Here is a 57671-nt window from a genome sequence, read left to right as displayed (position 1 = left end):
GCAATGGATAAAGTAGCCCAGATAGGGAAACCTGAGAATAATTGGTTGTATTCAGGTGTACGCGCGAATTTGACCATACGTAATTTCATTACTAAGTGATCGATCAATTCTTGCGCTTCTTTTTCTGTGATTACTCCATTATCCAAATCACGTTGGATATAGATATCAAGGAATGCTGAGATACGTCCGATTGACATCGCAGCGCCATTTTGTGATTTGATTGCTGCTAAATAACCGAAGTATAACCATTGGACAGCTTCTTTTGCATTTGCAGCTGGTTTAGAGATATCATAGCCGTATTTTGCAGCCATTTCTTTCATTTGTGCTAATGCACGATATTGTTCAGTGATTTCTTCACGTAAACGAATCACTTCTTCACTCATCGTATGATAACCAGTCATATCATGATCTTTTTTCTTTTGTTCCATCAAATAGTCGATTCCATACAATGCCACACGACGATAGTCGCCGATGATACGTCCGCGACCGTAAGCGTCTGGAAGCCCTGTAATGATTTTGTTTTTACGAGCTGCACGCATTTCGGCAGTATAAGCATCAAACACCCCTTGATTATGTGTTTTGCGCCAGTCAGTGAAAATATGTGTTAATTCATCGTTTGGTGTATAGCCATTGCTTTTCAGCGCATTGTTAGCCATATTGATTCCACCGAACGGCATGAATGCTTGTTTCAAAGGTTTGTCTGTCTGTAGACCGACGATTTTTTCCAAATCTTTATCCAAATAGCCTGCATCGTGGGAAGTAATGGTTGATACGATTTCTGTGTCCATATCATAGACACCGTTACGTTCGAATTGGATATCATTCAGCTTTTGCAATTCATCCCATAATTTTTCTGTTGCTTCTGTTGGGCCTTCCAAAAAGCTGTCATCACCGCGATATTCAGTGTAGTTGTTTTGAATAAAGTCTCTAGTGTCTACGCCTTCTTTCCATTTGGTACCTTTAAATCCATTCCATTGCTCCATTGTATGGACCTCCTAAATTTCTGTTTTATGTAACAGTTTTTACGTGATTAGTATAACACAGCACCTTATCTTTGCAAGGGTTTTCTTGTTTTTTATTTAACAATTTTTATGTTTTATCTATGTATATTGCAAGTAACGTTGATATACCAATATTTAAGCATTGTGAACACTTTCATCTTTTTTTGCAAACGTATAAGGATTTATTAAAAATGAATGAAAAAGAGGGGCCATCTGTATTAATACAGATGGCCCCTCTTCACTAAAATACCATAACAGTTATGATTCGATGAAAATCTCAGGAGCATCGATAACTTCGATGACTTCTCCACCTTTTTTCTCGTCCATAGCAAACGAACCATTCGATGTTCGATCACCTATAGGAAAATCCGTTGGATCAATCGTTATCTGTTGTCCTTTTTGATTCATCAAGGTTATTTCTTTTGATCTTCCTTCCGACATATAGATAATGCGGTGCGGATTTTTTTTCAGCTCACGCATGACCGTCACTCCCCGCTTCGCACGTGAAGTTTGGCTGATTTCTTGAGCAAGCATGCGTTTCACAGCTCCTCGCTGAGTAACGATTACGATCGGCGTATCTCCGTCTGCTAACACAAGCAGCCCATTGACAATCCTATCTCCATCTTTCAAATTCATAGACTTCACTCCAGCTGCCTTTGCTCCAACAACGGGAACATCTGTTAAAGGATAGCGCAAGCCCATTCCTTGATGCGTTACTAAGAACACATCTAAGCCTGGCTGATCTTCTTTCAGATATACAGCAATAAGTTCATCTTCTTCCGCCTTTAGCTTCATACAGCTGAGCGGACGGCTCTTGTAGGTGCGCCATGGTTCGAACTCTGTCATTCGTGTTTGCTTGATCAATCCATTCTTGCTGATGAATACAAATGTTTTCTCTGCTTGGATTTTTTGATATGGGAAAACAGCTAAGATCGATTCATCTACAGACAGATTGGAGATTGTTTGAGAAATGTGTTCGCCAGCATCTTTCCATTTCAAATCGGGTAGTTCATGAACAGGACGGTAGATCACATTTGCTTTATTCGTAATCAGAAGAACATGGTCCAATGTGCTCAATTCACCTGAGTACAGCAAGTAGTCGCCTTCTCGCATCCCGATTTCTTCTGGTTTGGAAGCACTATAAGAACGAAGGCTTGTTCGCTTCACATAGCCTTCTCGTGTCACACTGACGATTACGTCTTCTTGCGCCACTAAAACTTGCGTATCGATTTTGATTTCTTCGATTTCGTCTTCGATTGTCGTCAGACGAGCGGAAGAGTAATTTTTTTTCACTTCTCGCAATTCTTTTTTCATAACAGAGAAAAGCTCTTTGTCGTTTGAAAGGATTTTATTCAACTCTGTGATTTGTGCAATCAAGCTTTCAGATTCCTTTTGAAGCTCTGTGATATCTGTGTTCGTCAAACGATATAGTTGCAATGTGACGATTGCTTCTGCTTGTTCTTCTGTAAATTGGAAAACGTCGACTAAATTCTTTTTGGCGTCTTTTTTGTCTTTACTTTCACGAATCGTTGCGATTACTTCATCCAGAATCGATAAAGCTTTCATCAGGCCTTCCACGATATGCTGTCTTTTTTGAGCTTTGGCTAAATCGAATTGGCTGCGTTTTGTTATGACTTGCTTTCGATGCTCGATATAACTTCTTAAAATGTCTTTCAGTCCAACTTGATGCGGAGTCATATGATCGATAGCGACCATATTGAAATTGTAATTGATCTGTAGCTCAGTGTTTTTGAACAAATAATTCAAAATACCTTGAGCGTTGGCGTCTTTTTTCAATTCAACGACAATTTGCAGACCAGTCCGATCACTTTCATCTCGTACTTCAGCTATTCCATCGATTTTCTTATTCAAACGGATCTCATCCATTTTTTTCACCAATGTCGCTTTATTTACTTCATATGGGATTTCAGTGATCACGATTTGCTGTTTGTTGCCCTTCATTGCTTCTATCTTTGTTTTCGAACGAAGAATAACTTTTCCTCGCCCTGTTTCATAAGCTTTTTTGATTTCATCTTTTCCTTGCAAGATCCCTCCTGTTGGAAAGTCAGGTCCAGGAATATATTCCATCAATTTTTCAAGGCTCGCTTGTGGATGATCGATCATATAGATTGTGCCGTCGATCACTTCAGCTAAGTTATGCGTCGGGATTTCTGTCGCATATCCAGCAGATATACCTGTCGATCCATTGACTAGAAGGTTTGGGTATCGAGCTGGAAGGACTGTTGGTTCTTTTTCTGTATCATCAAAATTCCACACGAGATCAACTGTTTCTTTTTCGATATCTGCTAGCATCTCTCCACTTAACTTGGATAATCTGGCTTCAGTATAACGCATCGCAGCAGGTGGATCACCGTCCATACTCCCGTTATTTCCGTGCATCTCGATCAGTACTTCCCGCAACTTCCAATCTTGGCTCATGCGGACCATCGCTTCATAAATACTGCTGTCACCATGAGGATGATAATTTCCCATGATATTTCCGACAGATTTTGCTGATTTACGGAATCCTTTGTCATACGTATTGCCATCTTTGTTCATGGCAAATAATATCCGGCGTTGCACTGGTTTCAATCCATCACGGATATCAGGCAGTGCACGTTCTTGGATAATATATTTGGAATAACGTCCGAAGCGGTCACCCATCACTTCTTCTAAAGTTAATTCTTGTACTTCTTGTCGATTTTCCATCAGGTGACCTCCTATTCTACTTCAAATAACTGATTATCTTCGTTTTTATCTGCTCGTTCTTCATCTAATAATTCATTAGAAACTGAAGGAGAGATTTCAGCATCCTCTTTTTTATCTAAGATACTGCCATCTTCTTCCAACGTAAATTGTACGTGATTTTCGATCCATTTTCTTCGAGGTTCTACTTTGTCACCCATTAGTGTGGTTACCCGACGCTCAGCTTGCGCAGCATCGTCGATACGGACGCGGATCAACGTACGGGAAGTTGGATCCATCGTTGTTTCCCACAATTGTTCCGCATTCATCTCTCCAAGTCCTTTATATCGCTGTAGCATATATCCTTTGCCGACTTTTTTAATCATTGCTGCCAATTCGTCATCTGTCCACGCATATTCAATGACTTGCTTCTTCCCTTGTCCTTTGGATACTTTATATAAAGGCGGTAACGCGATATATACTTTCCCAGCTTCAATCAGCGGTTTCATATAACGATAAAAGAAAGTAAGCAGTAATACTTGAATATGGGCGCCGTCTGTATCCGCATCGGTCATGATGATTACTTTGTCGTAATTACAGTCTTCGATAGAAAATTCAGGGCCGACTCCTGCACCAATCGTATAGATCATCGTATTGATTTCTTCATTTTTCAAGATATCTTGCATTTTAGCTTTTTCGGTATTAATGACTTTTCCTCGTAAAGGTAGAATTGCTTGGAACTTTCTGTCTCTTCCTTGTTTAGCAGATCCGCCGGCAGAATCCCCTTCGACTAAATACAATTCATTTTTCTTAGGGTTTCGGGATTGTGCGGGTGTCAATTTTCCTGAAAGAAGAGATTCGCCTTTTTTACGTTTCTTCCCATTTCGGCTTTCTTCTCTGGCTTTACGTGCTGCTTCTCTCGCTTCTCTCGCTTTGATTGCTTTACGGACCAACATCTGGCTCATTTCGCTATTTTCCTGCAAATAAAAGCCCATTTGTTCACTGATGACGTTATCTACTACGGTACGAGCAACTGGCGTACCAAGTTTTTCTTTCGTTTGGCCTTCAAATTGCAGAAGATTTTCAGGTACACGGATAGAGAGAACAGCAGCTAATCCTTCTCTGAAATCACTACCTTCCAGATTCTTGTCCCGCTCTTTCAGCAAGCCGACTTTTCTCGCATATTCGTTATAAGATTTCGTCATTGCCGCTTTCATTCCAGCTTCATGGGTTCCGCCATCTTTTGTCCGAACATTATTGACAAACGATAAGACATTTTCTGAATACCCATCATTGTATTGATAAGCGACCTCTACTTCGATACCTTCTTTTTCTCCTGAAAAATAAACGACCGGTGTCAATGTATCTTTTTCTTCATTCAGGTAATCAACAAATTCTTTGATTCCTTCTTCATAATGGAAAACTTCCTTGACTGATTCTTCTCCCCGAAGATCAGAAAGTGAGATTTTAACGCCTTTTAGAAGAAAGGCAGATTCTCTTAACCGTTCGGCTAAAATTTCGTATGAAAATTTTGTTGTACTAAATATTGTATCGTCTGGTAAAAAATGGACAATCGTCCCATTTGCTTTTTTTGTTTTTCCTATCTTTTTCAACGTACCGTCAGGTTTACCGCCGTTTTTAAATTTCTGCTGATACTCTACGCCATCTCTAACGATTGTTACAGTCAGCCATTTCGATAAGGCATTTACCACACTGGCTCCTACACCGTGAAGTCCACCAGAAGTTTTGTACCCTCCTTGGCCAAACTTTCCGCCAGCATGCAGCACAGTAAAAATCACTTCAACTGTTGGGATTCCGGAAGCATGCATCCCTACAGGCATCCCGCGTCCGCTATCTGCAACAGTTATACTATTGTCTTCATGGATGGTCACATCAATCTCACTGCCATATCCTGATAATGCTTCATCAACTGCATTATCGACGATTTCATAGACTAAATGATGCAAGCCTCGGCTGTCAGTGGATCCAATGTACATCCCTGGTCTTTTTCTAACTGCCTCTAATCCTTCCAATACTTGGATGGACGAGTCATTATATTCGTTGTTTACTTTTTTTGCCAAGGCAAACGCTCCTTCAATAATACTTTGCGGCAAAACCGCACCACGATTATCATACTAGAAAAGGTCGTGAAAAAAAAGAGGTTAGATGAGAAATCAATTTTAATTATCTCCTAACCGCTTTTTCGACATTCCTCTCTATCGATCATCTCTTCTTTGTGGTCATTTTTATTTTTGGTTTTCTTTCAACTTACCAAGTTCAATCTTGATACAGCGATCCATTACGATGTCTGTGCGTCCTGCTTTTCTTAGCATCTCATCTGCTTCTTCGTTTTCGATCCCTAGTTGTGCCCAAAACACTTTAGCATCGGTTTTCAAAAAATCAGCTGCTATTTCAGGCAAAAATTCGCTCCGTCTAAATACATCTACGATATCGATTGGATCATCGATTTCTGTTACATTCGCATAGACTTTCTCTCCTAGAATTTCTTCACCAGCCAATAATGGATTTACTGGTATGATTTTATATCCATTGTCTTGCAATACCTGTGCAACCATGTAACTTGTTCGCTCTGGTTTATTGCTCAAGCCTACGACGGCAATATTTTTTGCTTCTTTCAAATAGTTAAAAATCGTTTCTTGTGTTGGATTTTTTATAGACATTTCTGTCACCCCTTGCTTTTCTTTTTATTTCATCTATTATACTTCTATCTTTCATTTTTTCAATTGTTCCTGTTACCTATTCATGCTAAAATAAAGGATAGTTTTTAACTTGAGAGAGGGTAAAAAATGAAATTGATCTTATTACTTATTTTAGCATATCTTTTAGGTTCTATTCCTTCCGGTGTCTGGATCGGCAAATTGTTTTTCAAAAAAGATATCCGGCAACATGGGAGCGGTAATACTGGAACCACCAATACATTTCGGGTATTAGGCAAAACCGCCGGGATCGTTGTCCTTCTTATGGATATTTTAAAGGGTACATTGGCTACTTGTCTGCCGATGATTTTTCACCTTTCTGGGACTAACCCTCTTTGGTTTGGGGTATGTGCGATTCTTGGTCATACATTTCCGATATTTGCTGGGTTTAAAGGAGGAAAAGCTGTTGCGACAAGTGCAGGAATGCTTTTAGGATTTAATCCTGTATTTTTTGTTTATTCCTGTATCATTTTTATCGTTAGTCTATTTTGTACAAGTATGGTGAGTTTGAGCAGTATGATCAGTGCAGCGTTGATCACTTTATCCACGATTGTCCTTCCTTATGTAGCTCCTGTGATTTTGGCTAAGCCCAATTGGTTGCTGACGATCATTGCCTTTTTAGTCTCTTCCTTTATCTTCTATCGTCACAAAGACAATATCAAGCGTATCAGAAACCATACGGAAAGTCGAATCCCATTTGGTTTGAACAGCAGCAAGAAAAAATCCTGACACTTTTTCAGTCCAAAGAGATAAAACAGGAGTGTGACAAATCCATGTCACACTCCCTTTTTTCGAACAAACGATGTTCCAGAAGCTGACCACTTCTGCCACAACCTCTTATTACTTGATGTAGAATAGCTTTTTTACACCCTCTTACTTCACTGTGATCGAATATTTTGTCTTGAAGATTTCATGGGCACCTAGTTGATTGATTCCTACTTTTTCCATCAAGTTTCCACTGATATTCACCGTGTCAGCAATTCCACACCATGGTTCGATACAAACGAAAGGAGCTTCTTTTGGATAAGGAGACCAGATTCCTACATAAGGCATATCTTTATAGCTTAAAGTTATGCTATGGTAAGATTTTTCACTCCGAATGGCGTACGCATTTAGTCCTCTTGTTTCAAAAACCAATGCATCTTGATCAAAAAGCTCCCGATTCAAAGCCAAATTCGTATTTGTTTGTCCTAACGTCTTTTGATCCATATCAATGAATGGGCCTTTCAAAGGCAGGCGTAATCTTGATTTCAATGGAGAAAATGCTAGATAAAAGTCTTCGAATGACAATCCTTCTTCAAGAGGTACATTGAAAGCAGGATGTCCACCGATAGAAAAGAACATTTCTTCTTCACCTGTATTTGCTACTTGGTAATGGACCGTGATACCGTCTCCTCCTAATTCATAACTAATCACTAATTCAAAATCAAAAGGATATTTTTCTAATGTCTCCGGTGTACTCCGCAAGATGAAACTAGCCATTTCTTGTCCATGTTCAATGACTTCAAAATCCATATCTCGGGCAAATCCATGTTGTCCCATTTGATATGTTTTCCCTTGGTAAACATACTGGTCATCTTTTAAACGTCCAACAAAAGGGAATAAAACTGGTGCATGTCTGCCCCAATACGCTGGATCACCTTGCCAGATATACTCTAAACCGTGTTCTTTTGATTTTAAACTGATCAATTCCGCACCGTGTTCAGCGATTTCAGCGATCAGCTGGTCATTTTGAATAATAACAGTCATTGCCATTCCTCCAACTTCGACTTACTTTTTAAAATGGGAAGGCTGGAGCAAACATCTATATCCGCCCCAGTCCCCTTGTTTCTAATAACTATGTTTTGCCAATTCGTCTTTAAAACGGGAATTCAATACTTTTAAATAAGTTCCCTTCATGCCTAACGAGCGAGATTCAATGATTCCAGCTGATTCCAATTTTCGTAAAGCATTAACGATCACAGAACGAGTGATTCCGATGCTATCGGCGATATTAGAAGCAGTCAAACGTCCTTCATCTCCATCCAATGCTTCAAAAATGGCTTGTACAGCCTTTAACTCGCTGTAAGACAATGTGTTGATTGCCATTTGAACAGCCGTTGCACTCCGTACATCAGCTTCGATACTTCGAGACTTCTGATAAAGAATCTGCATACCGACAACCGTAGCTCCATATTCTGCTAAGACAAGATCGTCATCTGCAAACGATTGTTCCATGCGAGATAAAATGATCGTCCCCAGACGTTCGCCAGCTCCAAAGATTGGAACAACGGTCGTCAAACCAAATGGGTATTTTTCTCTTGACTCTACCGGAAACGCAGTAATATCACTTGTAATCGGGATATTAGCTTCAGTTTTCATCAGCTGTGCCACTGTATCAGTGTAAGATTCAGGGAATTGTTTCTCAACAAACATTGTTTTGATTCGTTCATTATTCACATCGTGACGTTCATTATAACCTAGTAATACTCCGTCACTTCCTATGATATAGGTGTTACTGTCAAGAATACCACCTAATGTGACAGCCATTTTATCGTAAGGCAAATCTGCTTGCATGTCAAAAGTATTTTTTTGCTGCAAAAGTGTGTTTATCTTGCGGGTTTTCGTTAGCAAGTCTGTCATGGTCGTCCTCCGATTTTATAAAATATAGCGACTTAAATCTTCATTTGCCGCAATTGAGCCAAGTTTGTCATCAACGTATGCTTCTGTAATCGTTATTTCACCCATTTGCATATCTGGTGCTTCAAATAATAGGTCTTCTAATAGTTTTTCCAAAATAGTATGCAGTCTACGTGCACCGATATTATCTGTGTCACGATTGACATCGAAAGCAATTTGAGCGATCCGTTCAATTGCTTCTTTTGTAAATGTAACTGACACATTTTCTGTACCAATCAATGCTACATATTGTTTTATTAAAGCATTATTCGGTTCAGTCAGAATTTTCACAAAATCTTCAGCTGTCAAATCATCTAATTCTACCCGTATTGGGAAGCGTCCTTGAAGTTCTGGAATTAGATCACTTGGTTTAGACAAATGGAAAGCTCCTGAAGCAATGAATAGGACGTGATCTGTTTGGATGATTCCGTATTTTGTGTTTACTTGTGAACCTTCGACAATTGGCAATATGTCTCTTTGGACGCCTTCTCTGGATACTTCTCCAGATTGCTGTGATTTAGAAGTAATTTTATCGATTTCATCGATAAAGATAATCCCGCTTTCTTCCGCTAATTTGATTGCCTCACTATGGATATCAGCATCCTTGACTAGTTTTGCTGATTCTTCTTTGATTAATAACTCTAAAGCTTCTTTGACTGTTACCGTCCGTTCCACTTTTTTCTTTGGTGTTAGAGCACCTAACGTTTCATTTAGGTCGATCCCCATTTGCTCCAATCCATTGTTCATCATTGGTGCAGGTTTCTTTTGATCTTCGACTTCAATGGTTACTTCACGATTGTCCAGTAATCCCTTTTGTAGTTGTTCCAAAACTGTACGGCGGTTGATCCGAATATCTTCTGTCACTTCTTCTTGTGGTTCAGCGTTGTTTTGCTGACTAGCATTAAAAAGATTCATCATTTGTTCAAATTGATTAGTGGATTGTTTCTGTTCTTTTTTTATACCAGGCACTAAGATTTTTACCAAACGTTTTTCAGCATTTTTTTTAGCACTTGTGTATACACGGCTGTATTGCTCTTTTTCTACGATTTGGATCGCATTTTCTACTAAATCCCGGACCATTGATTCTACATCTCTTCCGACATAACCGACTTCAGTAAATTTTGTTGCTTCGACTTTGACAAATGGTGCATTGACGATTTTGGCCAAACGTCGCGCGATTTCTGTTTTACCGACCCCTGTAGGTCCGATCATCAGCATATTTTTGGGTGTAATATCTTGTTGCATTTTTTCATCTAACTGCAAACGGCGGTAGCGGTTACGCAAAGCGACGGCAACAGATTTTTTTGCTGCATGCTGTCCTACGATGTACTCGTCTAATTCACTTACGATTTGTCTTGGTGTTTGTTTCAATTCATACATATTTACTCACCTCTTACAGTTCTTCTACGATAATATTATGATTAGTAAAGATACAGATGTCTGCGGCAATATTTAACGCATTTTCTGCAATTTCTTTCGCACTCATGTCATTTTGAGCATAATTTTTCATTGCTCGGGCTGCGGCCAACGCAAAATTTCCGCCTGATCCGATAGCTAAGATGCCATCATCTGGCGTAATCACTTCTCCTGTACCTGAAACAAGAAGCATTTCTTTCTCATTCATTACGATCAGCATCGCTTCAAGTTTTTGCATAGATTGCTGTGTCCGCCATTCTTGAGCTAATTCAACAGCTGCACGTTGCAGATTTCCATTGTATTCGTTCAGTTTGCCTTCAAATTTTTCTTCTAAAGTAAATGCATCTGCGACACTTCCGGCGAAACCTACAACGACTTCGCCATTGTAGATACGTCGTACTTTCTTTGCTGTGCCTTTCATGACAACAGATTCACCCATTGTTACTTGGCCATCTCCAGCCATGGCAAATTTTCCGTCTTTTTCGACAGCACAGATTGTGGTTGAATGAAATGGTGATTCGACCATGTTTGCTTCCTCCTAAATTTGTTCTTTTCCTTATTTTACGCTCTTGGATGGAATGAACGATAGTTTTTTTGTAAACTTTCTTTTGTTACATGGGCATAGATCTGGGTAGTTGATAAATTGGCATGTCCTAACAATTCTTGGACTGTCCGCAAATCTGCCCCATTATTTAATAAATGAGTGGCGAATGTATGACGCAGCATGTGGGGATGGATATCACTATCCAAGCTGCTTTTTTTGATCATCTGATTCAAGACATATTCAATACCAGTAGGCGTGATTGGTTTTCCATGATGATTCACAAAAACAATATCATGCTCTTCGTGATATTTTGTCATCAATACCTGACGGCCTTCTGTGAAATATTCTTGTAGAGCATCTTGGGCAAAAGAACCTAGAGGCGCGTATCTCTCCTTGTTTCCTTTACCATGAATCAACATGACCTCTGAATCAAAATCAATGTCTGATACCAACAGATTGCTACACTCGCTTAAACGGATACCAGATCCGTAAAGGACTTCCAGCAAAGCGCGGTTCCTCAAATCTAGAGGACTATCTCCTGCTACGCTGTCAAAAAGTGCTTGCATTTCATTTTCATAAAAAAAGCGTGGCAATCTCAAATTTTTCTTTTTGAGATGAACGTAAGAAAATGGATTTTCTTTTATCACTTCTTCTTTGAGAAGGTACTGATAAAACGAACGTAGGCTAGCTATCTTGCGACTGATAGAGTTTCTGCTATAGCTGGGGCGATGATCAGCTAATGCACTCAAATAGACACGAACCGTAAAGTATTCCGCCTTCAGCAGATCAGCGTCTCCAGATTCCTCCAAGAAATGTTTAAAATGGAGAATATCTTCTTCATATGCTTCTTTCGTTTTTTCTGAATATCCTCTTTCGACAATCAAATAACGCAAAAATTTTTGTTCCCACGTGGCTTCCGTCATTTTCTCACCTTCCTTTTGTCCCAGAGAATAATTTAGCACAGCGTCTACAAAAAGACAAATAAATTGTCAGAATTTAACCAATATTTCTAAGTTTGTTCACAATTAATGCAATTCCTCACATTTTGTTTGAGAAATCCTTAAGAAAAACGCAAGAAAAAGAGCGAGACTATCCGTCTCACCCTCTTCATCGAGTTTGCTCACTCATTTGGGACTGCTGTTTTTTCTAATTCTTTTTTTATTGTCTCATTCGCTTTTAAAGCGCGTTGGGCAATTGCTTCATATCTTGCTTTTTTGTCCCGAATGCGTTCCGGCAATTCAGGAAACAGACCGTAGTTGGCATTCATTGGTTGGAAATGTTTTCCTTCCGCATGAGTAATGTAATAAGCCATGCTTCCAATAGCTGTTTCTTGTGTAAACTCGACTGGTTCCATTTCTTTTGCTAAGCGTGCGGCATTGATTCCAGCAAGTAATCCGCTTGCTGCACTTTCAACATAGCCTTCTACACCAGTCATCTGACCTGCAAAGAACAAATCTTCGCGTTTCGTTGATTGATACGTCGGTTTCAGTAATTCTGGCGAATTCATAAAGCTATTTCGGTGCATAACACCATAGCGAACGAATTCAGCATTTTCCAATCCAGGAATCATCCGGAAAACACGTTTTTGCTCGCCCCATTTCAAGTGAGTTTGGAAGCCCACGATGTTGTATAAAGAAGCTGCAGCATTGTCTTGACGTAGCTGGATAACAGCATAAGGGCGTTTGCCAGTTTTAGGATCTTCCAATCCAACTGGTTTCATAGGACCAAAAAGCATTGTTTTGAATCCACGCTGTGCCATTACTTCGATTGGCATACATCCTTCAAAATATTTTTCTTTTTCAAAAGATTTAAGTTCTGCCACTTCGGCATTGATTAGTGCCTCATGGAAAGCTTTGAATTCCTCTTCTGTCATCGGACAGTTCAAGTAAGCTGCTTCTCCTTTGTCATAGCGGGACTTCAAATATACTTTATCCATATCGATCGTAGCTTTGTCTACGATCGGTGCAGCTGCGTCGTAGAAATAAAAACCATCTGAACCATTGAATGCTTTGATGCTTTCTGCCAATGGATGAGAAGTCAGCGGTCCTGTTGCTACTACGGTGATTCCTTCTGGTATTTCAGTAATTTCTTCGTTTATCACTGTTACTAATGGATGCTCTTTGACTTTTCGGGTAATCGTTTCAGAAAAAGAATCTCGGTCAACAGCTAAAGCACCACCAGCTGGCACTGCTGTTTCATCTGCCGAAGTGATTACTACTGAATTCAATCGTCGCATTTCTTCTTTCAATAATCCTACTGCGTTAGCCAAACTGTTTCCTCTTAGTGAATTGGAACATACTAGTTCAGCAAAATTACTTGTGTGATGCGCCTCAGTCGATTTGACTGGACGCATTTCATATAAACGGACAGGTACTCCTGCTTGTGCGATCTGCCAAGCAGCTTCACTTCCGGCAAGTCCTGCTCCAACAACATTTACCATTTTCAATGAAAGAACCTCTTTTCTATTATTTTTGGATGTCTTCTTCGTAGTCTCCATTTACACAGACTACTTGTTTGCCACCTTTGACTTTCTTTTCGACCAGATATCCGTCACATTTTGGACAATTTCTGCCCACTGGTTTATCCCAAGAAGTGAATTCACATTCTGGGAAACGAGAACAACCGTAGAACAGTCTGTTTTTCTTAGATTTTCGTTCAATGACTTGCCCTTCATGACATACTGGACAAGTCACACCGATTTCTTTTACGATCGGTTTGGTATTCCGACAATCAGGAAAATTGCTACAAGCATAAAACTTCCCGTATTTCCCTAATTTTATCACCATCGGATGTCCACAGACATCACAATCGAATCCTGCTGGTTCATCTTTGATTTGGATTTTTTCGATTTTTTCTTCCGCATTCGTCAGTTCTTTTTCAAACGGTTTATAGAAACGATCGACTACTTTGACCCACGCTTCCGTGCCTTCTTCGATTTTATCCAAATCTCCTTCCATTTCTGCTGTGAAATGGATATCGACGATTTGAGGGAAGAATTCACAGATCAGCGAATTGACAATCTCTCCTAATTCTGTCGGCTCAAATCTTTTTTGTGTCAATTTTACATAGTAGCGTCTTTGGATCGTATCAAGTGTTGGTGCATAAGTGGAAGGTCGCCCTACCCCGTTTTCTTCTAGTGCACGAATCAACGTAGCCTCACTGAAACGTGCAGGTGGTTGAGTAAAATGCTGTTTTGGTTCAATATCAACAGATTGGACGACATCGCCTTCTTCAAGTTCTGGAAGAATATTTTCTTTCTCTTCTTTGCCGTCATCTCTACCTTCCACATACACTTGCATGAATCCTTTGAATTTGATTTTTGAACCGTTCGCAATGAAGATCACACCATTTTGTTCTAATGTTACTTTCATTGTATCCAAAATAGCCGGCGTCATCTGACTAGCCACAAAACGTGACCAGATCAATGTATAAAGTTTCAATTGATCTTTATCTAAATATTGTTTGAGTTCTTCTGGTGTACGAAGCACACTCGTTGGACGCACAGCTTCATGGGCATCTTGTGCGCCTTGAGCATTTTTGATCTTTCGGTGATCATGTCTAGAAAATTCTTTTCCATACGTATCTTCAATAAATGCTGCGGCCTCTGCTTTTGCTGTATCGGCAATCCGGGTAGAATCAGTACGCATGTATGTAATCAAGCCGACTGTTCCTTGTTTACCCAAAGTGATTCCTTCATATAATTGTTGTGCTACCATCATGGTTTTTCTTGTTCGAAAGTTTAATTTACGGGCAGCTTCCTGTTGCAGGCTACTTGTAGTGAAAGGATTCGCAGGGTTTCTTTTGCGCTCTTTCTTTTCTACTTTTTTAACTTCGAAGTCTGTTCCATCAATTCTAGCAGTGACTTCTTTTACACTTTGTGCATCTGGTAATTTCTTTTTCTTACCGTCGATTCCCCAGAAATTTGCTTTGAATTTCTTGCGAGCTTTTTTAAAATTACCGTCGATGCTCCAATATTCTTCTGGAACAAATTCTCGGATCTCTTTTTCACGGTCAATAATAATTTTTAAAGCGACAGATTGGACACGTCCTGCACTTAACCCTTTCTTGACTTTGCGCCAAAGAATAGGGCTGATCGAATAACCAACGATTCTGTCTAAGGTACGACGTGCTTGCTGTGCATCTACTAAATCTACATCGATCGTTCTTGGTTCCTTAAAGGCTGCTTTGACTGCATCTTTTGTGATTTCATTGAAGACCACCCGATTTTTTTCTTTCAGATCCAACCCAAGTAGGTACGCTAAATGCCAAGCAATCGCTTCTCCTTCTCTATCCGGGTCACTTGCCAAGTAAACTTTTTGAGCTTTTTTTGCTGCGGCTTTCAGGCTTTTGATGACATCGCCTTTTCCGCGTATAGAAATATAATGGGGTTCATAATTGTTTTCAAAATCGATACCCATTTTACTTTTCGGTAAATCTCTTATATGGCCAACACTGGCCATTACTTTATAGTTTCGTCCAAGATATTTCTCAATCGTCTTGGCTTTTGCAGGTGATTCTACAATCACTAAATATTTATACGCCATTACTGAATGGACTCCTTTCCATTGTCGTGTTCCTACTATTAAAAGAGGATTCATACAAATCGTAGCTAATCATATCCATTCAGAAAACGTTTGTCAAGAAAAGCAAATGAAAAGTATGGTGTTATTCTTTAAATTCTGCCAAGATATCTTCACCCGAAACCGTGCAAACTGCACCGTCTTGGATCAAATGATGACATCCGATAGAATGTTCTGTTAAAATATTTCCTGGAACAGAAAAAACTGTTCTTCCAAGATCCAATGCTTGCTGTGCTGTTATCAGAGAGCCGCTTTTTTTCTTGGCTTCAAAGACACATGTTCCTTTAGACAAAGCTGCGATAATACGATTTCTCATTGGAAAACGATGCTTTTTCGGGCCGGATTGAGGAGGATATTCACTCAAAAGAAGATGATCATTTGCAATCACCTCTTGCAGGTCACGATTTTCAGCAGGATAAACTTGCTCTATCCCTGTTCCAATGACCGCGATTGTCCGTCCACCATGAGAGATTGCTGCTTGGTGACTGTAGGTATCTATCCCTTTCGCGCAGCCACTGACGATCACATATCCAGCTTCTACCACTGGTTTTAGTAAATAATACACTGTTTTTTTTGCTAAAGCAGAAGTACGTCTTCCACCAACAACGCTCAACATATTACAAGAAAGTAAAGACAGGTCACCACTGTAAAACAGGACAATTGGCGGATAGGTCAAGTGAAGCAACTGAGGGGGATAGTTGGGATCAAAGCAAGTAACAAACGACTGTTTCGATTGGATATTGTCCCAATTATTGTGAATTTCTTGCCAACTTGTACGGAACAGCTCCCGATGTGCGGTGATTTTTCCTATCTTAACGATGTCTTCAAATCCGATTTCCTTGTAAGGATACTGCATCATCCAGTTAGCAAGTGCCCATTTTCCTTGGCTACTGATTCCTTTTGCATAAGCAAGTTTCAATAAATTTTCTTCTATTTGATACATCATAAAACCGCCTTTCGTCTCTCTTTTTAATAAGATACGTAAAAGCGGCTGTTTTTTATTGTAAATATTTTTTTACAGGTGCAAAACTTTTGCGATGGATTGGCGTAATCCCTTGTCTTTCAAGTCCTTCTAAGTGTTCCTTTGTTCCATAGCCTGCATTATGCGAGAAACCATACCCAGGATAAAGCACGTCATATTCTTTCATCAATTGGTCTCGATATACTTTAGCAATGATACTTGCAGCCGCAATCGACACAGATCGTGCATCCCCTTTGATTATTTTTTCCTGCTGTATAGGCAAATCCAAGGTCATCGCATCGATCAACAAATAGCTTGGTGCAATAGACAAGTTTTCTACTGCTTGGATCATCGCCAATTTACTTGCTTCATAAATATTCACTTCATCGATTGCCTGCTGATCAATGATTCCGATCCCGATGGCCAAAGCTTTTTCTTGAATTTGTTGAGAAAGAAGTTCTCGTTTTTTCTCTGATAACTGTTTTGAATCATTCAGCCCTAATATGATCTCATTTTTCGGCAAGATAACTGCAGCTGCCACGACAGGTCCAGCTAACGGTCCTCTTCCTACTTCATCAATGCCGGCAATCCATTGATGACCTTGTGCGTACCCTTGTTTTTCAAAGCAAAACATTTCTTCATATTTTTCCTTGATCAATGCCTCTTTTTTCAATCGTCGTTCAAAAGAAACTAGCGCTTGCTGTACGCCTTTGCGTGGATCGTTTCTCAATGATTCTAGTGTAGGATCATCTATTCTCTGTATGCTTTTCAATCGTTCTTTGATACTTTGGATGGATTCAGTCATCGCTTTTTTGCTCCATTTCTTCGCAACGATCCAATGTGTATCGACCAAGTTTTCCTTGACGGATATCATGCACGACTAGTTCGCTGCCGCGATCATAGTCTTCTTTATACCCACGTTTTGCTGTGATATCCATCAGCAATTCCGGTGCCAATTTTTCTTCTTGCTCGATTGGCAAACCATAACGATCGCTGATTCTTCCTGAATAATATCGGGCAAAAAAGTCCAATCCGTAAATCGCCAAATCATCTAAATGGACAAGTTGGTCTTTGATGGCGCCTGTCAGCGCTAGTTTTTTGCCGATTTCTTCATCTTCAAATTTAGGCCATAAAATCCCTGGTGTGTCTAACAATTCCAACTCGTTACCCAAACGAAGCCACTGCTGACCTTTTGTTACACCTGGTTTATTTCCTGTCTGAGCAATTTTTTTGCCTACTAGTCGATTCATCAACGTAGACTTTCCAACATTCGGAATACCCAACACCATTGCCCGAATAGCGCGAGGCTTGATCCCACGAGCAGCGTCTCTTGCTCGTTTTTCTTTCAACGCTTCTTTAGCTGCAGGTACTAGCCCTTTGATTCCTTTACTTTCTTGTGCCGTGATAGCTAACGCAAGGTGGCCTTGCTTACGAAAATATTCTTGCCACAGCTTTGTCTGTTGTGGATCTGCCAGATCCGCTTTATTCAACAAAACAAGCCGAGGCTTTTGCTGAATGATCTGATCTAGCATTGGATTACGAGAAGATAAAGGTAAACGTGCATCTACCAATTCAAATACGATGTCCACATATTTCATTTTTTCAGAAACTTCTCGTCGGGCTTTTGCCATGTGTCCTGGAAACCATTGGATGGTCATTGTTCTCTCCATTCCTTTCATATCGGAATATTCTCCGACTTTACTTGTTTTTTATTTTTCAATACATATTCACTTTTTCTATTATAAAAAAATCCTATCTATTAGTTAAGTGAAAGTGAACCAGTCCTCATTCTATCACATCTTCTCTTTTTTGATGATGTAAATTTTTTATTTTGATTTCTGTATACGAGCCTGATTTTTTGACAGCGCTTCCTAAATAAGAGATGATGGACGAACAAAGCAGAAAGGAGACGAAACAAATGAATAGTATGGTTTTTGTTAATTTTCCTGTTGCCGATGTCAATCGTTCCGTTGCTTTTTATGAAAAGCTTGGGTTTAAAAAAAATGAAGAATTCTCTACTGAAGAAGCTAGTTCAATGGTGTGGGATGACACTTTTTGGGTGATGCTCCTCTCTCATGATTTTTATAAAAAATTTATAAAAGATAAAGAAATAGCCGATAATAAAAAAACAAGTGGTGCTTTGATTTCGTTTAGTATGGACAACGCGGACAAAGTAAAAAAATTCGCTCAAATTGCAAAAGAAAATGGTGGTACTTTCCACGAAGTCGATATGGGAATACCTGAAGAAGAAATGTTTTCATTAGAAGTCCAAGATTTGGATGGAAACACATTAGAACCCGTATGGATGAAGATGTAAGCAGATAACAAAACTGACGTTTTTATAACAAAAAAATAGAGATGGGTGATACGATAAGTATTCTCCACCTCTATTTTTTTCGATCGTACAATTACCTTTTTTACAGTTTATAAAATCAGTCTTCTTCTCCTTTTATTAGTCGTTGGATGGTTACTTTTGTAAATTGCAAAGGTGTCATGACACATTGGCGATTTTATGGTATCCTTTTCTTATTAACTGACAAAGGAGAGAATATTTTGAACACTTTGATTGCAAAAGACGTTTTTAGATTGCCTGAAATGAATGCAAGATTGTTATCGACCTCTGCCCTTTTATTAGCCCTTGATGTCATCTTATACAAGATAGCGATTGGTCCTGCTTATTTTCAAGTCACATTCGGATTTTTAAGTATGGCGCTTATGGGTTATCTATATGGGCCGATCTGGGCTGGTTTGCTTGAAATGTTGTCGAACACTTTGAATTTCACAATATTTGGTTCAGGTACGTTTCAAGCTGCTTTTCTTATCACAGCATTCCTTGGTGGGTTTATCAATGGCTTATTTTTATATCATAAAAAGATAAATCTGCTTTCCGTCATCGCCGCCCAACTATTGATTATGATTCCAGTTAGCCTTTTTATCAATTCTTGGCTGATGTCTGTTTTGTTTGGTGCAGATTTCAAAGTGATTTTTCTAGGTAGGGTTATCAGGAATATGATCCAGATTCCTATTCAAGTAACAGTCGTTTATTCATTTATCAAAGCTTTAGAGGCTAGAAAAGTGTTTAAACGAGCTGTTTGATTTTATGTACTAAGGTAATATGCTGATTTTGGACCAAACGATAAAGAGGTTGTGACAAAAGAATGGTCACAACCTCTTTATTATTTCTCACTGGATCCATTTTATTTCATCAAGCGGATAATACACGAATCTTGCTTTACCTAAAATATCCGTTTTATTGATCGTACCAAATGAGCGGCTATCTTTTGAAACTCTTCGATTATCTCCAAGTACAAAGTAACTATCTTCGGGAAGCTTCGATTGTCCCGTCAGTTCTTGTAGTGTGAAGTCCGTCGTATAGGACGCATTTGCATGATCTGACTTCATGTTTTTAGTTAGATAAGGCTCCTTCACTACTTTTCCATTGATCTTCAATTGATCATTTTGGTAGCTAACATTTTCTCCTGGAAGCCCAATTACTCGTTTGATATAAATCGTCCCATCTGCTAATTGAAAAACAACAATATCAAATCGTCTGATCTCCGAAAATTTTTCCATCACAACCATGTCGCCTTGTTTCAAGACATTTTCCATTGAATTGCCTTCTACTGGTACAGGGATGAACAAAAATCCCCGCAACATGAACGCAATGAATACAGAAACAAGTAAGTATTTGAATATAAGCCAGAAGCGATCAATATAGCGTTGTTTTTTTGTCAATCTCTATCAATCCATCCCTCGTTTTTTCATTCTTTCTTTATTATAAGAAAAATATCAAAAAAATGCGACTAGATAGCTGAAATAAAAATAATTCTTTCTATCAAACTGTTGGACAAAAAGCGCTTGGATCATAAATGGAAAGCCAATTTTTATAAGTCATGATTGTTCTCTAAATATTTTTCCCAGGCTTCGTCAAAAATATCCATGGATGGCAAATAGTCGACATTCAATTCTAGATAACTAGAAATTTCTTCGTAGCTAGAGCTGTGCTTAGGGAATTGGATATCTTTACCGGCTTCTGTAGCAAAAATAGATAAAGTATCATGTGCACCACCGCCTCGCAGTGTCATTAAATAGTGAAAAAAGCTTCGATTCACCCTTCGTTCCTCCAATTTTCTTCAATAAAGGCAGCCCGGCGTGCATGGTTTCTTTTAAAATTTTCAGGATGCTTTTTATAATACTCTTGATGGTCTTCTTCTGCTAGATAAAATGGTTGGGCTGGTTCGATTTTCGTAACGATTGGCTGTTCGAAACGTCCACTTTCAGCTAGCTGTTTCTTACTTTTTTCAGCAATGATCCGTTGTTCTTCTGTCAAATAAAAGATGACCGGACGGTAATTGTCGCCGCGATCCTCAAATTGTCCAAAAGCATCAGTCGGATCCGTTTGCTGCCAGTAAAGTTCTACTAACTGTTCATATGAAATCAATGTTGGATCATAGATAATCTCCACTGCTTCCGTATGTCCAGTCGTTTGGCTTTTTACTTGTTCATAAGTTGGATCTGGTACGTGTCCTCCAGTATATCCTGACATCACTGTATGAATACCAGGAAGCGTATCGAAAGGTTGGATCATGCACCAGAAGCAGCCTCCTGCAAATATTGCTCGTTCCATTATTATTCCTCCTCTAATACTATTCATTTGATGTTTTTTTGTTCTCTTTTGTTTTGCTTTCAGTACTGCTGTTGCTAGTTTTGTTTGTATTTGAGTTGTTTGAAGCATCAGAGGTATCTTTTGGCAAATATAAACTAAATCGAATGTCATCATTTACTAAGTCGATTTTATCTGCTTTAATATACATCCCGTTTTGCATTCGGAATTGATCTAATCTAAGCATGATAGTCAAATCATCTGTATTAACTTCGATCCAATCTGGCAATTTATAGTTTCTCTTGATCATATTCATCACATCTTTGATTGGCAAACTTAATGTTCCAATAGAAAGACTTCTAGCTTTTAGTTGGACATTTCCATTTTCCATCACATAAGGATCAAAATATAAATAGAAATTGATAGGAAAACCTAATACTTCGAAAGTACCATTGAGCAGTGCTTCATTTTCCAAATAGAATTTATATTCGATATCACTATCTTTTTGATACTCACTAAGGAAAAAACTAATGATTTGATTGACTTTTTCTTTATTTGAATTGATCGTGAGGACAGGATCGCCTTGCCTTTCCGTGAGGGCAGGTATTTCTGGGAGTTCTGGTTCCCGATTAGCAAAAATACGGCTACCTAAAAATACTGTCGAACCGAGTACTAACCCAAGAAGGATAAGAAAGGCGACTTTCCAGTAATTCGTTTTCTTTGCTTTGTTTGAAGTTGCTCCAGATCTTGTTTTCATGTTTTTTAATCGTCCTCCTTCTCTAGCCATTGGTTTTGTGTCTCGATCAGCTGATCTCTCACTGCATTTGCCATTAATTGATAACCTAAATTATTCGGATGGAAATGATCTTCTTCGTAAAGCACATTGTTTTTGATACCATTTAGATTTTCTGTCGTGCTAGTTGTTTGATCTGTGCCTTCTTCTGTGACACCTACTTCTTGATTCAATCCTTGATAAAGCAAGTCGTTGATTGGGATAAAGTAGCAGTTCGGCATTTTTTTCGTCACCGTTTCTGTTCCTTTGTTCCAATTATTAACGATGGTCTGCATGTCAGTGATTTCAGGAAAGTTCAAATAAAATGGATTGTAGATGCCTAAAATATAAATTGGCGCGGTTTTATTGAGGGATCGAAATTCTTCCAATAGTTCTGTGACATTTTCCTGATAGTTTTTCAGCGGTTTTTTAAAGGAATTGACCGTTAACCCGAACAAATTATTTTGGATAACTTTCATCAAATCATTTCCGCCAACAGTCAGCGTGATAAAATCAGCTGTTTTGATATTGTTTCGAATTTCTTCTTTTGTTTTTACTCGCTTTAAGATCTGGTCACTTCGTTCACCATTTACACCATAGTTTTCTGTTTCAACCGCAGTCAAATTATAACGGTCTTTTAGATCATTTGCGACAAGGGGAACGAAGCCTCCTTGTTTGGTTTGATCTCCTACTCCTTCAGTCAGCGAATCTCCGATAGCTATGTAGTGAAGTTTTTCTTTTTTATTTGGATCTTCTCTCACAGTAGTTACTGGTTTCATTAGAGGGCCAGCTTTCGGTATGGAAGCAGCTAGACCTGCATAGATGATGATCGCAATTAATAATGGGAACAAAACGAGGATCAAATGTCGTTTCGTTAATTTCATCTTTTCACCTCTTGTATTCGATTGGTCTAATGTTATCAAAAATTTTATCAAAAAGGTAGTCTTTATGAAAAAAGAAAATAATTATTTTCCTATTTTTACAAAGAAAAAGAGAATAAGCTAAAAGCCTTGCAGGCTGAGGGCTTATCCTCTTTTTGACTAGTCTACGTAATACATGATTGCAAACGCGTCTTTCCCAGTATGCGTAGCGATAACCGGATTCGTATGCAGTACAGGGATATGCATATCAGGAAACAATTCTTGCAGACCTTCTTTGAATTCTTGTGCCAATTCTTTTGCATCCGCATGTGAGATGCCGATTTGCCGCACATTTGGCAATTCTTTCAGTTCGTTTTTCAAATTATTGAACCATTTGTCGAACGTTTTCTTTCCTCGCCCCTTCGTTACAGGAATCAATTCAGAGTGGGCGAAATTCATCACCACGCGTATGTTCAAAACACTAGACAGTAAACCAGTCGTTCGGCTAATTCTTCCACCTTTTACCAAGTTGTCTAGTGTGGAAATTCCGATGTATAATTTTGTATGATCTTGTACTTTTTTGACTTCTTCAAGGATTTCCTCTACTGATTTACCTTCTTTTGCTAATTCAGCTGCTCGAATTACCTGAAACGATAATCCTTGGTCAGTGGTATCACTGTCGATAACCGTTACTTTCGTTTTTGTTAAATTACTAGCTTGTCTTGCTGCTTCTACTGTTCCACTCAAGCCTTTTGTCATGTGGATCGAAATCACTTCACTGCCGTCTTCTCCTAACTCATCATACATTGAGATGAATTCTCCAATCGGTGGTTGGCTGGTTTTTGGCAGATTTTTTGCTTTCGCCATCATTTCCATAAATCTTTCACCGTCTAATTGGTCATCATCCGGATATACTGTTCCGTCGATCATGATGGATAGCGGCATGACACGAATGCCTAAAGCGTCGCGTATGTTTTTTTCCATCGTACATGAAGAATCTGTTACGATTTTTACGTTTGTCATTATTTTCTCTCTCTTTCTTTAACAAGATGCCTTATTCATGTTAAACTACATGTAAGACAATTTCTATTTTTAGTATAACAGACAAATAATGATTTTTCATTAATTACACCTAGTAAAGGAGCCGTTTTCATGGAAAAAACGAAATTTAATCGAACGTATGAAATATTAAATGAAGTGTTTAATGCAATCACCCATGGAATTGGGACTGGATTGAGTATCGCAGGACTAGTGATTCTTTTGATAAAGGGTGCCCACTTGCATTCCTCTCTCCATATTGTCTCTTATGCTATCTATGGATCGATGATGATTCTTTTATTTTTAACGTCTACGTTGTTTCATTCATTGATTTTTACAAAAGCAAAAAAGGTGTTCCAAGTATTCGATCATAGTTCGATTTTTCTTTTGATTGCAGGAAGTTATACTCCTTTTTGTTTGCTGAGTATCCGAGGATGGCTAGGTTGGACTTTATTTGTATTGATCTGGTTGTTTGCGATTCTTGGCATTATATATAAAGCGTTGACGTTGCATAAACGCGAGAGAGTATCAAAAGTATCTACGATCATCTATATTTTTATGGGGTGGCTCTGTGTCGTGGCTGCTGTTCCTCTTTATCATTCTCTTGGAATGACTGGTGTTATTTTGATGGTGGCAGGCGGCCTTTCTTACACGATAGGCGCATTCTTTTATAGTTTGAATTCTATCCGCTATATGCATGTTGTTTGGCATTTGTTTGTTATGTTAGGTGCAGGTTTTATGTACTTCTCTGTTTTATTCTTTACTTAATAAAAAAGCTATTGATGGGTCAGCTCTAATAAAAGCTGTTCCATCAATAGTTTTTTTTATCGTCTATTCGCCTGTCCCTTTTTTTAAAGGATTCTCATTACGCTGATAGGTTTCAAATTGATGCGGGTAACGATTTTTTTCATCTATTTCTCCTTGACTCGTATTGATCAATGACCAATCAGACCAGTCAACAGGTGGAAAATAAGCATCTCCATCAAATATATGATGGATGACTGTCCGGTATAATATCGTACAAAATGGTAGAAATTCTTGATAAACAGCTGAACCTCCAGCGATGAAAAAAATACCGTCTGTTTCTTTTTCCAAGGCAAGCACTTCTTCTACACTATGCATAACATGCACGCCTTCTGCTGTATAGGAAGGATCTCTAGTCAAAACAATCGTTTGACGATTCGGCAACGGACGGCTACCCATCCCTTCGAAAGTTTTACGTCCCATCACTAATGTATTTGCTTCTGTCATTTGTTTAAAGAATTTCAGATCATTTGGCAAACGCCAAGGAAGACGGTCTTCTTTTCCAATCAATCCGTTTTCGTCCTGTGCCCAAATTGCAGCTAACATTTTCTCATCCTTTCTGATTTTAAACAGCGATAGGCGCTTTGATCGTTGGATGTGGGTCATATCCTTCTAACTGGATATCTTCCATCTCAAAATCAAATACTGACTGCTTTTCCTGATTCAAAGCTAAAGTTGGAAATGCGCGTACTTCTCGGCTTAATTGTTCTTTCATTTGTTCGATATGGTTGATATAAAGATGAGCATCTCCTAATGTATGAACAAATTCTCCCACCTCTAAACCTGTTTCATGTGCAATCAAGTGAGTCAGCAACGCATAACTTGCAATATTGAACGGAACACCTAGAAAGACATCCCCGCTACGTTGATACAATTGGCAGCTTAACCGTCCCTCTTGCACATAAAATTGAAACATCGTATGGCAAGGAGGCAAAGCCATGCTAGGAACATCTTCTGGATTCCATGCAGAGACAATCAATCTTCTAGAATCAGGTGTCTTTTTGATTGCTTCGATCACTTCTTTGATTTGATCGATAAAACCGCCGTCTTTTGTCTCCCAATGCCGCCATTGATAACCGTAGATGTGACCAAGATCACCGTATTTCTCAGCAAAGGAATCATCTGTTAGGATCTTTTCGCAAAAAAGTTTGCTCTGCTTTTTGTATTCTTCATTGAATTCAGGATCTGTCAAACTTCTATGTCCAAAATCAGTCATATCTGGTCCGTTATAATCTGTACTTTTGATATAGCGTTCAAATGCCCACTCATCCCAAATATGGTTTTTATTTTGTAATAGATAGCGGATGTTCGTATCTCCTTTTAAAAACCAAAGCAGTTCGCTTTTGATCAAGCCAAAAGGTACTCGTTTCGTTGTTAACAAAGGAAACCCTTTTTGCAGATCAAACCGCATTTGGTACCCGAATAAACTTAACGTGCCCGTGCCCGTTCTGTCTTCTTTACGATGTCCTTCTTCCAACAATTTTCTTCCTAAGTCAAGATACGCTTGTTCCATCCCTTTTCCTCCTAATCTTCTGCCCATTCACTCAAATATTCCCAACGTGCCATTTTTTCTTCAAGTTGTGCTTCTGTCTCAGATACGTCGTTTTGCAATTCCTGTAACCGAGTGAAATCATCACCTTGATGATTCATCTCTTCTTGGAGCAATGAGATTTTTTCTTCAAGTTCTGCAATATCCTCTTCAATCGTTTCCCATTCTTTTTGCTCCATATAAGATAATTTTTTCTTTCCAGCAGGTTCCTTGCTCTGTGTTTTTGGCTTCACTTTTTCAGCAGGCTGCTGGAGTTCTTTTTGCTTCAGCAAATAACTGGACATGTTTCCATAATAAAGTTCTTGTTTTCCGTTTCCTTGGAATACCAATAGCTTATCTGCTACCTTATCCAAGAAATAACGGTCATGGGAAACAGTGATTACAGCACCTGGGAAACTTCTGAAATAGTCTTCCAAAATCGTCAATGTTGCTATGTCCAAATCATTGGTCGGTTCATCCAATAATAACACATTGGGTTGTTGGATCAGCAGTTTCAACAAAAACAATCGCCGTTTTTCTCCGCCTGAAAGTTTGCCAATCAGTGTCCCATGCATAAATCTCGGAAATAAAAATCGTTCAAGTAATTCTGCTACCCCGATTTGACTGCCATCAGCCGTTTTTGCTTCTTCAGCAGCTTCTTGCAAGTAAGCAATCATCCGTTTATCTGGTGCCATTTCTTCATTTTCTTGTGTATAATACGCAAGCCGAACCGTTTCACCGATAGAAATTGTACCGCTATCCAGAGGAATTCTGCCAGCTAGAATATTAAGCAATGTCGATTTCCCTGCCCCATTTTTACCAGTAATTCCTAGCCTTTCCCGAGATTGGATCAGCAAATCTAAATGTTCTAGCAGTGTTTGGTCATTTATACGGTAACTGCCATCTTTGATTTCCAGTACTTTTTTTCCTAAACGTTGTGTCGCTAGATTCAATTCTAAGTCATCTTCTTGGTTTACTTGATATAAATTCTCCTTTAGATCTTCGAAACGGTTGATTCGTGCTTGCTGCTTGGTACCGCGAGCCTGCACTCCTGCCCTCATCCATGCTAGTTCTTGCTTATAAAGCCGCTTGCGCTTTTCTTCTTGTTCTACTTCTACACGATCACGTTCTGCTTTTTCTAAGACGTAAGCTTCATAATTTCCTTTGTACTCGTATAATTTCCCAAATGAAAGTTCGAAGATCCGGTTTGCTACTCTATCTAGAAAATACCGATCGTGGGTAACCATCAGTAGAGCGCCACGGTATTGTTTCAAATAGTTTTCCAACCACTCGATCGCTTGATAATCCAAATGGTTTGTTGGCTCATCTAGTAATAATAAATCGGGTTCATCAATCAGCACTTGAGCTAAGCTAACTCGTTTTTTCTGTCCACCCGATAGCGTATTGATTTTTTTATCTAATTCACTGATTCCTAATTTTTGCAAAATAATCTTCGCATTGGTATCTGTGGTCCAAGCATCTTCTTTATTCATTTGTTCTTCTGCTTTAGCATAACGTTTTTGCACATTAGGGTCTTCTCCATTTTCCCCTAGTTCGATCAATGCTTCCTCATATGCTCGAACAGTTTGGATCAAGGGACTGTTTCCCTGAAAGACTGCTTGGAGAACAGTTAGTTCATCAGAAAATTCAGCTGCTTGAGAAAGATAACCTATACGGTAATCAGTTGGATAAAACACTGTTTGCCGATCGCCATCGCCGCTATCGATACCAGCAATAATATTTAAGAGACTTGTTTTACCCGTCCCGTTCGTCCCAATCAACCCGATACGGTCTTTTTCGTGGATCAAAAAAGAAATCTGGTCAAACAAATCTTTTTCACCATAAGTTTTTTTGAGGTCAGTTACTTTTAATTCTTTCAACGTGTTCCCTCCTTATCTTGGATATTGTATCATAAAAATAGTGAACTTCAGGAAAAATTTTTTCGAATTTGTTCTTTTTGTGTTCCAAAAAAAGAACAGGACCGATCCGATCCTGTTCTGACATGTTTTGTTTTTATCGTTCTTGAAAATCTATTTTTTTTATTTCGTTGCGCTCGATTTTTTTGACTTTGCTCGAAACGCAAATCGGAAAGAAAAGTTATCTGACGGTTTGTTCATCGTATAAGATTCTAACAAATTGATATTCCTACGGTAGCTATTCGCAGAAAACGTCGTGATTTTCTCAGCAACTTCGTATTCATCAATGATTTTTCTTTCAAGATAATAACCTCTCAGCATTTTTTTCGTAAACAGGCTATCTTGCTGGATCATCCACGAAGAAATCAAATTCCCCGAGCTCATTTTTATTCCCTCAAGTTTGCGTTGCTGGATAAAAAATTGAAGCATCGTTTCATCATAAATGTCAGTCAAGTTATCTAAACTTTCAATAATCAATTGGGTATTTTTTTGATATGTCTCCCTGATTTCTTGGATATCTTCATCACTAATAAATGTCTGACGATCCGCATACCTTCTTTGCCAAAACATTTTTGGATGGAGAACGATTCGCATCAACCTACGGACAACAATGAACCAAAAGCCGATAAAAGATAAAAATTGACTGGTGATCGAATGTTCGAACCGGGAAAGAAAACGGGAATAAAAGCGATAACCATTAGAAGAAAGTTTACCCGAACGATAACTTTCATCTAATCCGTCGCGTTCGATCGACAAAATCAGCGCTTGTATTTCTTGTACTTCTTGCTTTTCATCATCGGTTAAATCTTCCAAGTACAGATCACGTATCCGTTCCTGGTAATTTTCTATCACTGCTTCAGTGGCTAAAAATTCTTTTGTATCACGATCAATTTCCTTTATTTCTTTTCGCAAAACTTCAACGACCTCTTCTAAGATCATCAAAGCATTCAAATCCGTGCTTTTCGCTTTCTCTGTTTCCGTCAGCATAGGCAAGACAATGATCCCTATGACCAAAGTCACTAAGATGACACCGGCCGTCAGAAACAAAAGTAAAGATCGCTGGTAAAACATCATATTATTGATCGAAAAGGGCAAAATAAAGATCGTAGCCAAACTGACTGTTCCCTTTACACCGCCAAATGTCAAAATCAAGATCTCGTTCAACTGTTTTTTGAACTTTTTACTGCCATCTTTGAATACATAAAAAAGACTGATGGAAATGAATCTAATCACAAAAAGCATAATAGAGATCAATACGATAATTGCTAACAAAAGACCGTTTGGATATAAACCGTCGCCCCATACCGGCGAGAATACTTGTGTCAGTTCGATTCCTAAGAATATAAACACTAATGCATTCAGTGTAAAAGCAATAGTTGTCCATGTACTGTGGGACAAACTCGATAACTCTGCATCAAACACGGTGATTCTCCTAAAACCAGAAGCTTGGAGAATACCTGCTGCCACTGCAGCAATGATCCCAGATACATCAAATGCCTCTGCCAATACATAGGCTAGAAAAGGAAGCAAAAGTTCGATCAGCAGATACCCTGTGACATCTTGTGCCGATGCTTTTTCAATCAAATGGATTATTTTTTGTTTGAACCAGACAAGCAAAAAACCGATCAAAGCTCCACCAATACTGGAGACCACTAAACTCATCCCAGCATTTACTGCGGAAAAAGAACCGGTGATCAGCGCACCAAGAGCAAACTGGAAGGCAGTAACACCAGATGCGTCATTCAACAGGCCTTCTCCTTCTAAAATATGCATTGCTTTTTTAGGGATATTCACCCGTCCAGAAAGCGAACTGACTGCTACCGCATCTGTCGGACCTAACGCTGCTCCAAAAGCAAAGCAGGCAGCAAGAGGGACACTTGGCAACAGGAATGACAACGTCGCACCTACGCCGACAAGGGTCAAAATGACTCCGCCAAATGCCAAGAACAGAATCGTCCCGAAATTTTTGAGAATCGAAGAAATATCTGCTTTTTCTCCTTCTCTAAATAATAATGGTGCAATGATCATAACCAAGAACAATTCAGGTTCAAAATCAACTGATTGTCCCCACTCTGTCAGACCTAATACCACTCCAAGGAAAATTTGGATCAGTGGAGCTGGGATCATTGGCAAAATGCGGCTAGCTATGTTCGATAAGGTGATCGTTACTGCAAATACAATAACTAACTCAGCAAATTCCATCGTTCATCCCCTTTATTTTTTATTTTGTGTAAGCATTTTTAAAAATTGTTCTTTTTTCTTTAAAATTTTGGTTTCCACTACTTCAACTTGTGTTTGATTTCCCTCTAATTCACACTGTACACGTTTTGACTCCAAACGAAGCAGATCATGTTTCAGACGTTCCAACTGACGATACATCAATATATTTCTTTTACGCAACTTACAAAGTATTTGACGGCGGTCATCCATCGAAAGGGCGCCATAGCGATCATGCAACAGTTTTTTTTGTTGTTCAAAACTTTCTCTCATTTTCTAGATCTCCTATACACAAACTTCCATCATTATAGCAAAGTTCTCTTTGAATGAAAAATATTTCATTGTTTCATCGTTTATTGCTAGTTAGAAATTTCCATAAATTTTTCAACGCCTCATTCTATTCCAAATAGTCTCAGATATCAAGTAAAACTTAAGAAAGATAAAAGTTTCTAACAAAAATAATATCCGTTTTTTTATCATTTCCTCCTTGTTCCTTTGTCATAACAAAAAAAAGACTGTGACAAAAATCTTGTCACAGCCCCTTATTCTGAATAAATGGTGTTCTAGAGACAGCCTATCAGCCATAAGGCACGATGTTGTAAAATATGAGAAGCTATTTTTCAACATCACTTCTTATCGCTCCTGCGGTTACTCGTCGCAATTTTTTTGTTAGAGTTTTCATCATCGCTCAAGGCTGAATGTCTCTTTCACAACCTCATTTTTTGCGTAAAATCAATTTATTCGAAAAATTCTCCGTATACATCTTCTACACGTTGGTCTGGGTTGATTACGATGTACAAGTTACCTGTTTTTTCGCTGATTTTTGTAGATTGGTATTGGTTGTCTAATCCTTCTGTTCCTTTATCTAGATATGGGAAGTATACAAGATCAGGTGTTCCATTGCGATAAAGGATTTCCATTCGTTCGATATCTTCGTATTTCAATGCACGATTAAACATGCCCATTTCCAGTCCACCTAAGTTGATATCATGTGTCGCAACTGCGTCCCCTTCATGGAAGATTTCGATTTTAAATCCGGCACATGGATGGATTTCAACAAATTCACTGCCGTTGATCCGTCCAAAACTTGTTGTGATTTGTTTGATCCAAAGATCGCCGATGTGGCGGCGGTTAATCGTCCATGTTTCTCCATTTCTAAAATAAAATTTTAGCGCTGTCATTTCTTTACTCATTAAAAAGACTCCTTTATGATGTAATTTATTCTTGTACTTCCTCAGTTTAGCACAAATTTATGTAAGTGGTCACATTTTATGTTTTTTCTTCTAATGACGTATCTGCCCAGTTTAAGTAGCTAGCCAAGCTGAGCAGATACAGTCTAGCTTTTTTTAAATCAATTTTTCTTTCGATAAAAAATCCAAAACCTGTTTTTTATCATTTTCTATTCTTTGTTCTACGACAGCTTTTTCAGCTGATTGCAAAGCTTCACTAACCCACTTGCCAGGTTTTTTTCCACTTTCTTCCAGCAAGATTTTACCATCTACAGCTAATTCGCTTAATGACTTGATAGGTAAACGATCATAGGATTCTTCTACGACATCCATCTGTGGTGTTTCATCAAAATAAGTCATCAATTCTTCTACTTGCAATGCATGCTCTTTGCCTAAGAAGTATAATTCGAACGGTTCTAAAACTCCAGTTTTTCGTTGACGCAGTCCTTGAACAAGTGCTTGGACATCCTTGATCATTTGATTGGAACACTTCCACGATTTCAAAAAGGAGCGGATTTCATTTTCTTTTAGATCCAGTTGACTGATTAATAATGTCCATGCTTGACTCTCTTCTTTCAATGGAACCGAAGGTAATTCAGCAAAGCGTAAAAGTGCTTCACCTTCTTCTCTCAAACCAGGGCAGCAAATATAACATTCTGTTTCAATGAATGCATGGATTCCTACAGACCGTTCATTTCCCAAAAGCATCTTGATGAATTCCACATTTATACGTTCTACAGATATTTTGCTTAATAGCTCGTGGTTTTCTTTGATGGCGTAGAAGGTTTCTTCCTCTAATTTGAATCCTAATTGACTGACAAAACGCAACCCGCGCATCATTCGCAAGGCATCTTCATGGAACCGCTCATGAGGATTGCCTACAGCTCGCAAGATTTGTTCTTCTAAATCTTGCAGACCATCGAACAAATCGATGATTTCGCCGTCTTCTTTCAAAGCAAAGGCATTGATTGTAAAATCTCTTCGTTTTAAGTCTTCTTCCAACGAACGAACGAATTCTACATGATCTGGTCTGCGGTAGTCTTGATAAGTTGATTCCGTCCGAAATGTGGTGATTTCATATTGTTCATCGTTTTCTAATACCAATACAGTCCCGTGTTCGATCCCGATATCTATCGTTTTTGGAAAAAGCTGTTTGATTTCTTCTGGAAATGCGCTTGTTGCGATATCCACATCATGGATCGGCTGGTTCAACAAGATATCACGAACACTTCCACCTACAAAATAAGCTTCATATCCTGCATCTTCTAATTTTTTCAGAACTGGAATTGCCTTTTGGTATTCCAGAGGTAATTGTTTTAATTTCATTTTTCCAACCTTTCCTGCGTGTTTCTTGTACTGAGATAAGCAATCAGTTGCATGATGCCTGATTGATACGTCCGTTTTAGTGGCTTCAAAGCACAACCCACTTCATCTTTTTTACTTGTCCTTCCGTTCAAAGCGGTTATGGTCTCTTTGATTGAATTTTTCCATATTTTTTTCAAAAACATCAGTTAAGTCGATATTCAATGAATTAGCCATGATCATCGTAACGAATAAAACATCTCCAAGTTCTTCTGCTACCGAGTTATCTGGTTCCGAAGCTTTTTTGCTTTTTTCTCCATAAGTGTGGTTGACTTCTCTGGCCAATTCACCTACTTCTTCCGTTAATCGAGCCAGCTGAGCTAATGGAGAGAAATACCCGACCTTGAATTGTTGGATATATTCATCTACTTCCTGCTGCATACTGTATAAAGAACGTTTTTCATCCATCTTTTTCCCTCCAAAACTATCTTACCAAAACTTTAACGCAAATCCTAGATAAGAGCAATTGAGAAAATCGAATTTCCATGCTACATTTAGGAAGGATTTTCTAAATGGAGATTCTGTGAAAATACATAATTGAAAGCTGGGATTCATATGGCCACACGGAAAACAGTAAAAGAAGTACTTTTTATTATTATAGGAACGAGTATTTACGCATTTGGACTTGTTTATTTGAACATCGCTAATCACTTAGCAGAAGGGGGCGTCTCAGGGATCACCTTGATCTTGAGAGCTTTATTCGGAATTGATCCAGCTTATACGACTTTATTAATCAATATCCCGTTGATTTTACTAGGGGGAAAGATCCTCGGAAAACGTTCTTTAGCCTACACTGTTCTAGGTACACTCTCTTTGTCATTCTTTTTATGGATCTGGCAACGGGTTCCGCTAGAAATCAATTTACAGCATGATCTACTGATCGTTTCTCTACTTGCGGGTTTGGTTGCAGGGGTAGGAAGCGGGATCGTCTATCGGATGGGTGGAACAACAGGCGGAAGCGATATTATCGCTCGGATTTTAGAACAAAATTACGGCATCTCCATGGGGCGTTCTCTATTGGCATTCGATATCATCGTCTTGCTTGCTTCCTTAACCTATATCGACTTGAAACGCATGATGTATACATTGATCGTTTCCTATGTTTTCAGTCGCGTAATTGATTCAATCTTGGATGGTGGGTATTCTGCAAAAGGTCTGCTTGTCGTCTCTAACAAAAGCGAAGAAATTGCACCGCTGCTGATGACCGGTCTGCAAAGAGGTGTCACCTTCCTCTCTGGCGAAGGCGCATTCTCTGGAAATTCAAAAAAGATCATCTACATGGTCGTTAGTTCTAGTGAATTAACGGAAGCCAAGAGAATTGTCCACGAGATTGACGAAAAAGCTTTTCTGTCGATCATTAATGTGCATGAAGTTGAAGGGCAAGGGTTTACCTATTTGAAGCCACAAACAAGATTACTGAAAAAACGATAAAAAAGACAAGGGGTAGCTGTGAGGAAAGATTCCAAATCCAGCTGCCCCTTGTCTTTTTTGGTATGATTCATTTTTAGCTAATTATTATGTTCGCTTACTCGATTATTTTTCTTTTGCGTCTGCAAAAGGATTTTTCGGTTGACTTCATCAGACAATTTCAAAAATGCATCCCTGTCTCCATCTTCTAGCGCTTGATCGATTTGAGCATAAAGCATATTTAGTTTTGCTGCTTCTTCTTTTTCTTGAAAATATCGCTCGATCAATTCAGTATCTTCTTCACTAACAGAAGCATCCCAAGAAGAAAATGGATTATCTTCTAAGATCGATAGATATTCTCTTGTCTGCCAAGCATTCTCAAATAGACATTCCACATATAAGGGTTTCTTCCAATTCAATCGGATCTCATGAAAAATCTGATCTGTATCCGTAAATTCTTTTCCCTGCAAAAACAATTTCATTGGTTCCCCTTCAACAGATAGATCACTGATTTGCAGACCTCGATCCGCAAAATTTGCCCCTTCTACAAAGTGGACATTACTTAAAATCGCTTCATGATTGGCAAGATAATTCAAGATCCAAAAAACTTCTCTTCGGCTAAAAGATACATGATTGACCATCCACGTTAAAAAATTCTTCTTTTCCCGTACATCAATTAGCATTTTTCTCACCTCTCTGTTAGATCATCTAATAATGACAGTGCCTCCATATCTCCTGGTTCAAGTTTTAAATAATGAGTCAATAATTCTTGCGCTCTTTTTAGCTGTCCTTCTTCTCTTAAGAAAAAGGCATATTCTTTCAAGAAATCTGGTTCATGAGATAGTTCATGATAAGCTTGTTCATAGTGTACAGCTGCAACTGTGAAGTCTTCTAATTCATTATAAGCATGCGCTAGATTCCATTCCGCATACGGATTAGCAGTTTCTTCCATCTGATTGATCACTTGTATCACATCTTCATATCTTTCATCATCCAAGTAAAGATTGCTTAAAGTAAGTAATGTTTCATCTTGTTTGTCTCCTACTTCTAAAGCTTTCAGCAAGAGTTCCTCTGCTCGCTGTTTGTCGTGGAGACGAAAAGCATTTTCAGAGGCTAGATGATAAAGTTCAACTTGGTAAGGATTTTCTTTGATTCCTTCTTCTAACACTGTTTGCGCTTCTTCAACCATTTCTTCTTCTTGAAGAGCTTGTCCTAGATATAGATATAACGATTGATAATGCGGATTGACTTCTCGAAGTTCTTCCAGATAGTTGATTGCCTGCTGATTTTCTTTTAATTGGAGATTCGTAAAGGCTAGCTGGAACAGTCGATCATCTGTCTTTTCTTCTTTCAATGCTTCTTCTAAAGGTGCGATAGCTGCTTCAAATTCACCTTGCATGCTTAAGGATTGCCCTAAACGTTCTTGCATCGAGATTCCTGACATCTCGTTTATCCCACTTGCCAACAATGTTTCATAAATCACTGCTGCCTCTTTGAAACGATCGACTGAAAAATACAATTCAGCTAGTGCAAACTGGATCAATGGTTCATCCGGTAGCAACCCTGCCGCTTCTTTCAATTTTGCTTCACTTACTTCAGGAATCCCGATGACTTGGTACAAATCAGCTATCGCCAATAAGCTTTGCGGATAGTAATCACTTTCCTTATCCACTTTTTCCAAGTATTCAAAAGCTAGGTCAATCTCATTGTCTTCGATTGCAATTTCTGCTAGGGGGATGTTTAGTCCGTCATTTTCTGGATATTGGTTGATTAATTGTTCAAAAATCTGTTTTGCTTCGATCAAAAAGCCAATAGCTAGCAATTCTTCCCCTAGTTCAGCTAATATATCTGCTGGATCTTCTTTTAATGCTTTTTCTAAAAAGAGTTGTGCTTGTGCCAGATCTTCATCTGATAAAGCTTGCAACATTTTTTCGCTATTTGTATTCATTTCAATTCCCTCTTATCTCGCTGACGATTTGTTGAAATACCGTCATTGTTCTCAACAATTCTTTTTCGTTTGGTCGTTGGTATCCGTCTATTATACCTATTTTTTCTAAAACAAGTATTTTTTTGCTTTTTTCTGCCAAGAAAAGGACTTTTTCCAAATACTCCATCTTTGAAATCTGTTCCAACCATTGGATAGGATAGCCAAGCAAGTCTAGCCATACAAAAAAATTTTTTAGTTGGAAATCAAAAGGATAGGCTTGGAGATTCCACACGAAATGAAACATCATCCCTAAGAATTTTTTCATACTAGCAGAAAGCAAGTGCCCATTTTCAGTCAGATAAAAAGCTTGTTCAAACAGTTTACCATAATTTGACAGATTTTCTGCCTCTAATTGATAAAAATAAATCATTTCTTCGATCATCCCGGCAAATGGCCGGGTCGTTAATTGCTTTTTATTTGGATAGTTTTTATACAAATTTTGTAAAAAACGGTGATCACAAATCATTCCGCAACAGATAAAAGTCAAAAAGTCAATCTGTTTTCCGTCCACTTGCCGCTCGCTGATCGTTTGATCATAAACGATGCGTTCTGGCATGTTGATGGTTTGCAGCACGACACGATTCGGTAGCTGCAAAATCGTTCGCTGTGGAGTTAATGCTCGGCTCAGCGAACGGATCGACACAGGAATCAGCCAAAGTGATGAATCAAGGATTGTATGTTTTTGAAAAAAACCTGCCAGATCCATGATCCCTTCATTTCCAAATCCGATAACAAACATGGATTGATTTTCGGGATAGCGTTTGGTGAAATCAAGCAAGTTCTTCAATTCTGTTAAATGATTACATTGAGTATTGGCACAAATGTACCAGTCATTATTTGCCTGATTTGCAAATAATGGGTTAATCTTATCTGCAAACAAATCATAATAACGCTGATTTGTTAAAAACAAGATGGGTTGATCGATCGAAAGTGCTCTTAGTTGACTGACAAGCGTTTCTCCGTAGAACACTTTCGTCAATGCTTCTTCTACTTGATAATCAAGTTCCATGCGCATCCCTCCTCTTCTTATTTTTATTTTACCATTAGTAAGCAAAATCTAGAAAAGATAAGGGCAAAGTCCACCTCTTAACTTGGAAATAAATAAAAATTAAATAAAATACATGTGTTTTTTATGTATGACATACGGATTCGAAATCTTTGTCTCTTAATTGACTTTTTCTGCTAGGAAATAAAAAGAAAAGCACTTGTAGCCCTAGAGCCACAAGCGCTTTTTTACTGTCTTATTTAACAGCGTCTTTTAATGCTTTACCTGGTTTGAATGCAGGTACTTTGCTAGCTGGAATTTCGATTTCTTCACCAGTTTGTGGGTTGCGACCTTTGCGAGCTGCGCGTTCGCGAACTTCAAAGTTACCAAAACCGATTAATTGAACTTTTTCGCCGTTAGCTAAAGCATCTTGAATAGTTGAAAATACAGCATCTACTGCTGCAGTTGCATCTTTTTTAGTTAAATCAGTAGCTGAAGCAACTTTTTCGATTAATTCTGCTTTGTTTGCCATGGATAGATTCACCTCCTCCACAAGAGATATGATAGAAATATCATTTAGTTAAAACTTTCTGAGTGGTCCAGAAGTTTAAAAAGAAATATTGATTAACTTCAATATTCTGTTATCACGATATCATATGAACCGCTTAATAGCAAGGTTTTTACCAATTTTCATATGCTTTTTTTAGTCATAGAAACGTAACAAACAAAACTGTCTTTTTCTTTTGAAAAAAAAACGTTGATATGGTAAAATGCCTATTTTCTTCTACGAGGGATGATTCGAATGGATGTCCCTTCAAAAGTAAATGCTTTTCTGATTTGATTTTCTAAGAAACGCTCATAAGAAAAGTGCATCAATTCCTCTTCATTGACAAAAACAACAAATGTAGGCGGTTTGACAGCAACTTGTGTAGCATAAAAAATCTTCAGCCGTTTTCCTTTATCTGTCGGTGTTGGATTGATGGCTACAGCATCCATAATGATATCATTCAAAACAGCAGAAGAGATACGAAGATTCTGGTTCATACTTACTTGTTCGATCATTTCAGGAAGACGTTCCAACCGTTGTTTAGTCACTGCAGAAACAAAGACGATCGGTGCGTAATCTAAATATCGGAATTCATCACGGATCTCTTGTTCGAAATCACGCATCGTATTGGTTTCTTTCTTCACAAGATCCCATTTATTCACAACGATAATGACACCACGACCAGCTTCATGAGCGTAACCCGCTACTCGCTTGTCTTGTTCTCGAATCCCTTCTTCCGCGTTCAGTACCATCAAAACGATGTCAGAACGGTCGATCGCACGCATCGCACGCATCACGCTGTATTTCTCAGTATTTTCATATACTTTTCCGCGTTTACGCATGCCGGCTGTATCGATCATCAAGAATTTCTGTCCACTTTCAGAAACAAAGTGAGTATCGATTGCATCCCTTGTCGTTCCTTCAATATCCGAAACAATCACACGTTCTTCTCCTAAAATCGCGTTGATCAAAGAAGATTTACCAACATTTGGGCGACCAATCAAACTAAACTTGATCGTGTCGTCATCCTCTTCTTCAGTCTCTTCAGAGAAATACTTCACTGCTTCATCTAAAATATCGCCAATTCCTAGTCCGTGGCTTCCTGAAACAGGATAAGGATCGCCTAGTCCTAAAGAATAAAATTCATAGATATCATTTCTCATTTCCGGATTATCTACTTTATTGACTGCTAAAATCACTGGTTTATTACTTCTGTATAAAATTTTCGCAACCATCTCATCTGCGTCTGTCACGCCTTCGCGTCCGCTGACGACACAGATGATCACATCTGCTTCTTCAATCGCGATTTCTGCTTGATGTTTGATCTGATCCATAAAAGGTTCATCACCAAGATCAATTCCGCCTGTGTCGATCACGCTAAATTCTCGACCTAACCATTCGCCTTTTGCATAAATACGATCACGAGTTACTCCAGGAGTATCTTCGACAATCGAGATACGCTCACCAGCGATGCGGTTAAAAATCGTAGACTTACCGACGTTCGGGCGGCCAACGATTGCAATTGTTGGATTTGCCATATTATTTCCTCCTCACAAGTTTCCAATCTCACTTAGTTTAACGAATGCAATGCCAACTTTCAAGCATAGATTGTCAATTAAACGAAGTATTTTTATTTCTTAATGAAATACTCACCGCTTTTCAAAAGAAAAACTGAGACAAAAGCAGCTGCTTTCATCTCAGTCACAGATACAAAATCAATTATTTTTCAGAATCATCGGTTGCTTTTTCTTCTACTTCTTCTTTCAACGCATCCCCTAAAATGTCTCCCATAGTGAATCCAGTATTTTCTTCTGGTAATTCATAAGACTCCACATTTTTTGGTTCTTCTTCTGAAGCTGGTTTTTCTTCTAAAGCTTTGATGCTCAATGCAATACGATGTTCTTCTGGATGGATCTCCAGTACTTTCACTTTCACTTCGTCGCCTTCATGAAGTACTTCGTGAGGTGTGGCGATATGTTTATGTGAGATTTGAGAGATATGGACTAGTCCTTCTACTCCAGGGAATACTTCAACAAAGGCACCGAAACTTGTTAGACGTTTAACAGTTCCGTCCAATACTGCTCCAACTGGGGCTTTTGTATCGATTTCTGACCAAGGTCCAGGCTGTGTATCTTTGATTGACAAGGAAACACGTTCTTGTTCAGGGTTGATAGACAACACTTTGACGTTTACTTCGTCATTAACAGCTAACACGTCACTTGGTTTTGCTACATGACTATGAGAAATCTCTGAGACATGGACTAGACCGTCAATTCCGCCTAGGTCGACAAATGCCCCGAAATCAGTAAGACGTGCGACACGTCCGCTGAGAACATCTCCCTCATGAATCGTTGAAAGGATTTCTTTTTTCTTTTCTTCTCTTTCATTTTCAACTACCGCTTTGTGCGATAAGATCAAACGATTTTCTGATGGTTCGATTTCAATGATTTTAAAGCTCAATGTTTTGCCTTTATAATCTGAAAAATCCGCAACAAAATGATCTTCCACCATTGATGCAGGGACAAAGCCACGCACACCGACGTCAACGACTAAACCGCCTTTGACAACATTTGTAACAGGTGCTTCAATTACCTTGCCGTCTTGGAAATCTCTTTCAATGTCTTCCCAAACTTTTTTAGCATCTAAACGGCGTTTTGAAAGAAGATAGCTGCCGTTTTCTTTATCTTTGCCGATTGTACTGATAACGACTAAGTCTAATACATCGCCGACTTTCACTACTTCGTTGATATCTTCTACTGGTAAAGTTGATAATTCTTTTGCCGGAACGACGCCTTCAACTCCGGCCCCTTCGATTCCGACAATTACTTGTTTGTCTTCGATAACCAAAACTTCGCCCTTAACAACATCGCCAACTTTTACTTCTTGGACGCTTTTCATTGCGTCTTCCATTGACTGGTTGTTCTCTTGATTTTGATCAAATTCTGTCATAACACTTGTCCTCCTAACCAACATTCTGCCGTAAGTACGGTACTGTTTTTAGTTTAATTGATTATTCAAAAAAAATAAAGCGATTTCGTTCGTTTTCCTTGAAAAAACAATTGTTTTTCAGTTTTTTTCTTCATTTAAAAAAGAAGATATCCCTTTTCTAAAACGACGGCTTTTATCGCTGCAACGACTTCTGGAATGGATTTGCCGGTAGTATCGATACGAACAGCGTCCTCTGCTTGCTGCAGCGGAGAAACTTCCCTTGTTGAATCATAATGGTCTCTTGCCTGTATCTCTTTTGTTAGTGTTTCAAGATCAGTCGGAATCCCCTTTTCTTGGTTCTCTTTGAATCGTCTTTCTGCACGCTCACTTACGCTTGCTACTAAAAAGATTTTTACTTCTGCATTCGGCAATACAGCTGTCCCGATGTCTCTTCCGTCCATCACAACGCCACCGCGTTCGCCTATTTTCCGCTGGATAGCAACTAGTTCTTCTCTGACTTTCCCATGAGCAGAGACTTCTGAAACAGCTTTTGTGACATCTGGCTGACGGATTTCTAGTGTGACGTCTTTTGATGCTGTGAATACATGCTGCCCATCTTCTTGTTGTGAAAAAGAGATAGGATACTTTTTGATCAGTGAAACTAGTCCTTCCTCATCTGAAAAAGATACATTGTTCGTAATAGCTAGATAAGTTACTGCGCGATACATGGCACCGGTATCCGTATAAATATAATTCAATTCTTTTGCTAAGATTTTGGCAACGGTGCTTTTTCCAGATGAAGCAGGTCCGTCGATCGCAATACTGATTTGTGTCATGATATAACTCCTTTTTCTCAAAAAAAAAGCCGCAAAGCGCGGCTATTATTATTTAATTCTTAGTTCTTGACCAGGGTAAAGCATAAAGTTGTTTGGATCTAAGCCATTCAATTCAAACAATTGGTCAGTGGTGATTCCTGCACGCTCAGCCACTTGTTTTGGACCTTCGCCTGCTTGAACAGTCGTTGTCGTACCGGCTACAGCTGAGGAAGAAGGTGTAGTTTCTGCTGCATTGCTGCTTGAATCCCCTGCTTGATAAGTTGTGTCACTTGAAGAAGAAGGTGTTGTCTCTGCTGCAATACTGCTTTCTGACGTTACCCCTGTATCTTGAGAAACAGTAGATTCTTCCGCCATTGTACTAGATTCTACTGTTGAAGTCTCAGTTGACTCCTCTTTTGTTGTACTTGTGGAACTTTCTACTACTGATGTCGAAGTTTCAGAAGAAGATGCTGCTGTTGCATTGTTGCTTGATCCGTTTCTGATCCAGAAATAAGCACCTGCTGGAATAGCGATACATAAGACTAGTAAAATCAAAAATAGCGAAAGAAATAATGTATTTCCTTTCTTTTGTTGTCTCTGAGAACTTCTTGATGAAACCTCATCATCTGTATCATAGATTGGTTGTTCCCATGGTTCTTGTGTTTCGTTATTTTCTGTAGATTGATGTCTATCTTTTCTGCTCACTGTTTTACCTCCTAAACTCTATCGTGTGTATTATACCATAGGAAAAAGTGTCTTGTCCTAAAAAATCAATGTTCCATGTTTTTTTTAAATAAATTTAGTAAAATCGATTCCCAATGAAGCGGTTCAGTCTTAGAAAAAGCCTTTTTCTTTGGTAGAAGTTCTACTTTTGCGCCATCAATATCACAACAATTCTGCGGCTTTTCGGAAAGTTCTTCCCCAAAATAAGCCAAGATGAATTTTCTGCGGCAGTCTTCTTCATGGATATAACGAAGCATCTGCTGCAGGCGGAATTCTTTTTCTTTTTCCTGACGTTTGAGCCGTTCCACCCAATTTTCTGGTTTTTCAGACTGCTGGATCAACTCCATCCATTTTTTTTGCAGCTCATCAAATGGCGCTTGCTCTGCTGCATATTCCAAATAAAGCTCAAAACTTTGTCGCTGTTCTCTAGAAAGTTGATTAAAGAAATAATGAATACGTTCATCTCCACTTTGATATAAAAGGATTGCTGCACTTTCTTCCTGATCTCTGCCTGCTCGACCGATTTCTTGTACATAGTTTTCCAGACTGTCTGGCAAATCGTAATGGATCACATAACGAATATCAGATTTATCGATCCCCATACCAAATGCGTTCGTAGCAATGAGAAACTGCAGCTGATTTTTTACAAACTGTTGCTGAAGCTGCCTTCTTTGAGCTGTGTCAAGGCCACCGTGATAATATCCAACTGAAAAGCGCTCCCTGAATAAATGATACAAACGTTCGACTTCTTTTTTTGTTGCACAATAAATAATTGCCGCACCATGTGCACTTTCCATGAATTGTTCAAGTTCTTGTTCTTTTTGCTGCGTTTTTCGAACAAAAAGCGAGATGTTTTGTCGATTGACTGATTGTCTAACCTCTTTTGGCTGTCGATCAAATAGCACCTGACGTATATCTTTCGCTACTAAATCTGTCGCTGTCGCGGTTAGAGCCAATGTGACCGGGTTTCCTAAATGCTCGCGGATTTTTCCTAACTGTTGATATTCTGGCCGAAAATCAACTCCCCATTGTGATACACAATGTGCCTCGTCCACTACATATAGCGCTATATCCTGTTTTTTCAGCTGCTCTAAAAGAGAAGGGTTAGTCAACATTTCCGGACTCAAAAATAAAAATTTATATTGCGACAGATGACGGAGAACGTATCCTCTTTCAGCTCGCGAAAGCAAGCTATTGAAAGCAGCTACTCGTTTTTCCCCTCGTTTTTGCAGTTGTGTCACTTGATCTTCCATGAGAGAAAGTAGCGGTGACACGATGAGAACCATCCCATCCGTTAAATACCCTGTTAATTGATAGCACAGGCTTTTCCCCGTTCCTGTAGGCAAAATAGCGAGAGTATCTTCTCCATCAAGCAACGCCTGAATAATTTCTTCTTGGCCGGGTCGAAATGAATCGAATCCAAAATATTTTTTTAATTCATTTATTAACATTCTGTATCGCTTCCTTTCTCAATAGATAGATTTGATACAAACGAAATTCTCCATAATCTAATTGTCCATCTACATTCCATTCGCTGAAGCGCCACTCTCGCACGGAATCCTTATTTGGTTCCAATCGTTCGACCGTTTCTTGAGAGAGAACCCGCTCGTATGGAAAATCATCAAAAAACAAGGCCCACTCAATAAGATGATCTGTTACCGTCCCTTTTTTTAAATGACGGATTGCCATGATCTGGTCAATTGTCTGACCATTCATAAACATCTGCTTGGTGATCATCATGCTTTGATTGAAATTTTGCTGTAATAACGGATCAATCAACACATACCATAGCGAATCTGGCCGTTCTTCTATTTGTGCGAGCAAAAGATGGATACATCTGCTTTGTTGTAAATAAACAGCTGCCTCATCATTGGTTTTTGCTAGCTGATACGGCAGAAGTCCTGTTCGATCATTTCCAGAGAATTGGTTAGCTAAAAAATCGGCTGCTCCTTCTGGTATCTCCGAAAACAGCTGCGCTAAACTTTCATACGCGCTATCAATCAAAATTCCACGTGGCAATCTGCTTCCACTAAGCCATTTTTTCAGTTGGAAAGTATAAAAAGGACTTGTCTCTGCTGGAAGATAATCTTGGTTCCCAGATGCCAGATTAGAAATCACTTGAACAGCAAATTTGATGAGCCGCCAACTAGTTTCCCCAGTTCGTCCATATCGGTCAAAACGCAAACCAGTATATTCTGTGTGAAGTTCAGACAACCTATCTGCTCCTGCAGACGTTAGTTTTGCTTCATTTTCATTTATTTCGATCCAGCCTTGCTGTGCAAGTTTTTGCATAATCTGATAAAACTTGTCTTGCTTCAAATCTGGAAAACTGTTATGAGCAAATAAAAGTTCGTGAGTAAATCCGAAAATAAGTACTGAAGTCGTTCGTTTTCCCACAAGGAGCTGGTAAAGAGAGCTGACTCGCAGCTTGTTTCTTGATGAAAATAGCGATAAAATAAAAACAATCATATTATTCTCCTTAAGTTAGGATGGTTAGAAATGTCACTACTATGTAAACTTGTACCTGAACGCTGTATTGCATGCGGTCTTTGCCAAATCGAAGCGCCGGATATTTTCGATTATGATGAAGAAGGAATCGTTTTATTTGCCCAAGAACCAGAGGCTCATCAACAGTTCGTCATGCCGGAAGAAGAAGCGTATGTAAGAAAAGCGTATCAGAAGTGTCCAGTCCGGGCGATTTTATTAGAAAATAAAATGTAAGTCAAACTAAGCTTTAAAAATGGATACTAGATTTTCTAAACTTAAAGATAAGCCGGGATCTGTTTCTCCCGTTCCGTGAAATCCCGACTTATTTTGAAAGTTATATTTACTATCTATTTATTTGACTTGTTTTTTTCATAGACCCTATAGGTCCCATTTCGGTTATTTCAACTTTTTCAGCCAGTTTTCCAATGTATTGACAATCACAGTTTGCTGATCTGCGTTAGAAATTTCTGCTTCTCCATCTCCTTTTTGCTCACCATAGCTACCAAAACCTCCATGGTTCCCGCCGTTGATTGATACATACTCTGTTCTTTCTGGTAAGTACTGCTTGGCTTCTTCATAAGCTTTCTGATTCAATACTTTATCTTTAGTTGCTGTAATGGATAAAACTGGGACAGCTGATTCTTTCAATGTTCCTTTTTTATCGGGATAGCTTGCCATGAAGAATACCCCCTTTAAATGACTGTCTGAATGATTCTTATTCGCATATCGACTTGCCATGACACCGCCTAAAGAGTGACCACCGATCACATAATCGGAATCTGGAAAATCTTCTTTGATCTTATCCGCTTTGTTTCCACCTATCACTGCTAGATCAAGAGGCATTTTGACAATAGCAACTGAGTAGCCGTTTTTTGCTAAATCTTGCGCCCAAATACTATAACTTTCTGGTTCTACGAGAGCACCAGGATAAAAAATAAGTAATGGAGACTTTGCCTGATTCTTTTTCTCTCCTTCAAAAAACAAGTAATCTTCTTTGTTTCTTCCTTCTTTTACCACCTTTTGTGCTTCTGACGATGGTTCGTACGTATTTTGCTGTATATAGTAATAACCGCCTCCGCCAAGTAATCCTAAAATAATGACTAAGCTAATTAGTATTCGTCTAAATATTTTCAATTTCTCCCACCTTTTCTATCTGAGTTTATACCTTCTTCTCAATCAAGTATGATTATACCTTAAAAAAAATAAGAGAAAAATGCAAACTTTCCAGCACCAAATAAAAAAGACGGAATATCCATTCGAATATCCGCCTTTTTTATATGATTATTTTTTATTTAGCGCACAAACGATACACTGCTTCTGCATAAATTTCCATTGCTTTATACATACTGCTTAATTCCCATCGTTCATTTGCCTGATGCATGAAGTCAGGAGTATCAGGGAACATCGCACCGAATGCCACACACTGGTTCATCGTACGGGCAAACGTAGCGCCACCTGATACAAATGGTTCAGTCATGTCTCCAGTAATCTCGCGATATGTCCCCAATAGGTTTTTCACTAATTCACTGTCCAATGGCACGTATAATGAATCTAGGAAGTCAAACTCTTCATAAGACAACTCATATTTTTCTACTGTTTTAGTTAATTTAGCTACTAAATCCTCTTTTTTGAATGTCACAGGAATTCTCATATCTACACCGATTTTTGTTTGTTCTGGTGTGATTTCCAAACTTGCAAAGTTCATCGTTAACTCACCAGATTGTTCATCTTCTGTCTTGCCCACGACTGCTTCACCAGTTGCATTTTCTTGAACTAATTTTCCTAAGAAATTGATTGGGCCAAAATCGAATACTTCTGAAAGAGCGATTGCCAGACGAGAAATAGCATTCACTCCTTGTGCGGCATCTTTCGCGTGGATACTTTTACCAAGAACGACGATTCCTTCGCCTTGTTCTTCGAAATCGAATCCGTGTTTTTTCAATGCTTCTTTTACTTCAGAAATCTTTTCACCAGAATAAGGAGCTGCATCAGGAACAACATTCAGCGCTCCGCCAGCTTTTACAGAAAAATCGTTCGTTCCAGGACCTGTCAAGTAAGCTTGTAGTAAGCCTTTTTCCGCATAAATTAAAGGGAATTCAGCGTCTGGTGCAAATCCTTGCGTAATGCCTTCTTCTTTCTCGTTATATTTTTCTAAACAACGCCACAAATTTTCTTCATCTGTACCAAAGATAAAACGAATACGTGTTTTGAATTCCACGCCAGCGTCCATCAAAGCTTTTACAGCATACATTGCTGCAATGGAAGGACCTTTGTCATCTTGAGAGCCGCGACCAACTAACCAGCCGTCTTTTACGGTTGGATCGAATGGTTTCGTTTCCCAATTGTTTTCGTCGCCTGCCGGAACAACGTCCATATGACACAAGATACCGAATAATTCATCTCCTGAGCCAATCTCTGAATAACCGTAATAGCCTTCTGGATCTTTAAATGTTCTAAATCCTAGCTTTTCACTGATTTCCAATACTTTGTCCAAAGCTTCAATCACTTTTTTACCGAAGGGGTGTCCTTGCCCTGAATCTGCTTCATCTAGTACGGAAGGGATTCGGATCAATTCGCTCAATGATTCTAATGCTTGTTCATGATGTTGTTCTGTCACAAATTGTTTCATGTTTTTAACCTCCTAATATGTTAAAAAGGGTTATGTCAAATGCCTCCGACACAACCTCTTCTTCTCTAATAATGACGTTTTAAGCCTGCTCCATCAGCAAGCAGAATGTTCTTAATGATGAAAGAAAAAACACTCACTGAATGGAGCAATCGACTTATCCACGTGCTTATTGATAGCCGTATATCGGTTTCTTCACTCTTATGATAGACCTTGTACCTGTATTGGTCTAGGTTTAGAACATTGCTGCTACACCTAGGATCACACAGATGGCTACAAATAATATCGCAATTAATTTACCAGTAAATTTCCACCACACTGAAACATCGAAACGAGCAATCGCTACAGCACCCATTACGATAGCAGATGTTGGCGTAATCAAGTTTACTAAGCCAGACGCAGATTGATAAGCAGTGATAACTAAATCCTTCCCTACACCGGCAAATTCACCCATAGGTCCCATGATTCCCATTGTTGCAGCAGCTAAGCCAGAAGTTGAAGGAATCAAGAATGACATAGGAATATAGAAAATAAATGTAATGATGATAAATACGCTTGAAGATAATGAACTTAATCCTTGTTCGCCCCAGTGTAAGATAGTATCTGTAATCAAACCGTTGTTCATAACCACTTGAATACCACGAGCAACAGCTACTACGATAGCTACACCAATCAAGTCAGAAGCACCAGCTAAAAATTCAGAGACGAATTCAGATTCTTTCATACCATACGTGATTGCTACGACGATTGACATGACTAAGAACAACATAGTAATTTCTGGGAAGTACCAGTCACCTAGTGGAAGCATGCTTTTACCTAAAACAGTTCCTAGCACCGGAAGATTTGTTAACCAGTTTGTCAATGATTCAAAAATTGTGAAATTCGCATTCAAGGTTGTCCAAGGAATCAAACTGATGATCATGATACCAAAAGTAATGAAGAACAATACATTTACATGTTTTTGTTTTTTCGTGATTACTTCTTGACGACCGATTGCTTCGATATCGAAATGTTTCATATCTTCTTTACGTTGATTGTATACTAATGATTTTGTTGGATCTTTTTCGATTTTTGATGCATAGCGATACACATATACAATAGAAATAGCTAACAAAATAACGAACATCAAGAATCGAAGACCAATCCCTTCACCCATCGAAATCCCAACAGCTTGCGAAGCTACGCCGGTTGCGAAAGGATTGACCGTTGAAGCTAAACAGCCTACTTGAGACCCTACTAATACGATGGCTACTGCTACCACTGTATCAAAGCCTACTGCCATCATAACTGGGATCAGTAAAGCATAGAACGGAATCGTTTCTTCTGCCATTCCGTAAGTAGATCCGCCTAATGCAAATAACAGCATCAATACTGGAATAAGCATTTTTTCTTTTCCTTTGAATTTCTTCACAACTGAAGCGATTCCGGCATCTAGTGCACCTGTTTTGTTGATAATACCTAAAAATCCACCAACAACTAAAATGAAGAAAGAGATTGGGATTGCAGCAGGTGTTTCTTTAGTTAGCTCCCCCGCTGGTACACCTAGCATGCCATTGATTGGCGCCATGAAAATATCCCACAGCCCTTGAGGATTTTGTTGTACTCGTTCATATGATCCAGCGACAATGTTGCCTGCATCGTCTACACTATAGTGCCCAGCTGGTATAAACCAAGTAAGTACAGCGATTACTGCAATAATAATGAATAAGACCGTATACGCTGAAGGCATTTGAAATTTTTTCTTCTTTGTTTGTTCCATCTTCTTCTTCCTTTCTTTTCCGTTAGAGACATCATTTTTGGCTCTAATGTTATTTTATCAAAAAGAGTATCAGAACAAAAATAATAACACGCATTTTATAAAACTTTTGTTCAAAAAGTTCGTTTTTTCCTATTTTCTCCCCCTTTTCTTAGGTTTTTAAAGCTTTCTTCATTTTCATTGTAGCGTTTCCTTTTTTATATAAACAAACATTTCCGTCTTTTAAAAGGAGAAGGATTTCACATTCCAAAAGAACTAATTGATTTTTATGCATAAATAAAAAAAATACTCAAAACAAACAAATAAAACGTTTACAATATTGCATGTATTGTATTTTTTTCCAAAAAAAAGATCAAGAAATTTCTTGATCTTTTTGACATTTATTTAACTGCTGTATGACGTTGTTCCATCTGATGTTGTTTTCGACTTAACCATGGAAGAAGTTGCGCATGTAGCACTAAAAAGACAGCACTCACGATGAAGCCTTTGATCAAGTTGAAAGGAACAATCCCAATCAATACATAATTTGCTAAAGACATCCCCAACATCTGTGTCGCGTTCAGTCCTAAAAACATTAAGTAAAGAGGCGTAATAACGAAATAATTCGCGATACTCATGAAAATAGTCAGAGCAATCGTTCCTGTAATCACACCTAAAAATTTATTTCTTCCTTTATGCTGTTTCTTTACACTAAAGAAGTAATAAATCGGAAAGGTAAAGATCGTTGTTGATAAGAAACTAGCTGTGTCTCCCACTAGGTTATCTGGAGAAAAACCTGTAGTCAGCAGATGTAATACTGAACGCAAGAACGCTGTTGCTACTCCGGCCGCTGGACCGAATAAGAACATACTGATCAATACCGGGATATCACTAAAATCAATCTTCAAAAAACTAAAAGCCGGCATGATCGGAAAAGCAAAATACTGTAAAACTAACGCGATCGCAGCAAACATCGCTACTGCAACCATTTTCTGTACACGGGTGTTCTTCATTTGAAATCCTCCTGTTAGGACTCCTCTTCAGCGAACTTTTTGACGTTTCTCTCCAAATGAAAAAACTCTATTTTCCAGGGAAAATAGAGTTAGAGTTATTTGATCAAGTGTGCGTCAAATAAGCCCTATCTTCTTTATCCAGACTGTACTGTCGGTATCGGAATTTCACCGATTCAGCTATTTTTTGCAAAATAGGTCGTGGACTATAACCACCGGTCGGGAATTTCACCCTGCCCCTGAAGACGAACCTTATATAATTTTTGTTTACATGTTCATTATACATATCTCTTCAAAAAACGCAACATTTAACACTTATAAAAAGTAAGTGTTTATTTTGAATGATTCAATAAGCTGCTGACTTCTTTTTTGTTCAGTTCACGATAATCCCCAGGGCGTAGACCTTGTAATGTCAAATCACCGTATTTTTCACGTTTCAACTTTTGCACAGGGAGCCCAACTGCTTGAAGCATATTTTTCACTTGATGATTCCGTCCTTCGTGGATCGTCAATTCCACGATACTGTGATTTGTCTTAGGATCCACTGATAAAATTTGGAATTTAGCTGGAGACGTTTTTCGTCCTTCGATCTTTATTCCTTTTGCCAAAGGTGCAAGCATCGATTTTGTCGCAATCCCTTTTACTTTTGCGACATAAACTTTATCCACTTCATGTTTTGGATGTGTCAGGCGCTGGGCAAAATCTCCATCATTTGTCAGCAGTAAGATGCCCGAAGTATCGTAGTCCAGTCGACCTACGGGGTAAATTCGTTCTTTTACCATCGGCAGAAGGTCCGTAACGACTTTTCTTCCTTTGTCATCTGCTACAGCAGAAATGACTCCTTTAGGTTTGTACAATAAATAATAACCGTATTCTTCTTGATAAATTGGCACTTCATCCACTTCCACAGTGTCATGTTTTCCAACTTTTATCCCTAATTCTCTTACAACTTGTCCGTTTACTTTTACACGTCCTGCAAGGATAAATTCTTCTGCTTTTCGACGGGAAGTGATGCCAGCGTGGGCAATTACTTTTTGTAATCTCTCCATTTACAATTGTTCTCCTTTATTCATTCCATCAAAGAATAGATCTGGTGACACATCTTCTTCAAGTGAAATTTCCATTTCTTGTGTATCAGGCAGTTCCTCTAATGATTTCAGCCCAAAATAATCCAAGAAGTAACCAGTTGTTCCATATAATATCGGGCGACCTGGTCCTTCTACTCTGCCTTTTTCTTCAATCAGTTTATGAGCAGCCAGACGCTGTACCGCTCCTGAAACCTGAACGCCTCGAATCTGCTCGATCTCAGCTCGTGTGATCGGTTGTTTATAGGCAATGATTGCTAAAGTCTCGACAGCGGCTTGAGATAACGTGTTCGATGTTCCTTGTGCATATCGCTTGAGCAATGGCGCTAGCTCTTTTTTAGTCGTTAATACATAATGGCTTTCCGTTTCAAAAATATGCAAAGCTGAGTGCGGGTTTTGAGCGTAAGAGTCTTTTAATTCTTTCACTAAATTTGCGACTTCTGCTTCACTGAGATTCAACAGTCCGCTTAATTCTTCATTACTGATTCCTTCCTCGCCAACAATAAAAAGAAGGGCTTCAAGTTCACTTAATTTCGTCATGTTCGGTATCTCCTACTGCTGGATAAAGCATAATTGATTCATAGTTTTCTTTTTGTTGCGCAATAATCTGTCCTTTTTTCATCAACTCTAGCAAAGCCATAAAAGTAGTGACAACTTCACTTTTGGAAGGCGACTCAAAAAAAGAGTCGAAGGTACAGCCATGCGTATTTCTTTTTATACGCTCTTCGATAAAGATCATTCGTTCTTCGATCGTTGTATCATCGGGCGTGATCGTTTTTTCCACTTTTTGAGAAAATTTCTTACGTTCCAAAATTTTCTGCATGGCATGGATTAGATCGATTTTTTTGACTTGTCCTCGCTTCAACGGTTTTTCAACATCCGCCAATCCATCGATGTTCATAGGGTCTTTTGTGTAATAAAGACTTCGTTCCTCTGCTTTTTCTGTTAATTTTTCAGCCGCATACTTATACTTACGGTATTCTAAAAGCTGAGTGACCAATTCTTCTCGAGGATCTTCTTCCCATAGTTCTTCATCATCTGTAACAAACTCTTGGATAGGGAGCAACGTCTTACTTTTGATTGCCATCAATGTAGCAGCCATCACTAGGTATTCTCCTGCAACAGCTAGCTCTAGTGTCTTCATTGTATGGATATAATTCATATATTGCTCTGTGATCGTAGCGATTGGTATATCATATATATCGATTTCCATTTGCTGAATCAGATGAAGCAGCAGATCGAGAGGTCCCTCGAATACATCTAATTTAATATTGATCTCCGTCAACTCATTCACTCTTTCTTCTTTTTCTTTGCTAGCCACTTTCCAATATAAGGCTCTGTGATTTCAGTTGCACGGATGGAGACATCCGGATACTTTTCTTGTAATTCATCTAACATTTGGAAGCCCATATTCTCACCGCGATAAGATGGATTCAAAGAAATGTCATGGATAATCAGCTGATCGTTCGTTGCCCAATAAACACCAATGATTCCTTGAATGTTGGTCGAACCTTCCGGCGTAAAGAAAAAAAGTTCATAATCATCTTCAGATTCGTACGTATCTATCTCCTTCAACAAAGAAGACTTACCTGTCAGCTTCTTATGGAAACTCAACAGTCCCATAGCAATTTTACGGTTTTCTTTTCGGTAATGTGTTAACATCTTCTCACCTTCCTATGACTAAGCCCTTGGAAAATGCTGCTTATAAACATCTGTCATCCTTTTTTTCGTGATATGTGTATAAATCTGTGTCGTAGAGATATCCGCGTGACCTAACAATTCCTGTACTGTCCGCAAATCTGCTCCGTTTTCTAGCAAATGGGTGGCGAAGCTGTGCCGTAGCGTATGCGGCGTTACTTCTTTGTATATCCCAGCCTCTCTTACTAGCTGTTTCAGATTTTTCCAGATTCCTTGCCGGGAAAGACCTTTTCCATGATTATTGACAAATACATGCATTTCAGATGCGTCCTTTACAAGTAACGGACGTGCTTCGTCTAAGTAGCGTTCCAGCCATTGGATCGCATAATCACCTAAAGGAATAATCCGCTCTTTATCTCCTTTACCGACTGTCTGTACCAGCCCAAGAGAAAGATGAAGATCTCCCAATTTCAATCCAATCAATTCACTGACGCGCATCCCAGTAGCATACATGACTTCTAAGATTGCACGATCTCTTATTCCTAACGTTTTTGTCGTATCAGGTGCTTCAATCAGCTTTTCTACTTCTGCCAGCGTCAATGTGCTTGGTAATTTCTGCGCTTTCTTTGGCGTATCGATATGTTGCATTGGATCATGATCCGTGATACGCTCTTGTCGTAAAAACTGATGGAATCTTCTGAGGCTTGAGATCATCCGCGTAACGGTTGCTGTCGCTTTTTTTTCTTCATGCATTTTTTCCAGAAAACGGATGACTAAAAAGCGATCGACATCTTGCCATGAAGCAACTTTCTGCTCTTCTAGAAAATGCAAGTATTGTTCCAAATCACGTTCATAGCTTTGACGTGTATTGGCGGATAATCCCCGTTCAATATTCAAGTAGTGGAGATAATCGTTGATTTGCTCTTTCATAATAATCCCCCTCATGCCTCTCTATCATATCAGATACCGCTTCATTCTGATAGTCTTTTTCCATAATCTGAGCAAAGAAAAAGCCGTCTAGACACTCAGACGGACTGGTTTCTTTTTTCTTTTTCATAACATTCCTGACAGATTCCATGGAACGTCAGCCGATGATCTTTTACTAAAAAATGATAACGTTCTTCTACTACTTGCTCCACTTCAAGTAAAAGATCCTCTTCTACTTCCTCGATCGTGCCGCAGTTCAAGCATAGTAAATGATGATGGAAATGTTTAGCGCCCTCTTTTCTCAAATCATAACGGGCTAATCCATCATTAAAACTTACTTTATCGACAATTTTTAATTCTGTCAAGATTTCAAGGGTTCGATAAACAGTAGCAAGTCCAATTTCTGGACTCTTTTTTTTCACTAAAAAGAAGATCTCTTCTGCAGACAAATGCTCTTTCTCATTCTCCAAAAGCACAAGCAGGGTAGCTTCTCTTTGCGGTGTCAGCTTGAACCCCGATTCATGTAGCTGCTGTTTTGTTTTTTTCATCGCCGAAATAGCATTCATGACCATTTACTCAACCCCAACAATTTATAATAATTACAATTTAGAAAAACAATAACACTGTGTTAATTAAAATTATTATAAGCTAGTTAAGAAAAACATGCAAGGGATTCTCAATTAGATTTTTTGACTAATTTTGTCACACCGTTTTCTTGTTTAATCAGTCCTTGTTTCAAAAGATTGCCTAATGCTCGCTTAAAAGCACCTTTGCTGATGCCGAAAGCTTTCATGATGTCTTCTGGATCTGATTTATCTGTAAAGTTGATTTGCTGATCTGCAGAACGTTCTAAAATGGTTAAAATCATTTGTGCATCATCTGATATTGCTTCATACGCTCTTGGTTTCAATGAAAGATTCAGTACACCATCTGGTCGGACACCGATCACACGCCCTTTTACCTGCTCGCCTAGTCGAGGTTCGTTATATCGTTCAGAAGGATGGATAAACCCAAGATAGAAATCTTCAGTCAAAACATACGTACCTGTTAATTTCAAACGGTAGGCTGTTCCTATCACATCTTTGTTTTTCATTTCTTCTGTTCCATACTTGCTTAAAGATTTGAATATTTTTTCGTCTGCTAAACTACCCCAAACACGATCCTTTGCATCAACTCTAAGGGAAATCATCAAACGATCTCCCTTTTTAGGCCACAGCTCTGTCATGGTCGGTAATTCATCAAGAGATACGACAAAGTCTTTATCTGGAAGACCGATATCGACAAATGCGCCTAAATCTTTTCGTGTAGCAGTAACGATCCCAAATGCATAGTGACCGATGCGACTTTTTGGAATTTGTGTAGTGATCCGGTTTTCATGTTTTTGATTTTGGTAGCCGAATCCTTCCACTGCCTCACCGATTTTGTGCTCGCCTTCTGATTTGCTTAAGCCAAAGGTTTGCCCATTTTTTTGGACAAAGTAATTTTTTTCATTTTCATCAATAATAATACCTGTAAATATAGTTGCTAATAAATCGTTCATTTTTTTCTCCCTCTATAGTGAAAGGTTTTCTTAATACATTTCTTTGCTATCATAACATAATGTTATCTACTTGAATAGCTGAGCCTTGCTTTGGAAAGGTGAAAAAAGGAGTATGACAACAGTTGTGTCATACTCCCCTTTTTTGAATAAACGGTGTTTACCTGCCAACTCCTCGGTTTCAAGTCACACTATTCATCAAACATGAGAAGCTGTTTTTTGAAATTGTTCCTTGTGACTCAGAGTGAAACGGCAGGCTCACAACCTCTTTCGTTTAGCTAAAACTAATTGCTCCCATTTCCTCCGAACCACCCAGTTTTACAGTTGATCGTTACGATATAAAATGGCAAAGCACTTTCTCCAATGCCTTTCATCAATGCAGATTTTGTTGAAGTGGCATATAGATTGTAATAGCCTTCCCCATTTTCGATTCTGGCTTTTTCTAATCTGTAACCTCCTTCAACAATATATCCACGTTGGATACATGTAGCAATCACTTTGCTTTGGACACCTGGTGCCCACGTCCATGCTGGATTAGATGCATCGGCAATATCACTTGCTCTGGCAGATTTGATTGGCTGATTCGCTGAGTTTGAAGAGGAAGGAGTCGATGAGGCCGCTTCTTGCTGTGCTGCTTGTGCGACCGCAGCTTGTTGAGCGGCTTGAGCTACAGCTGCTGCTTGAGCGGCTTGTTTTGCTTGTTCTTCAGCTGCTTTTTTCGCTTCTTCTGCTTTTTTCTTTTCCTCTTCTTCTTTTTTCTCTTTATCAGTGAGCATCTTGTCTACTTGTTTCAATTGTTCATTCAACTGAGCAGATAGATCTGTATTTTTCACCTTTTCTACTGCTTCTTTTGCCGTCTTGTATTGGTCGCGTGTCGCTGAACCCACTACTTTTCCGTCTTTAAAGACTATAGCTGTTTTTTCTTTAGCTGTTTGCAATTCAGCATATTGATTTTTAGCTTCTGTTTGTGCTTGTTGAATCAATTTTCCAAAATCTGTGTTATCCGTTTCGATCGTTTGTATCTCTTTATCTGCTTTCAACTTGATGTCATCTGCTAGATGATCATCGACGATCACAGGTGCTACGAACCATTCATTCACTTTCTGGATATCTTGGATCTTAGATTGGATATCTTGATAAGTTGTTTCTAACGCTGAATATCCTTTTTCATTCTTAAGACTTGATAAATCATTTTTTAGTTTTGATAGATCTTGATGAATCATATCTGCACGAATAAATTGATGGTGATCATCTGTATAAAAGGCAGCAAGTTTCCCATGAAGGTCTTCCATTTGTTGCTGTCTTTTTGCTTCTGCTGCTACTTCGGCTTCTACTTTTTGATGATGGTCATAATAAGCCCAGCCTCCCCCACCTAGTAGAAGAACCGCTGCTAAAGCGAGATAAGGCACTTTTTTTGATTTTTTCTTTTGTGTCTTATCTAGATCTTTTTTTTCTAGGTTTGATTCTTGAGGCGTTTTTTCAGTATTTGGCACGATTGTTATTGGTTCTGTTTCTGCTTCAATCAGCTCAGGCTGGTTCTCTTCTTTTTCTATTTTAGCTTCAAGAACAGTGCTATCTTCACTTGCAGATTGACTTTCAGCATCGGCTTCATTATTTATTTCATCTGACTCTGTTGACTTCTTGTCTGCTTTTTCGAGCATTTCTTTTTTCTCTGCTTCCGGCAATCCATTCGATTTCTCGTCTTCTGATTGTTTTTCAGACAATGTTTCAGTTTTTTCCGGGACATCCGTTTTTAGATCATTCGTTTTTAATGATTCTTTACCTGCAGCGTTTACTCTACTAATGGCTTTTTCAGCGTCTTTTTCAGCTTCATGTTCTGGTTCTACTTTGTTTTCCTGTGCAATTTTTTCACTGATCATTTTGAGCAGCTCTTCCGCGTGCTCTTCCTTTGTATCTTCACGATGTGCTTTGATATAGGCGGATAGTATCGAATTTTCTTCCTCATTATCGACGATTTCTTTTAGTTCAGCTACTCTTCTTTTTTGTTTTGATTCAAGGGTTTCTTCTTGATTCTTTCCTGATTTTTCCAAAGTCTCACGAACAGTTGCTTTCTTCTGTTCCATTTTTTCTTTATTGGCTACTTTATCGTGAGTAGATGATACATCGTCTTCTAATTCTGTTTTTTCGAATAATTCCATCACAGATTCGAGAGGTAGATCTTTCAATTCCGACCATTCGATTGGATCGTTTAATTCTGTATCAGGAAAGACTGCGTCTTCAGTTGATTTATCCTGCATAGTTTCATCTGCATTTATTTCTTCGATTGTTTCTTTTGTTTGCTGATCTTCTGCAGTTAGTTGATGACCGCAGTCTGGACAGATA

The 57671-nt window shown here is 38.7% G+C and carries 56 protein-coding genes and 1 riboswitch (2 of these 57 cut by a window edge); of the genes, 6 read left to right on the top strand and 50 right to left on the bottom strand.

Going from position 1 to position 57671, the window contains the following annotated elements; all coding sequences use genetic code 11:
- The 4 genes from pflB to RWU19_RS13835 all read right to left on the bottom strand — a co-directional run.
- Nucleotides 1–983, bottom strand: the start of a protein-coding gene (gene pflB, locus RWU19_RS13850) for a formate C-acetyltransferase (RefSeq protein ID WP_002309546.1). The gene continues 1249 nt to the left of window position 1, outside the view; only the first 983 of its 2232 coding nucleotides appear in the window; its start codon is at nucleotides 981–983; its stop codon lies off the left edge, out of view.
- Between the two features lie 276 nt (nucleotides 984–1259).
- Complete coding sequence (gene parC / locus RWU19_RS13845; protein ID WP_002290233.1) at nucleotides 1260–3710, bottom strand: DNA topoisomerase IV subunit A; 2451 nt, start codon at nucleotides 3708–3710, stop codon at nucleotides 1260–1262.
- An 11-nt stretch (nucleotides 3711–3721) separates the two neighbouring features.
- A complete protein-coding gene (parE, locus tag RWU19_RS13840) occupies nucleotides 3722–5767 on the bottom strand; it encodes a DNA topoisomerase IV subunit B (RefSeq protein WP_070770712.1) in 2046 nt (681 codons plus the stop codon).
- A gap of 165 nt (nucleotides 5768–5932) precedes the next feature.
- Nucleotides 5933–6367, bottom strand: a complete 435-nt coding sequence (locus RWU19_RS13835; RefSeq protein WP_002315197.1) for a CoA-binding protein — start codon at nucleotides 6365–6367, stop codon at nucleotides 5933–5935.
- 126 nt (nucleotides 6368–6493) lie between these two features.
- Between RWU19_RS13835 and plsY the strand changes: the two genes are divergently transcribed.
- Entirely contained in the window at nucleotides 6494–7132 is a 639-nt protein-coding gene (gene plsY, locus RWU19_RS13830; protein ID WP_002290229.1) for a glycerol-3-phosphate 1-O-acyltransferase PlsY, read from the top strand.
- Nucleotides 7133–7276: 144 nt separating this feature from the next.
- Here plsY and RWU19_RS13825 read toward each other — a convergent pair whose 3' ends face one another.
- The 10 genes from RWU19_RS13825 to ylqF form a co-directional block, all read right to left on the bottom strand.
- The gene (locus tag RWU19_RS13825) at nucleotides 7277–8152 is read right to left on the bottom strand and encodes an aldose 1-epimerase family protein (RefSeq protein ID WP_123837997.1); all 876 of its coding nucleotides are present in this window, start codon (nucleotides 8150–8152) and stop codon (nucleotides 7277–7279) included.
- An 81-nt stretch (nucleotides 8153–8233) separates the two neighbouring features.
- Nucleotides 8234–9025 carry a GTP-sensing pleiotropic transcriptional regulator CodY gene (gene codY, locus RWU19_RS13820; protein ID WP_002290223.1) on the bottom strand — a complete coding sequence of 264 codons (792 nt, stop codon included), beginning with the start codon at nucleotides 9023–9025 and terminating at the stop codon, nucleotides 8234–8236.
- A gap of 15 nt (nucleotides 9026–9040) precedes the next feature.
- A complete protein-coding gene (gene hslU / locus RWU19_RS13815) occupies nucleotides 9041–10441 on the bottom strand; it encodes an ATP-dependent protease ATPase subunit HslU (protein WP_002290222.1) in 1401 nt (466 codons plus the stop codon).
- A 13-nt stretch (nucleotides 10442–10454) separates the two neighbouring features.
- Nucleotides 10455–11003, bottom strand: coding sequence for an HslVU peptidase proteolytic subunit (gene hslV, locus RWU19_RS13810; protein WP_002290221.1), 549 nt, complete (start codon nucleotides 11001–11003; stop codon nucleotides 10455–10457).
- A 35-nt stretch (nucleotides 11004–11038) separates the two neighbouring features.
- The gene (xerC, locus tag RWU19_RS13805) at nucleotides 11039–11944 is read right to left on the bottom strand and encodes a tyrosine recombinase XerC (protein WP_002290220.1); all 906 of its coding nucleotides are present in this window, start codon (nucleotides 11942–11944) and stop codon (nucleotides 11039–11041) included.
- A gap of 197 nt (nucleotides 11945–12141) precedes the next feature.
- Entirely contained in the window at nucleotides 12142–13518 is a 1377-nt protein-coding gene (trmFO, locus tag RWU19_RS13800; protein WP_123837996.1) for an FADH(2)-oxidizing methylenetetrahydrofolate--tRNA-(uracil(54)-C(5))-methyltransferase TrmFO, read from the bottom strand.
- On the bottom strand, nucleotides 13487–15565 hold the full coding sequence (topA, locus tag RWU19_RS13795; protein ID WP_002290218.1) for a type I DNA topoisomerase: 2079 nt from the start codon (nucleotides 15563–15565) through the stop codon (nucleotides 13487–13489). Before topA ends, trmFO begins: the two co-directional genes overlap by 32 nt.
- Before the next feature lie 121 nt (nucleotides 15566–15686).
- Nucleotides 15687–16544, bottom strand: a complete 858-nt coding sequence (dprA, locus tag RWU19_RS13790; RefSeq protein WP_123838003.1) for a DNA-processing protein DprA — start codon at nucleotides 16542–16544, stop codon at nucleotides 15687–15689.
- Nucleotides 16545–16599: 55 nt separating this feature from the next.
- Complete coding sequence (locus tag RWU19_RS13785) at nucleotides 16600–17367, bottom strand: ribonuclease HII (protein WP_002290214.1); 768 nt, start codon at nucleotides 17365–17367, stop codon at nucleotides 16600–16602.
- Nucleotides 17360–18220 (bottom strand): ribosome biogenesis GTPase YlqF, encoded by an 861-nt coding sequence (gene ylqF / locus RWU19_RS13780; protein ID WP_002309567.1) that lies wholly within the window; start codon nucleotides 18218–18220, stop codon nucleotides 17360–17362. Before ylqF ends, RWU19_RS13785 begins: the two co-directional genes overlap by 8 nt.
- Nucleotides 18221–18480: 260 nt before the next feature.
- On the opposite strand from ylqF, the gene RWU19_RS13775 reads away from it, so the two are divergent.
- Both RWU19_RS13775 and RWU19_RS13770 read left to right on the top strand, forming a co-directional pair.
- Entirely contained in the window at nucleotides 18481–18879 is a 399-nt protein-coding gene (locus RWU19_RS13775; RefSeq protein WP_002290207.1) for a VOC family protein, read from the top strand.
- Nucleotides 18880–19115: 236 nt separating this feature from the next.
- A complete protein-coding gene (locus tag RWU19_RS13770; protein WP_002315205.1) occupies nucleotides 19116–19658 on the top strand; it encodes a folate family ECF transporter S component in 543 nt (180 codons plus the stop codon).
- An 87-nt stretch (nucleotides 19659–19745) separates the two neighbouring features.
- On the opposite strand, the gene lepB is transcribed toward RWU19_RS13770, so the two are convergent.
- The 6 genes from lepB to RWU19_RS13740 form a co-directional block, all read right to left on the bottom strand.
- Nucleotides 19746–20297: a signal peptidase I gene (gene lepB / locus RWU19_RS13765; RefSeq protein ID WP_002290203.1), complete on the bottom strand. Its 552-nt coding sequence runs from the start codon at nucleotides 20295–20297 to the stop codon at nucleotides 19746–19748.
- 149 nt (nucleotides 20298–20446) lie between these two features.
- Complete coding sequence (locus RWU19_RS13760) at nucleotides 20447–20674, bottom strand: YozE family protein (RefSeq protein WP_002309571.1); 228 nt, start codon at nucleotides 20672–20674, stop codon at nucleotides 20447–20449.
- Nucleotides 20671–21189 carry a peptide-methionine (S)-S-oxide reductase MsrA gene (gene msrA / locus RWU19_RS13755; RefSeq protein WP_002288397.1) on the bottom strand — a complete coding sequence of 173 codons (519 nt, stop codon included), beginning with the start codon at nucleotides 21187–21189 and terminating at the stop codon, nucleotides 20671–20673. Before msrA ends, RWU19_RS13760 begins: the two co-directional genes overlap by 4 nt.
- A gap of 19 nt (nucleotides 21190–21208) precedes the next feature.
- Entirely contained in the window at nucleotides 21209–21922 is a 714-nt protein-coding gene (locus RWU19_RS13750; RefSeq protein WP_123837994.1) for a YpmS family protein, read from the bottom strand.
- Between the two features lie 5 nt (nucleotides 21923–21927).
- On the bottom strand, nucleotides 21928–22821 hold the full coding sequence (locus RWU19_RS13745; protein WP_010732778.1) for an SGNH/GDSL hydrolase family protein: 894 nt from the start codon (nucleotides 22819–22821) through the stop codon (nucleotides 21928–21930).
- A 156-nt stretch (nucleotides 22822–22977) separates the two neighbouring features.
- On the bottom strand, nucleotides 22978–23820 hold the full coding sequence (locus RWU19_RS13740; RefSeq protein WP_002290196.1) for a DegV family protein: 843 nt from the start codon (nucleotides 23818–23820) through the stop codon (nucleotides 22978–22980).
- Nucleotides 23821–23949: 129 nt separating this feature from the next.
- Between RWU19_RS13740 and trhA the strand changes: the two genes are divergently transcribed.
- Complete coding sequence (trhA, locus tag RWU19_RS13735) at nucleotides 23950–24603, top strand: PAQR family membrane homeostasis protein TrhA (protein WP_002290194.1); 654 nt, start codon at nucleotides 23950–23952, stop codon at nucleotides 24601–24603.
- A 63-nt stretch (nucleotides 24604–24666) separates the two neighbouring features.
- Here the strand turns inward: trhA and RWU19_RS13730 are convergent, their stop codons facing one another.
- The 8 genes from RWU19_RS13730 to RWU19_RS13695 form a co-directional block, all read right to left on the bottom strand.
- On the bottom strand, nucleotides 24667–25185 hold the full coding sequence (locus RWU19_RS13730) for a dihydrofolate reductase (protein WP_104876005.1): 519 nt from the start codon (nucleotides 25183–25185) through the stop codon (nucleotides 24667–24669).
- Between the two features lie 19 nt (nucleotides 25186–25204).
- A complete protein-coding gene (locus tag RWU19_RS13725) occupies nucleotides 25205–26152 on the bottom strand; it encodes a thymidylate synthase (protein WP_002345052.1) in 948 nt (315 codons plus the stop codon).
- An 11-nt stretch (nucleotides 26153–26163) separates the two neighbouring features.
- Complete coding sequence (locus tag RWU19_RS13720) at nucleotides 26164–28047, bottom strand: ABC-F family ATP-binding cassette domain-containing protein (RefSeq protein ID WP_002290190.1); 1884 nt, start codon at nucleotides 28045–28047, stop codon at nucleotides 26164–26166.
- A 159-nt stretch (nucleotides 28048–28206) separates the two neighbouring features.
- Nucleotides 28207–30285: a cation:proton antiporter gene (locus RWU19_RS13715; RefSeq protein ID WP_123837993.1), complete on the bottom strand. Its 2079-nt coding sequence runs from the start codon at nucleotides 30283–30285 to the stop codon at nucleotides 28207–28209.
- A gap of 12 nt (nucleotides 30286–30297) precedes the next feature.
- The gene (locus RWU19_RS13710) at nucleotides 30298–30573 is read right to left on the bottom strand and encodes a hypothetical protein (protein ID WP_002290188.1); all 276 of its coding nucleotides are present in this window, start codon (nucleotides 30571–30573) and stop codon (nucleotides 30298–30300) included.
- Between the two features lie 464 nt (nucleotides 30574–31037).
- A complete protein-coding gene (locus RWU19_RS13705; protein ID WP_002290187.1) occupies nucleotides 31038–31493 on the bottom strand; it encodes a hypothetical protein in 456 nt (151 codons plus the stop codon).
- A gap of 153 nt (nucleotides 31494–31646) precedes the next feature.
- Nucleotides 31647–32855: a CCA tRNA nucleotidyltransferase gene (locus RWU19_RS13700; protein ID WP_123837992.1), complete on the bottom strand. Its 1209-nt coding sequence runs from the start codon at nucleotides 32853–32855 to the stop codon at nucleotides 31647–31649.
- A gap of 111 nt (nucleotides 32856–32966) precedes the next feature.
- Entirely contained in the window at nucleotides 32967–33299 is a 333-nt protein-coding gene (locus RWU19_RS13695; RefSeq protein WP_086310993.1) for a nucleotide pyrophosphohydrolase, read from the bottom strand.
- A 147-nt stretch (nucleotides 33300–33446) separates the two neighbouring features.
- Between RWU19_RS13695 and RWU19_RS13690 the strand changes: the two genes are divergently transcribed.
- Entirely contained in the window at nucleotides 33447–34322 is an 876-nt protein-coding gene (locus tag RWU19_RS13690; RefSeq protein ID WP_002290183.1) for a YitT family protein, read from the top strand.
- A 77-nt stretch (nucleotides 34323–34399) separates the two neighbouring features.
- Here the strand turns inward: RWU19_RS13690 and RWU19_RS13685 are convergent, their stop codons facing one another.
- The 10 genes from RWU19_RS13685 to RWU19_RS13640 form a co-directional block, all read right to left on the bottom strand.
- Nucleotides 34400–34981 carry a ReoY family proteolytic degradation factor gene (locus tag RWU19_RS13685; protein WP_002335598.1) on the bottom strand — a complete coding sequence of 194 codons (582 nt, stop codon included), beginning with the start codon at nucleotides 34979–34981 and terminating at the stop codon, nucleotides 34400–34402.
- A gap of 5 nt (nucleotides 34982–34986) precedes the next feature.
- The gene (locus RWU19_RS13680) at nucleotides 34987–36246 is read right to left on the bottom strand and encodes a tetratricopeptide repeat protein (RefSeq protein ID WP_002290180.1); all 1260 of its coding nucleotides are present in this window, start codon (nucleotides 36244–36246) and stop codon (nucleotides 34987–34989) included.
- A 1-nt stretch (nucleotide 36247) separates the two neighbouring features.
- Nucleotides 36248–37294: a hypothetical protein gene (locus RWU19_RS13675; protein WP_002309590.1), complete on the bottom strand. Its 1047-nt coding sequence runs from the start codon at nucleotides 37292–37294 to the stop codon at nucleotides 36248–36250.
- Between the two features lie 232 nt (nucleotides 37295–37526).
- Entirely contained in the window at nucleotides 37527–37802 is a 276-nt protein-coding gene (locus RWU19_RS13670) for an HU family DNA-binding protein (protein ID WP_002290178.1), read from the bottom strand.
- Nucleotides 37803–38044: 242 nt separating this feature from the next.
- The gene (gene der, locus RWU19_RS13665; protein ID WP_002290177.1) at nucleotides 38045–39355 is read right to left on the bottom strand and encodes a ribosome biogenesis GTPase Der; all 1311 of its coding nucleotides are present in this window, start codon (nucleotides 39353–39355) and stop codon (nucleotides 38045–38047) included.
- Between the two features lie 181 nt (nucleotides 39356–39536).
- Nucleotides 39537–40766, bottom strand: a complete 1230-nt coding sequence (rpsA, locus tag RWU19_RS13660; protein WP_002290176.1) for a 30S ribosomal protein S1 — start codon at nucleotides 40764–40766, stop codon at nucleotides 39537–39539.
- 134 nt (nucleotides 40767–40900) lie between these two features.
- Nucleotides 40901–41581, bottom strand: a complete 681-nt coding sequence (cmk, locus tag RWU19_RS13655; RefSeq protein ID WP_002309595.1) for a (d)CMP kinase — start codon at nucleotides 41579–41581, stop codon at nucleotides 40901–40903.
- A gap of 48 nt (nucleotides 41582–41629) precedes the next feature.
- A complete protein-coding gene (locus RWU19_RS13650) occupies nucleotides 41630–42265 on the bottom strand; it encodes an SAG1386/EF1546 family surface-associated protein (RefSeq protein ID WP_002315217.1) in 636 nt (211 codons plus the stop codon).
- 65 nt (nucleotides 42266–42330) lie between these two features.
- Complete coding sequence (locus tag RWU19_RS13645) at nucleotides 42331–43734, bottom strand: RecQ family ATP-dependent DNA helicase (protein ID WP_024634662.1); 1404 nt, start codon at nucleotides 43732–43734, stop codon at nucleotides 42331–42333.
- Nucleotides 43721–44752, bottom strand: a complete 1032-nt coding sequence (locus RWU19_RS13640) for a helix-turn-helix domain-containing protein (protein WP_123837991.1) — start codon at nucleotides 44750–44752, stop codon at nucleotides 43721–43723. Before RWU19_RS13640 ends, RWU19_RS13645 begins: the two co-directional genes overlap by 14 nt.
- Nucleotides 44753–44782: 30 nt before the next feature.
- On the opposite strand from RWU19_RS13640, the gene RWU19_RS13635 reads away from it, so the two are divergent.
- On the top strand, nucleotides 44783–45004 hold the full coding sequence (locus RWU19_RS13635) for a ferredoxin (RefSeq protein WP_002290171.1): 222 nt from the start codon (nucleotides 44783–44785) through the stop codon (nucleotides 45002–45004).
- 162 nt (nucleotides 45005–45166) lie between these two features.
- Here RWU19_RS13635 and RWU19_RS13630 read toward each other — a convergent pair whose 3' ends face one another.
- The 12 genes from RWU19_RS13630 to RWU19_RS13575 form a co-directional block, all read right to left on the bottom strand.
- Nucleotides 45167–45904: an alpha/beta hydrolase gene (locus tag RWU19_RS13630; RefSeq protein ID WP_086286107.1), complete on the bottom strand. Its 738-nt coding sequence runs from the start codon at nucleotides 45902–45904 to the stop codon at nucleotides 45167–45169.
- Nucleotides 45905–46058: 154 nt separating this feature from the next.
- Complete coding sequence (locus RWU19_RS13625) at nucleotides 46059–47399, bottom strand: M20 family metallopeptidase (protein WP_002315221.1); 1341 nt, start codon at nucleotides 47397–47399, stop codon at nucleotides 46059–46061.
- Between the two features lie 232 nt (nucleotides 47400–47631).
- On the bottom strand, nucleotides 47632–49155 hold the full coding sequence (locus tag RWU19_RS13620) for a YfcC family protein (protein ID WP_002290168.1): 1524 nt from the start codon (nucleotides 49153–49155) through the stop codon (nucleotides 47632–47634).
- A gap of 377 nt (nucleotides 49156–49532) precedes the next feature.
- Nucleotides 49533–50144 (bottom strand): ECF transporter S component, encoded by a 612-nt coding sequence (locus RWU19_RS13615; protein WP_002290166.1) that lies wholly within the window; start codon nucleotides 50142–50144, stop codon nucleotides 49533–49535.
- A 123-nt stretch (nucleotides 50145–50267) separates the two neighbouring features.
- A riboswitch (FMN riboswitch) is annotated at nucleotides 50268–50392 on the bottom strand.
- Nucleotides 50393–50473: 81 nt separating this feature from the next.
- A complete protein-coding gene (locus RWU19_RS13610) occupies nucleotides 50474–51190 on the bottom strand; it encodes a pseudouridine synthase (protein WP_002313886.1) in 717 nt (238 codons plus the stop codon).
- Nucleotides 51191–51766 carry an SMC-Scp complex subunit ScpB gene (scpB, locus tag RWU19_RS13605; protein WP_002290163.1) on the bottom strand — a complete coding sequence of 192 codons (576 nt, stop codon included), beginning with the start codon at nucleotides 51764–51766 and terminating at the stop codon, nucleotides 51191–51193.
- Entirely contained in the window at nucleotides 51750–52520 is a 771-nt protein-coding gene (locus RWU19_RS13600) for a segregation/condensation protein A (RefSeq protein WP_306297969.1), read from the bottom strand. Before RWU19_RS13600 ends, scpB begins: the two co-directional genes overlap by 17 nt.
- Entirely contained in the window at nucleotides 52517–52888 is a 372-nt protein-coding gene (locus RWU19_RS13595; RefSeq protein WP_002290158.1) for a GNAT family N-acetyltransferase, read from the bottom strand. Before RWU19_RS13595 ends, RWU19_RS13600 begins: the two co-directional genes overlap by 4 nt.
- Nucleotides 52889–52906: 18 nt before the next feature.
- A complete protein-coding gene (gene xerD / locus RWU19_RS13590; protein ID WP_002290156.1) occupies nucleotides 52907–53794 on the bottom strand; it encodes a site-specific tyrosine recombinase XerD in 888 nt (295 codons plus the stop codon).
- 95 nt (nucleotides 53795–53889) lie between these two features.
- Entirely contained in the window at nucleotides 53890–54363 is a 474-nt protein-coding gene (locus tag RWU19_RS13585; protein ID WP_002290152.1) for a Fur family transcriptional regulator, read from the bottom strand.
- Between the two features lie 104 nt (nucleotides 54364–54467).
- Complete coding sequence (locus tag RWU19_RS13580; RefSeq protein WP_002290150.1) at nucleotides 54468–55331, bottom strand: virulence factor B family protein; 864 nt, start codon at nucleotides 55329–55331, stop codon at nucleotides 54468–54470.
- 281 nt (nucleotides 55332–55612) lie between these two features.
- Nucleotides 55613–57671 carry the 3' portion of a cell division site-positioning protein MapZ family protein gene (locus RWU19_RS13575; protein WP_123838002.1) on the bottom strand. It continues 47 nt past the right edge of the window, so 2059 of the gene's 2106 nt are visible here — the last part of the coding sequence; its start codon lies beyond the right edge, outside the window; the stop codon is at nucleotides 55613–55615.

The sequence above is a fragment of the Enterococcus sp. 2STP genome (assembly GCF_032465635.1).
GTDB classification, from domain to species: Bacteria; Bacillota; Bacilli; order Lactobacillales; family Enterococcaceae; genus Enterococcus_B; species Enterococcus_B lactis.
The sequence above is the reverse complement of the archived record's forward strand: the minus strand, read 5'-3'. Positions and strand labels throughout refer to the sequence as shown.

Bases quoted from the DNA above. Each gene is read 5' to 3' on its own strand.
- parC (WP_002290233.1), bottom strand. From the start codon at position 3,710: ATGGAAAATCGACAAGAAGTACAAGAATTAACTTTAGAAGAAGTGATG.
- RWU19_RS13835 (WP_002315197.1), bottom strand. From the start codon at position 6,367: ATGTCTATAAAAAATCCAACACAAGAAACGATTTTTAACTATTTGAAA.
- plsY (WP_002290229.1), top strand. From the start codon at position 6,494: ATGAAATTGATCTTATTACTTATTTTAGCATATCTTTTAGGTTCTATT.
- RWU19_RS13825 (WP_123837997.1), bottom strand. From the start codon at position 8,152: ATGACTGTTATTATTCAAAATGACCAGCTGATCGCTGAAATCGCTGAA.
- codY (WP_002290223.1), bottom strand. From the start codon at position 9,025: ATGACAGACTTGCTAACGAAAACCCGCAAGATAAACACACTTTTGCAG.
- hslU (WP_002290222.1), bottom strand. From the start codon at position 10,441: ATGTATGAATTGAAACAAACACCAAGACAAATCGTAAGTGAATTAGAC.
- hslV (WP_002290221.1), bottom strand. From the start codon at position 11,003: ATGGTCGAATCACCATTTCATTCAACCACAATCTGTGCTGTCGAAAAA.
- xerC (WP_002290220.1), bottom strand. From the start codon at position 11,944: ATGACGGAAGCCACGTGGGAACAAAAATTTTTGCGTTATTTGATTGTC.
- trmFO (WP_123837996.1), bottom strand. From the start codon at position 13,518: ATGGAGACTACGAAGAAGACATCCAAAAATAATAGAAAAGAGGTTCTT.
- topA (WP_002290218.1), bottom strand. From the start codon at position 15,565: ATGGCGTATAAATATTTAGTGATTGTAGAATCACCTGCAAAAGCCAAG.
- dprA (WP_123838003.1), bottom strand. From the start codon at position 16,544: ATGTATCAAATAGAAGAAAATTTATTGAAACTTGCTTATGCAAAAGGA.
- RWU19_RS13785 (WP_002290214.1), bottom strand. From the start codon at position 17,367: ATGACTGAATCCATCCAAAGTATCAAAGAACGATTGAAAAGCATACAG.
- ylqF (WP_002309567.1), bottom strand. From the start codon at position 18,220: ATGACCATCCAATGGTTTCCAGGACACATGGCAAAAGCCCGACGAGAA.
- RWU19_RS13775 (WP_002290207.1), top strand. From the start codon at position 18,481: ATGAATAGTATGGTTTTTGTTAATTTTCCTGTTGCCGATGTCAATCGT.
- msrA (WP_002288397.1), bottom strand. From the start codon at position 21,189: ATGGAACGAGCAATATTTGCAGGAGGCTGCTTCTGGTGCATGATCCAA.
- RWU19_RS13750 (WP_123837994.1), bottom strand. From the start codon at position 21,922: ATGAAAACAAGATCTGGAGCAACTTCAAACAAAGCAAAGAAAACGAAT.
- RWU19_RS13745 (WP_010732778.1), bottom strand. From the start codon at position 22,821: ATGAAATTAACGAAACGACATTTGATCCTCGTTTTGTTCCCATTATTA.
- RWU19_RS13740 (WP_002290196.1), bottom strand. From the start codon at position 23,820: ATGACAAACGTAAAAATCGTAACAGATTCTTCATGTACGATGGAAAAA.
- trhA (WP_002290194.1), top strand. From the start codon at position 23,950: ATGGAAAAAACGAAATTTAATCGAACGTATGAAATATTAAATGAAGTG.
- RWU19_RS13730 (WP_104876005.1), bottom strand. From the start codon at position 25,185: ATGTTAGCTGCAATTTGGGCACAGGACGAAAACGGATTGATTGGAAAA.
- RWU19_RS13725 (WP_002345052.1), bottom strand. From the start codon at position 26,152: ATGGAACAAGCGTATCTTGACTTAGGAAGAAAATTGTTGGAAGAAGGA.
- RWU19_RS13715 (WP_123837993.1), bottom strand. From the start codon at position 30,285: ATGGAATTTGCTGAGTTAGTTATTGTATTTGCAGTAACGATCACCTTA.
- RWU19_RS13710 (WP_002290188.1), bottom strand. From the start codon at position 30,573: ATGAGAGAAAGTTTTGAACAACAAAAAAAACTGTTGCATGATCGCTAT.
- RWU19_RS13705 (WP_002290187.1), bottom strand. From the start codon at position 31,493: ATGAGTAAAGAAATGACAGCGCTAAAATTTTATTTTAGAAATGGAGAA.
- RWU19_RS13700 (WP_123837992.1), bottom strand. From the start codon at position 32,855: ATGAAATTAAAACAATTACCTCTGGAATACCAAAAGGCAATTCCAGTT.
- RWU19_RS13695 (WP_086310993.1), bottom strand. From the start codon at position 33,299: ATGGATGAAAAACGTTCTTTATACAGTATGCAGCAGGAAGTAGATGAA.
- RWU19_RS13690 (WP_002290183.1), top strand. From the start codon at position 33,447: ATGGCCACACGGAAAACAGTAAAAGAAGTACTTTTTATTATTATAGGA.
- RWU19_RS13685 (WP_002335598.1), bottom strand. From the start codon at position 34,981: ATGCTAATTGATGTACGGGAAAAGAAGAATTTTTTAACGTGGATGGTC.
- RWU19_RS13680 (WP_002290180.1), bottom strand. From the start codon at position 36,246: ATGAATACAAATAGCGAAAAAATGTTGCAAGCTTTATCAGATGAAGAT.
- RWU19_RS13675 (WP_002309590.1), bottom strand. From the start codon at position 37,294: ATGGAACTTGATTATCAAGTAGAAGAAGCATTGACGAAAGTGTTCTAC.
- RWU19_RS13670 (WP_002290178.1), bottom strand. From the start codon at position 37,802: ATGGCAAACAAAGCAGAATTAATCGAAAAAGTTGCTTCAGCTACTGAT.
- der (WP_002290177.1), bottom strand. From the start codon at position 39,355: ATGGCAAATCCAACAATTGCAATCGTTGGCCGCCCGAACGTCGGTAAG.
- rpsA (WP_002290176.1), bottom strand. From the start codon at position 40,766: ATGACAGAATTTGATCAAAATCAAGAGAACAACCAGTCAATGGAAGAC.
- cmk (WP_002309595.1), bottom strand. From the start codon at position 41,581: ATGACACAAATCAGTATTGCGATCGACGGACCTGCTTCATCTGGAAAA.
- RWU19_RS13645 (WP_024634662.1), bottom strand. From the start codon at position 43,734: ATGTTAATAAATGAATTAAAAAAATATTTTGGATTCGATTCATTTCGA.
- RWU19_RS13640 (WP_123837991.1), bottom strand. From the start codon at position 44,752: ATGATTGTTTTTATTTTATCGCTATTTTCATCAAGAAACAAGCTGCGA.
- RWU19_RS13635 (WP_002290171.1), top strand. From the start codon at position 44,783: ATGTCACTACTATGTAAACTTGTACCTGAACGCTGTATTGCATGCGGT.
- RWU19_RS13625 (WP_002315221.1), bottom strand. From the start codon at position 47,399: ATGAAACAATTTGTGACAGAACAACATCATGAACAAGCATTAGAATCA.
- RWU19_RS13620 (WP_002290168.1), bottom strand. From the start codon at position 49,155: ATGGAACAAACAAAGAAGAAAAAATTTCAAATGCCTTCAGCGTATACG.
- RWU19_RS13615 (WP_002290166.1), bottom strand. From the start codon at position 50,144: ATGAAGAACACCCGTGTACAGAAAATGGTTGCAGTAGCGATGTTTGCT.
- RWU19_RS13610 (WP_002313886.1), bottom strand. From the start codon at position 51,190: ATGGAGAGATTACAAAAAGTAATTGCCCACGCTGGCATCACTTCCCGT.
- scpB (WP_002290163.1), bottom strand. From the start codon at position 51,766: ATGACGAAATTAAGTGAACTTGAAGCCCTTCTTTTTATTGTTGGCGAG.
- RWU19_RS13595 (WP_002290158.1), bottom strand. From the start codon at position 52,888: ATGTTAACACATTACCGAAAAGAAAACCGTAAAATTGCTATGGGACTG.
- xerD (WP_002290156.1), bottom strand. From the start codon at position 53,794: ATGAAAGAGCAAATCAACGATTATCTCCACTACTTGAATATTGAACGG.
- RWU19_RS13585 (WP_002290152.1), bottom strand. From the start codon at position 54,363: ATGGTCATGAATGCTATTTCGGCGATGAAAAAAACAAAACAGCAGCTA.
- RWU19_RS13580 (WP_002290150.1), bottom strand. From the start codon at position 55,331: ATGAACGATTTATTAGCAACTATATTTACAGGTATTATTATTGATGAA.